Source organism: Shinella sp. JR1-6 (assembly GCF_004284735.1).
In the GTDB taxonomy this organism is placed as follows: Bacteria; Pseudomonadota; Alphaproteobacteria; order Rhizobiales; family Rhizobiaceae; genus Shinella.
In genome coordinates this window covers 1-57,014 of sequence record NZ_SHMI01000001.1, presented here as the reverse complement: position 1 = coordinate 57,014, position 57,014 = coordinate 1, and the positions used below count along the sequence as shown (strand labels likewise).

The following is a 57,014-nucleotide window of genomic DNA, read 5'->3' as shown; positions in this document are numbered from 1 at the left end:
AAGGCGGCTCCGCCCAGAATGGTGCGGCGTGTCATCTGAAGCTGCTCGGTCATTGTGTCTCTCCTTTTTGAAAGGACGGAGCGGTGTATCGCCCGGTCCTCTCTGTTCTAGGAGCATTCGCGCCAACCTCTTTGAGATGGGACAAACAGGCCTTTCCGGCCGCTGCGGCATTTTGGCAGGTGCTGATTTGCTCTTTGCCATCTCGCAAAGAAGCCTCTGCCCGGCTGCCCTAGAAAGAGCTGACAAATGCAAAGGAGCAGACCCAAAATGAGCGCAAGCCAACCCGCAGCGCGCGTCAGCCGCGCCGTTCCCCGCGGCCTTTCCCGCACCGGCCCGGTGCTGTTCTCCTACGGCTTCCGGCCATTCTTCCTCGGCGCCGGCCTCTGGGCCATCGCGGCGATGTCCTTGTGGATCGCGGCGATCACCGGGCATGTCGAAATCGGCGGCGACTATGGCGCGCCCAACTGGCACGCGCATGAAATGCTGTTCGGCTTTGCCTCCGCCGTGCTCGCCGGTTTCCTGCTGACCGCGGTGCCGAACTGGACGGGCCGCCTGCCCGTCTCCGGCTGGCCGCTCTTCGCGCTCTTTGCGCTCTGGTGCGCCGGACGCGCCGTGCTGCTCGTGCCGGATGCGGTCGGCGTGACCACGGCCGCTATTATCGACGCACTCTTCCTGCCGGTGCTGCTTGCCATCTGCACGCGCGAGGTCGTGGCGGGGCGCAAGTGGAAGGACCTGAAGGTGCTCGGCGGCCTCCTCGCCTTGTCGATCGCCAACGGCATCTTCCATGTGGCGGCGATCGACGGAGAACATGACCGCATGGCGATCCGCCTGGCCGTTGCCGCCTATGTCGTGCTGGTGATGATCGTCGGCGGCCGCATCCTGCCGAGCTTCACCCGCAACTGGCTCAACAAGTCCGGCCGCACGGATTTTCCCGTGCCCTACAACCGCTTCGACATGGTCGCGATCCTTGTCGGCGTCGGCGCGCTTGCCGCCTGGACGCTCGTGCCCGAACACCCCGGCACCGCCGGCCTCGGCCTGGGTGCAGCCGTGCTGCATTGCATCCGTCTTCACCGTTGGCGGGGCTGGACGACGCGGCCGGAAAAGCTGCTCGTCGTCCTGCACATTGCCTATGCCTTCGTGCCGATCGGCTTCGCCTCCATCGCCCTCAGCGCACTCGGTTTCCTGGAGGAGCGCTCCGTCCTGCATCTCCTCTCGGTCGGCGCCATCGCCTGCATGATGCTTGCCGTCATGACGCGGGCGAGCCTCGGCCATACCGGCCGGCCGCTGCAGGCCTCGCGCCTCACCGTCGCAGCCTATGGCGCGCTTATCCTCTGCGCGCTCATCCGCCCGCTCGGCGAGGTTTTCCCGGAAGCGAGCGACCTCGTCTACGCCGCTTCAGGACTTCTCTGGATCGCAGCCTTCGGGCTCTTCTGCCTGGAATATGCGCCGATCCTTGCCTGCAAGCGCCGCACACCGCTCTGAACGCGAAGCGGCCCGGAAGCATTTCCGGGCCGTTTTCCCTACCTAGAGTTCCACCGTCATCATCTCCGGCGTCCAGGGCGGCTCATAGGTCAGCCGCACCTCGGCATATTCGACGCCCGGCACGTACCACACGCAATTGCCCACTGCATCCTTGAGGTAATCGCTCGCCGGGCAACCGCGTGTCGTCGTCGTCATGGCGATGCGCACAATGCCACCTTCTTCCACCGAAATCTCGTAGATCAGGCCGAGATCGACGATGTTGCGGCCGATCTCCGGGTCAATGATCATGCGCAGGGCATTGCGGATGGCCTCGGTCAATGCGGCCTTCTCGTCCTCGTCCATCGGATCACCCCCTCGCCCGGCCGGTCCGCACGAGAATGCGGTAGGCCGAACCCGTCTCGTCGAAATTGCCGGCCCACTGGTGGCCACGCTTCGTCAGTTCGGGGAACAGGAACAGCGGCTCGCGGGACAGGAGCGCGAAGAGAACCTCCCCCGGCTCCAGCGTCTCGGCCGCTGCAAGGATACGGACCATGGGCTCGGGCGGGTCTAGGTCGCTGAGGTCGAGATGGAGGGAGGGATCGGGCCAGGCTTCCGGACGGTCCGCATCGCCGGAGGTTTCGACGGGCGCCGTCACCTGCTGCGGAGTGAAGAGGACCTCCCAATCGCCGCCCTCGATCTCATGGGCCTCGTGGTCGAAACCGCGGCTTGCCATGACGCGGAACAGCGGTTGCGGGCGGAAGGTGGCGAAGAGCCGGAGCCCCTGCCCGGGGCCGAGCGACTGCACCGCCTCCATGATCGCCTGGAACGGCTCGCCGCCGCTTTCCAGGATCGGCCGCACATCGAGGGTCTTGGGGGCAGTGGCGTTTGAAACGTCGGACATCGGTTATCTCCTTGAAACAGGTAAAGGCAGGAAGAGATGGGGGCGCACCATGCCGGCCGGCGCTCGCAGCGCCTGCGGCACGACACAAAGCCGGCGCGCGCGAATGAATTCTCCGATCAGCCCCAGCGTCGCTGCCAGTTGCACGAGGACCGCCCATCGGAAAGCACCGGAAGCCTCCGCGAAAAGTGCGAGCGTGGCCGCTGCAACCGCGCCGTAGTAGAACCAGAACAGGACACGCCCGCGCCGTTCATCGACAAGATCCTGCACGCGCGGCACCGGGGCACGGCCCAGCACCGGCCCATAGGCCTCCAACCATGTCAGGAAGGCGACGATCTTGTAGAGCTGGGCAAGCCCCAGCCCCGTCAGCCAGCCGAAGACGAAGAGGTAGACGGCCGCTGCAAGCCCCCCGCCCGCCCGGACGGCCGGCAGGTTGATGAGGGCGACGGACAGCACAAGTGCACCAAAGGCCGCGAATGTCGCCCGGATGTTCAGCTCCGCCTGCCTGCGCTTGCGCGTCCGGTAGAGATGCACGACATCGCCGCCATAGAGCAGCACCGCGGCAAGCGTCAGGAGGAGGGCGACGGCAAAGAGCACCGTCGCGCCGGGGGCGGCAACAAGGACGACGGGAATGCCGGCCGCGACAAGCCCGATGGCAAGGCTTGCCGCCCACCAGACGATGCGGCTCGTCGGCCGCTCCGTCTCTGGCGCCAAAAGGAACATGGCAAGCAGTCGGTAGCTGACGCCGACCGCGGTAACGCTCAGCCAGCCGCCAAGGCCAAGCGCCGCATGCAGATCCACGCCATCGGCGACGAGCCGGACAAGCAAGAGATTGTCACTGGTGCCGGAAAGAGCCAACGTGAAGGCGAAGCCGGCAAGCGCCGCCCCAATGAGCGCCGCCAGCCCGACGGCGACGAAGCGCGCAGGTAGCGGCAAGGGCCGCGCCGCAAGAAGCGTGGCGGCCAGGATAGCGGCGAGAAGGACGAAACCGGCCAGCAGCAATCCGCCCCCCAACGGCAGAAGGGCAAGCGGCAGGTCGATGGCGCCGGACAGCGCCACGAAACCGCCGACCAGCGCGCAGAGCCCGGCGACAATCAGCAGCAGAGCGGGCGCCGCAAACCGCCCGCCGACCAGCGGACGGGCGATCAGCACCGGCACGAATTGCAGGAGCGCGCCCGCCATCAGGAGGCTCAGCCAGCCGATGGCGAGGACATGCACGAGCACCAGGGTTTCCAGCGCACTGACGGCAGCGCCCGGATAACCGTAGCCGGCCAGCATCAGGCCCTGTCCCGCAACGAGCATCAGGCAGGCCAGGGCGAAATAGGACATGGTCCAGCGGGAGAGCGTTGCACCCTGCATGTGGTTTCCCTTTCGCCGTACACCGTCTGCCGCCTAGTGGTCCGAGCCGCAGCAGCAATCGCAGCCACGGTCCTCGATCCGGTCGATCTCGACGCGCCAGACCTCCGGGCCCTGTTCGAGATAGTCCCAACCGAACTGCCCCGGAAAATTCGTCTCCAACTGGTAGTGCAGCGGCCGCGGGTCATGATCGCTGGTGATCAACATCGATTTGCCCGGAAGCAGCGCGCCGAGCATGCCAAAGATCCGCGGATGACGCTCGCGCGGGGCAATGGTGCGGACATCGATGGAGGGCTTGGCCTGGTCGTCGTCTGACATGGTTTTCTGTTCCGTCCCGGCCGTTCCGAATCCCGTTCCGGAAGGCACGGCTCGACCGACCGGAACCAGCCGACGCTAACCCCGCGGCCGGCCCACCACTTTGACGTTGCGCAAACAATTCCGGAAATACGCGACCGCGATGCCCTGCTGCTTGGCTTTTCGCAAAGAAGCACTCCCGTCCGGCCCCTAGGCTCCTGCCACCATCCATTCCGGACAAAGGAAAGCGCCATGCAACAGGCCCTGATCGAAAAATACGGCGAAGCGCGGCTACCACGCTATACGAGCTATCCGACGGCTCCGGGCTTTTCGCCTACGGTCGGTGCCGGCACCCACAGCGACTGGCTTGCCGCCATCAAGCCCGGCACCGATGCCTCGCTCTACCTGCACATCCCGTTCTGCCGCTCCATGTGCTGGTACTGCGGCTGTCACACGACAATCACCCAGCGCGACGAACCGATTCTCGACTACATCGACATGCTCCGCAAGGAGATCGACCTCGTCTCCAGGACGGTCGGTGGTCGGCCGAACATCCGCCACGTCCACTTCGGCGGCGGCACGCCCACCATCATGCAGCCGGAGGAATTCCGCGACCTGATCGGCCTTCTGCGCGCCCGCTTCGCCTTCGCCGCCGGCGCGGAAATCGCCGTCGAGATCGACCCGCGCACCCTCACCGCCGAGATGGCGACGGCGCTCGGCGAGGCGGGCGTCACCCGCGCGAGCCTCGGCGTGCAGAGCTTCGACCCCGTCGTGCAGAAGGCGATCAACCGCATCCAGAGCGAGGCGCAGACGGCCGAAGCCGCAACAAGACTGCGCAAGGCCGGCATCACCGGCATCAATTTCGACCTCATCTACGGCCTGCCGCACCAGACGGTGGCTTCCTGCATCGAGACGGCCCAAGCGGCGATCCGCATGCGGCCGGAGCGTTTCGCCGTCTTCGGCTATGCGCATATCCCCTCCTTCAAGAAACACCAGCGGCTGATCGACGAACGGGCGCTGCCCGACGCCGCCATGCGCAGCGAGCAGGCCGAGGCGATCGCCGAAACGCTTGCCGGCGCCGGTTATGTCCGCATCGGCCTCGACCACTATGCCCTGCCGGACGACAGCCTCACCCTTGCCGCCAAGCGCGGCCGGCTACGCCGCAATTTCCAGGGCTATACGACGGATGCCTGCACCACCCTCATCGGCTTCGGCGCCTCGTCGATCGGCCGCACGGCGGACGGTTATGTGCAGAACGAGGTGCCGCCCGGCCTCTATGCCCAGCGCATCGCCTCCGGCCGCCTCGCCACCGCCAAGGGCTACCGGCTGACGGCGGAGGACCGGCTGCGCGCCGAGATCATCGAGCGCCTGATGTGCGATTTCCGCGTCGACGTGACGGGCATCGCCGCGCGGCACGGTTTCGACGCAGCCCCGCTTCTCGACGGCAATGCCCGGCTGGCGGCGCTGAAGGAGGATGGCGCGATCGATATCCGCGGCGGCACCGTCACCGTGCGACAGGACCATCGCTTCATCATCCGTGCGGTCGCCGCCGCCTTCGACGCCTATATCGACCAGTCGGCCCGCACGCACAGCAAAGCAGCTTGAGACAAAAAGGGCCCGGCATGGTGCGGCATGCCGGGCCCTTCCTCGCCGATCTTGCGCCTCTATCCGACAAGACCGCGATAAATCGCCGGCAGCGCCGCAGGCAGCCGGGCGATATTGCTGACGATGGCATAGCCGTTGCGGCCGAAGATCGCCGGCACATAGGCCTGTGCCTCCCGGTCGACCGTCACCCCGAACACGCTGACGCCGGTGCGTCGCGCCTCGTTCACCGCCCGGCGGCTGTCCTCCAGCGCGAAGCGGCCCTCATAGTGATCGACGTCGTTCGGCTTGCCGTCGGTGAGCAGCAGGAGGAGCTTTCGGCGGTTCGGCTGCTCGCGCAGCTTTGCCGCCGCATGGCGGACCGCCGGGCCGATCCGGGTATAGAAGCCCGGCTTCAGCGCCGCGATGCGCGCCTCCACGGCGTGGTTCATCGTCTCGCCGAAATCCTTGACCGTCTCGACCCGCACCCAGGAGCGGCGGCGCGAGGTGAAGGTGAGGATCGAATGGCTGTCGCCACAGGCCGCAAGACCGTGTGCCAGAACCAGCAGCGCCTCCTTCTCCACGTCGAGCACCCGGCGGTTGTCGAACCAGGCGTCCGTCGAAAGCGAGACATCGACGAGGATGGTGACGGCAAGATCATGCGCCTGCGGCCGGCTCATCAGGTGGATGCGGTCGCTGCCCTGTCCGCCGGCGGCAAGGTCGCACCGGGCGCGCACCACGGCGTCAAGGTCGAGTTCCACCCCGTCGAGCTGCGCGCGCAGCATTTCATGGCGCGGCCGCAGCACCTCGAACTGCCGGCGCACGCGGCGGATCAGGCTCTTCGTGTCCGCATCGGCCTCGGGCACGGCGGCCATATCCGGCGCCGGAGAGGCAACCACACGGCAATGATCCGGCAGATAGGTGCCCGTACGGAAATCCCATTCGGGATAGGTGTGTTCGCCAGTCAGGCGCGTACGGTCGAGCGCTTCCGGCGGCAGGTCGAGATCGAAATGGAAGCGGGCGGAAGGCCGGCCCTTGCGCTCGCCGAGCGTCATGTCGTCCAGCTCGTCGGCGGCACTCGAATCGTGGTCGTCGCTGTCCTCGCCGGGACGGTCGACATTGACCATCTCCGCCATGGCGAGGATCTTCTCGAAGCGGTTGAGGATGAAGGGGCTGCGCTCGTTCTTGCGGTTCTCGGCCTTTTCGCGCAGCGCGACATGGCGACCGGTCTCCGGCGTCTCGGGCGTGCCGCCCGTCGCGGGCTGATCCTCCTCGCCACGCCCCTCGCCCTCTTCGCGCAGAAGCGCATCCGGCCACAGCGGAACCGGCAGCATCGGCAGGTAGCCGGCCGGTGCGCGGTGCGGGAAGATGACCGGCAGCGTATCGTCCGCAAGACCGGCGCCCTTCCTCAGAAGGCTGAGGATACGGCTCTCCACATGCCGCTCGATGGAGGGCAGCGGCCGGCTGCGACGCGCGTCCAGCACGGCGGCCGAAAGCCGCCGGTAACGCCGCGCAAGACCCGGAAAGGCCAAGAGCACCGCCTTCACCGTCGTCTCCGCCCGCTGGAGAACAGCAAGGTCGCGCTGGAGCGGATCACTCTCCGTGACCGGATCCAGCGGCATCACCGCCATCGCCGCAGCGAGCCAGACATAGAGGTCCCGGTTGAGGCCGCGATCGGCGAAGAGGTCGATCGCGCCGGGCAGCATCAAGGCCGCATGGTCGCGGCCAGGCTGCACCAGCTTTTCCTCGCCGAGCCCCATGCGCTGGCGCAACCGGAGGCGATGCGCCGAGGTGCGCCCCCGGGCGGGCGCGATCTGCACCGCCCCTTCGCCGCCGAAACCGCGGAAGCAGACGGCGAGCACCGGCCGGACATCCTCCAGCCGCACGGCATGCTCCGGATAGCGCGGCCAGGTGCCGGTCTTGCCGACGAGCCGGTGCCAGGCCCGGCCGACCGTTTCCTCAAGCTCCAGGAAATCCAGCATGGCGGTTCCTCAGCGGATCATCGCATCGGCGATTTCAAGAAGGGCGACGCGGACATCCGGCTCGTCGGTCAGCGGCTCGATCATCGCCGCTCGCACCGCCTCGCGCATGGTCATGCCGCTGTCGATGAGGCAGGCGCAGTAGACGAGGAGACGGGTGGAAACGCCCTCTTCCAGGTCGTGACCCTTGAGAGCCCGCAGCCGATGCGCCAGTTCGACGAGCGGCGCGACCTGCGCTTCGTCCAGCCCGCTTTCCGTGGCGACGACGGCGATTTCCTGGGGCTTCGGTAGGAAGTCGAACTCGATGGCGACGAAGCGCTGGCGCGTGGAGGGCTTCAGCGCCTTCAGGAGATTCTGGTAGCCGGGATTGTAGGAGACGACGAGCATGAAGCCGGACGGCGCCTCCAGTACCTCGCCGGTGCGCTCCAGCGGCAGGATGCGCCGGTCGTCGGTAAGCGGGTGCAGCACGACGGCAACGTCCTTGCGCGCCTCGACGATCTCGTCGAGATAGCACACGCCGCCCTGGCGCACCGCCCGGGTCAGGGGCCCGTCCACCCAGACCGTATCGCCGCCCTTCAGGAGGTAGCGGCCAGTGAGGTCGGCGGCCGAAAGGTCGTCATGGCAGGAGACGGTGGAGAGCGGCAGGCCGAGCCTTGCCGCCATATGGCTGACGAAGCGGGTCTTGCCGCAGCCGGTCGGCCCCTTCAGGAGCAGCGGAAGCTGACGCGTCCAGGCCGTCTCGAACAGGGCGCATTCATTGCCGGAGGGGCTGTAGGCCGGGATCTCCGAAACGGGACGGGGCGTATCCTTGAGCAGGACGTTCATTCTGATCTCCAAGAAACTGTCGGGAAAAGGTGCCGGCCCCGTGGGATGACGGGACCGGCCAGCACTCACTCGGCCGGTTGGACCATGCGGGTGAGGCTGTCGCTACGCTCCCGGCCGGGCACGAGCACCGCCCAGATGAACATCAGCGCCGAGACGAGCACAACGACGCCCGAGCCGAGGCGGACCCAGTAGAACAGCGCAAGCTGGTCCTGGACGTCCATGAAGCCCTCGCCGAGCACGCGCTGCAGGTGGACCTGCACGACGCCGGCGAAGGTGAGCGCGAAGGTCATCACCGACATGGCCGTGCACATGATCCAGAAGCTGGCGATCGAGAGCCACTGGTTGAACGGCGCCCGGCCGCGGATTTCCGGGATCGCATAGGCCATCATGGCAAGGTTCAGCATGACATAGGCACCGAAGAAGGCGAGGTGCCCGTGTGCGGCGGTGACCTGCGTGCCGTGGGTGTAGTAGTTCACCGACGACAGCGTGTGCAGGAAGCCCCAGACACCCGCGCCGAAGAAGGCCATGACCGAGCAGCCGATCGACCACAGCAGCGCCGCCTTGTTCGGATGGTTGCGGCCGGCCTTCCAGGTCATCACGAAGGTGAAGATGACCATGGTGAAGAAGGGCGCCACTTCCAGCGTCGAGAACAGCGAACCGATCCACTGCCAGTAGCCTGGCGCGCCGATCCAGTAGTAGTGGTGACCCGTACCGAGGATGCCCGAGAAGAGGGCGAGGCCGACGATGACATAGAGCCACTTTTCCACGACCTCGCGGTCGATGCCGTTGAGCTTGATCATCAGGAAGGCGAGCACGGAGGCCATGATCAGCTCCCAGACACCCTCGACCCACAGGTGGATGACGTACCACCAGTACATCTTGTCGAGCGCGAGGTTGATCGGGTTGTAGAAAGCGAAGAGGAAGAAGAGGGCAAGGCCCCACAGGCCGAACAGCAGGATGTTGATGACCGTGGTCTTGCGACCCTTCAGCGCCGTCATGGTGATGTTGAAGAGGAACATCAGCACGACGACGACGATACCGACCTTGGCGATGAAGGTCTGCTCGAGGAATTCGCGGCCCTCATGGATGCGGAACATGTAGCCGACGACCGTCAGCCCTGCCGCCACGAAGAACATCCAGAACTGGAGGACGGCGAGTTTGGGGCTGTAAAGCTCCGTCTCGGTCTCCTCCGGGATCATGTAGTAGGTCGCACCCATGAAGCCCATGAGCAACCAGACGACAAGCGCATTGGTGTGGATCATGCGCACGATGTTGAAGGGCAGAAGCTCAGACAGCACGTTCGGCAGCACGTAGATCGTGCCGGCCACGACGCCGAAGAGAACCTGGGCGAGGAAGAGGCCAAGCGCGCCGTAGAAGTACAGCATCGCGACCTTTTGCGTTTGATATTTCATCTTTTTTCTCCTGAAACGCGTGTCGCTCAACCGGCGTCGTTCGGCGGCCAGTTCTGGGTCAAGATGCGGCTCGTCCATTCGAGGAAGTCGGCCAGATCGTTGAGTTCCTGTTCGGTGAGGTTGAACTGCGGCATCTGCCGCCGGCCTTCCGCGCCGCTCGGCTGCGCGGCCATCCAGGCTTTCAGCGCTTCACGCGCACCTTCAGGGTCGTCGACACCGCCGTAGCGCTTCCACACATTGCCGAGTTCGGGCGCGAAATAGGCGCCTTCACCCAGCAGCGTGTGGCAGTTGATACAGGCGTTCTTCTCCCAGACATGCTTGCCGCGCGCCACGCTGTCGGTCAGCGTCGTCTCGTCGGTGGAGGTCGTTCGTATGAAATAGTGCGAGTGGGCCGTCAGCCCCACGAAGATCGCGAAGAAGAAGATGGACCCGCCATAGAAGACGTTGCGGGCCCCGGTCTTGGTAAGGCGCTCTGCCATCCCATGGTCCTTTCCTTGCCGGAAACCCCATGGCCCCGGCGAAAACCCCCGCCGACTTTCTGCCGGCGATCCCCTCGCCGACACTGCGGGACGTCTTCGTTCTAGCGGGAGGAAAAAAGCCTTCTTTGCGCATTGGCAAAGAGCCAGGCGGTTCGTCAGCCGATAAACGCGACGAAGATGGAACGGGCGAGCGCCAGCGACAACAGCAGCGCCGGCCAGGCGAGGAGGGCCGGCCGCAGGGCGCTGCGGCTGGTGCGCAATTCCATGAAATCGAGGATGACGAAACGGCCCTTGGCATAGGCCATGACCAGCACAGCGGCAATCGGCACGAGAAGCCCGCCGCTGTGCCCGCCCACAAGGGCGCCACCGACAGCGAGTGTCAACAGCATGGCAACGGTGGCGATGAACTGTTCGCGGGCCTGTCGGGTCATGGCGGTCTCAGGTGAGATAGACGATCGGGAACATCACGAGCCAGACGAGGTCGATCGCATGCCACAACGTCGCGATCATCACGACATTGCCGCGCGACGGGCGCCAGGCGACGAGGAAGAGGACGACCGCGCCGAAGACGACGTGCAGCAGATGAAAGCCGGTGACGAGAAAATAGAGTTCGGCCAGCGTGCCGGCCGCGCCGATGCCGGAGCGGGCCTCGATTCCATATTCGGTGAGCTTCACCGCCGCGAAGACGAGGCCAAGGAGGCCTGCAAGGACGAGAGAACGGCGAACGCCCGAAAGGTCCGCGCCGCGGCGCACTGCCAGCGCCGCCTGCCAGCCGCTGAGGACGAGGAGAACCGTGTTGAGCGCGGCAAGGCCGGGATGGAGATGCGCCCGCAGGAGCGACGCATTTCCGACATCCACCAGCGTCAGCACCATGAAGGCGACGAGCAGCGCGCCGAAGGCCGCAAGTTCGCTCCACACCAGGATCCAGAGAAGAAGGCAATCGCCCTCCCCGCTCTCCGTGTTCGCAATCGCCGTGCGCATATCGTCCATTGTCGCCATGAGCCAGCCCTAGCTCATGAAGCCGCGGGCTTCTTTGCGCCGGCGCAAAGAGCGGCGATGCCGGGCGCCGCATGATGGCGGCAACAGAAAGGACCTTCCCATGACGGATGCACAGTTCGGTCTCCTCATCGCCGCTCCGGTTATCGCCGGCTTCGCCCTGATGCTCTACCGCATGGGCGTGCTGCAGGGCGCGGGAACGCTCTCTGCCGTCAGCGCCTCGGTGGTCATCGCAGCCGTGCTCTTCTTCGGCCAGTAGGAGGCGGCGATGGACGAACCGACGCTCAACGCCGCCGACATCGGCCGGCTGGAAAAGCTTCATCAGGCCCTGCTCGGTCTCTGCCTGCGCCTTGAAGAGGCAGCAAGCGAGCCGGGCACCGCCAGTGAACTTCAGGCGCTCGCCGAGGCCATTCCACCCGCGCTCAAGGCCGTGCACGAGCTGGAAGAGCGCCTGCTCTTTCCGGATTTCGATCGCCATGCCGGGTCCTGTTTCGCCGCCTTGGCGATTGAGCGCCTGAAGGCGGAACACCGCTGCGACCGGCTTGCAGCCGAGGAACTCGCGCTGACGCTGAAGGCCGTGGCCAACGGTCGTTGCGGACTGTCGCCCGAGACCGTGTCGCGCATGATAGGCGGCTTCCAGGAAAGCCTGCGCAGACATGTCTTCTCCGAACAGATGATCCTCGAAACGCTCCTCGCCGCCAAGGCGGAAGCACGCGACGTCTTCGCCTGACGGCCGTCAGTCCCGCCCCATCGCCGCGTTGCGCCCGCGCGACACCCAGGCCGCGCCCTCCTGCCGGTGCAGGAAACCGTTCGAAAAGCGAACGCCGGGATAGACTTTTGCCAGGTCTGCAATCGCCTCCTCGCCATTGATCCTGCCGTCGAGTACCGCGCGGTAAAGGCTCGCAACCTTCACCATGTCGCAATCCTGCGGCGAGAGCCGCACGCGCGACAGGCCCGCCTCGACGAGCGGCGCAAGATCGTCGACAAGCACGACGCAGCTGTTCGACAGGGTCTGCACACCGTTCAGCACAAGGAAGGACTGACGATCGAGCGTGCGCAGCGGCAGGCCATCAGGCTCCTCGCCGCAGACGAACTGGCAATTGTCCTTGGTCAGCCCCTTGGAGCGGGCATGGGCGCAGCGTGCGGAAATGGCAAGTGGCATGCGGCCGAAGGCGAAGACCTCGAAGGAGAAATCCGGCATGGCCTCCAGCATCTGCCGGATGGAGCCGGCGGGCAGCTCCGGCGGCAGACAGATGTTCTGCGCACCGCGGGCGGCAAGCGTGCGGGCCGTCGCCGCATTGTAGACATTGACCAGCGGGCCGATCGAATGCGGCCGGTCCTTGAGAAGGCCGAGCGCGGAAAGATCGTTCGCCTCCACCGGATGCAGGCTATCGGCGATCAGGTCGCGCACATGCCGGCTTTCGCGCGGCAGCGTCACCATGGCGAGCGTCGAGAGCGTCACGCGCTTGCCCGCCGCCTCCAGCCGCTCGACGACCTCGGCGACATGCGGCTCGCTGAAATGCTGGCGCTTGGAACAGACCGTCTCGCCGAGCGTGACATGTTCCACCGCCGCCTCGTCGGCGATGCGGAGGTAGAAATCCCGCCATTTCGGTCCGTCCCAGAGGAAATAGACCGGCCCGAGGCTCAGCGCCGGTTTGCCTGTCGTCGCCATCAGCGTCTCCTATCGCCAGCGTTTGTCATAGGCGCCCGTCGTCGTGCGCTGGCCCTCGCTCATCGCACGCAGCCGGGCGACAAGCGCGGCGCGCTCGCCGGACGATGCACCGAGCGCCTTCTTGAGCGACGACACCACCTCGGCGACATAGGCCTTGCCGCGCTGGCGCCCCTCGATCTTCAGCGCCGAGACGCCGGCCTCCCGCAGCGCGTCGATCTCGTCGATGACATCGAGCGAGACGGGATCTTCGAAGGCGTAGCCCTCGACATCGCCGATCTCGAAACGCCCCTTGCAGAGCGTCGGATAGCCCGACGCTTCGTCGGGGCCGAAGCGGTTGATCGTATAGGCGCCGAGCTCGGAGACGAGGTCCGCGCCGTCCTGCCGGTAGCGCACATGGCTCGCCGGCGAGCAGACGCCGTTCATGTTGGGTGATTTTCCCGTCGCATAGGAGGAAAGCGAGCATCGCCCCTCCGCCATGACACAGAGCCCGCCGAAGGCGAAGACCTCGACCTCGCAGTCGATCTGGCGCGTCAGTCGGGCGATGTCCTGCACGGTCAAAACGCGCGGCAGCACGACGCGCTTTGCCCCGAAGGCCTCGACAAGGAAGCGGATCGCCTCCGGGTTCGAGGCGGAGGCCTGGACGGAAACGTGCAGCCGCTGGTCCGGATATTTTTCCGCCACATAGGCCATCAGGCCGAAATCGGCGAGGATCAGCGCATCGGCGCCCATCGCCACCGCGTCATCGGCGGCCGAGTACCACAGCGCCTCGTCACCCGCGCGCATGAAGGTGTTGAGCGCGACGAAGGTCTCAACATGCTTGCGGCGGGCGAGCATGATCGACTGGCGCAATTCCTCGCGGCTGAAATTGAGGCCCGGGAAGTTGCGGGCATTGGTCTCGTCGCGAAAGCCGCAATAGACGGCATCGGCACCGGCCTCCACCGCCTCACGGAAGGCGGCGGGGGTGCCGGCGGGGCAGATCAGTTCCATGTCGCGTCCCTTCCTTCGAGCGCCTTGCTGCGAATGTAGCGCGCCGTGCCGGCAATGAGCGGCGACAGCGGGCCGGCCAGCGCACCGAGTTCGCGCGGCAGGTCGATGGCGCTGTCGTCGAGTGCGTTGCGCAGCGCCAGCATCGCCTCCATGTCTCCGGTGACCGAAAGGTCGCGCGAGAAGAACAGCGCATCGGCATCGCAGCGGCCTTCGAGCAGGCCGAGAAGCAGCACCAGCGGCCCCTCGATGCGCGCATCGACCAGCGGAGCCGCGCCGCGCGAGACGGCCAGCGCCTTCATGGCAGGCACGACGGTGAAATGCAGCGGCAGATCGACCGGCGAGAATCCGTAGCGGGTCTGGCGATACTCACCAAGTCGCTCGAAGAGATCGGGATGGGCCTTCAGCACACCGGAAAACAGGTGGCGCGCCACCCGTTCTACGAGCCAGAGAGGCGCAAGATCGACCGGTTTGACGAGAAGAGGCGGAAGCGATGGCATGCAGGACTTTCCAGAAACGAACGGCCGGACCCTAGGCAGCCTCGGGCGCCAAGAGTTTGCGCCAGCACAAAGACCGTGACGTTTTTCCCCGGCAAGGGAGCACCATGAAAGCCGATTCACCCGTTCCGCGCCGTTTCGACAGTCTTCAGGATTTCATCGCCCTCCTTGAGCGGCGGGCGCGGTTGACGCGCATCCGCGAGCCGGTCTCGCTCGTCCACGAGGTGACAGAAATCCATCGCCGCGTTTTGGCCGAGGGCGGGCCGGCGCTGCTCTTCGAGCGGCCGGTGGATGCCGCGGGCCGCATTCAGCCCATTCCACTTCTCGCCAATCTCTTCGGTACACGCGAACGCATCGAATGGGGTTTCGGCCTTGAGGCCGGCGACCTGCCGCACCTTGCCGCCTTCCTCGCCGACCTGCGCGACCCCAGGCCGCCACGCTCCCTGCGCGATGCCTGGCAGAAGTTGCCGCATCTGAAGGCCGCCCTGTCGATGAACCCGCGCACGGTCCGTCGCGCCCCCTGTCAGGCGACCGTCTGGCAAGGCCAAGACGCCGATCTCGACCGCCTGCCGATCCAGACCTGCTGGCCGGGCGAACCCGCCCCCCTCGTCAGCTGGCCGCTCGTCATCACGCAGGCACCGGACGATCCGGCAGACATCAATGTCGGCATCTACCGCATGCAGAAGCTCGGCAAGAACCGGCTCATCCTGCGCTGGCTCGCCCATCGCGGCGGCGCGCGTCACCATCGCCTCTGGCAGGCGGCAGGGCGCGACATGCCGGTTGCGGTCGTCATCGGCGCCGACCCGGCGACGATCCTCTCCGCCGTCATGCCGCTGCCCGACGGCATGAGCGAGCTCAGCTTTGCCGGCGCGCTCAGCGGCCGCCGGCAGGAGACGGCCTGCGGCCTTACCGTCCCGCTGCCCATTCCCGCCAGCGCGGAGATCGTGCTCGAAGGCACAGTCTCGGCCGACGAGACGGCGGAGGAAGGCCCCTATGGCGACCACACCGGCTACTACAATGCCGTCGAGCCCTTCCCGGTCATGACGCTTTCGGCGATCACCCTGCGCAAGGACCCGCTCTATCTTTCCACCTATACCGGCCGGCCGCCGGACGAGCCGTCAAGACTCGGCGAGGCGATGAACGAACTCTTCGTGCCGCTGGTCAAGCGGCAGTTCCCGGAAATCCTCGACCTGTGGCTACCGCCCGAGGCCTGCTCCTACCGTGCCATGGTGGTTTCCATCGACAAGCGCTATCCCGGCCAGGCTCGGCGGGTGATGATGGGCCTCTGGTCCATGCTGCCGCAATTCAGCTACACCAAGCTGATCATCGCCGTCGACGGCGATATCGACGTGAAAAGCTGGCCGGACGTGATCTGGGCGCTCTCCACCCGCTTCGATGCCGGCCGCGACCTGATGCTCGTGGAAAACACGCCGATCGACTATCTCGACTTCGCCTCCCCCAAATCCGGACTCGGCGGCAAGCTCGGGCTGGATGCGACGCGGAAGATCGGCACGGAGAGCGAGCGGGAATGGGGGCGGGTCCTCACTATGACACCCGACGTCGTCGCGAGGGTAGACCACCTCTGGGCTTCTCTCGGCCTTTCGGAGCCGTCTGCATGAGCTTAGAACGGGTGATCGTCGGCGTAACCGGCGCCTCCGGTGCAGGACTTGCCGTGCGCATCGTCGAGCGGCTCGCCGCGCTCGGCGACGTCGAGATCCATCTCGTGGTCTCCGATGCCGCGCGCCGCACGCTGGATCTCGAATGCGGCACGGACGCGCTGGAACGCCTGCTGCCGCTCGTCCATCGCCACCATCCGACAAACGATATCGGCGCGTCGATTGCCAGCGGCTCGTTCCCCGTCCGCGGCATGATCGTCGCGCCCTGCTCCATGCAGACGCTCTCGGCCATCGCCACCGGCCGGACGGACACGCTGATCGGCCGTGCTGCCGATGTGCAACTGAAGGAACGCCGCCGGCTCGTTCTTCTCGCGCGCGAGACGCCGTTGCATCTCGGCCATCTGCGCAACATGTGCGCCGTGACGGAGATGGGTGCCATCGTCATGCCCCCGGTGCCGGCCTTCTACCATTGCCCGCAATCCGTGGCCGATATCGTCGACCACCTTGCCGCCCGCGCCATCGATCTTCTGGCAATGCCGCACCCGTCTCTTGCGCGCCCCTGGGAGGGGGCCGAGGGCGCGGGATAACGGAAAAGGCAAGGTATGAAACCGGGCCGCTCGAAGGAGCAGCCCGGTTTTTTGATGCCTTAGCCGATGCTCATCAGGCTCGCATTGCCACCGGCGGCGGCCGTGTTGATGGAGGTCGAGACCTCCTCGAGCAGCCAGTTGAGGCAATAGGCTTCCGCGCCCGCCCGGATTTCCGCCGTGGTGGCGGCCTGCGTCAGGACAAGCGGGCCGGGCAGCGCCGCGATGCGGCGGGCGGCCTCGACCACCCTCTCCCCGTCCCCTTCGATGAGCGCACCCGCATAGGGACCATCCGCCACCCACTCGGTCGACCAGGAAGTCAGGGCCGCAAGGCTCGCCGGAAGGCCGGCAAGTGTGGACTGGAGCCCGGAAGCGGCATCGATCACCGCCCTGTTGCCCGTGGCGAACACCGCGCCGAGCTGGGCGAGCAACCCTTCTTCCGTCATCGGCGCGAGAAGGATCCGGCCGCGCGGATGGAGCGCGTAAAGGTTCTTCTCGCCGACGGGGCCGGGAAGTTCGAGGTCCAGTCCGAGCGCCGAATTGCTGCCGAGATCCCGCACTCGATCCGAAAGTTCCGACTTACCATTTCCGCGCAGCCACTGCGCAAAATCGAGCGCTGCCGGCTGGATATGGACGGAGCTGTGTTGCGGGGGAACCGGCGGGACCTGCACGAGACGGCCGATGTAGAGAGGGCCGCCGGCCTTGGGCCCGGTGCCCGAGAGCCCCCGGCCGCCGAACGGCTGCACGCCGACAATGGCGCCGATGATGTTGCGGTTGACGTAGATATTGCCAGCCTTCACACGGCCGGTGACATGGGCAATCGTCTCATCGAGGCGCGTGTGCAGGCCGAAAGTCAGGCCGTAACCCGTCGCATTGATGTCGTCGATCAGGCGGTCGACGTCTTCGCGCTTGTAGCGGATGACATGCAGGACCGGGCCGAACACTTCGCGCTCCAGATCGGCAAGCGACTGCAGCTCGATGATGGTGGGCGAAACGAAGGTGCCAAGGGCGGCCTCCGCGGGAAGCGCCACCTGCTCGATCTTTCGACCGCGCGCACGCATCTTCTCGATATGCGCCTCGATCGTCTGCTTGGCCTCCGCGGTGATGACCGGGCCGGTGTCGACACTGAGCTTGTCTGTGCGGCCGATCTTCAGTTCGGCAAGCGCGCCCTTCAACATGGTGAGCGTACGATCGGCGACGTCCTCCTGCAGGCACAGCACGCGTAGCGCCGAGCAGCGCTGGCCAGCACTGTCGAAGGCCGAGGCGATGACGTCGAACACCACCTGTTCGGCGAGCGCCGAGGAATCGACGATCATCGCATTCTGTCCGCCGGTCTCGGCGATCAGCGGAATCGGCTTGCCGACAGCCGACAGGCGGCCGGAGAGTTCCTTCTGAATGAGGCGGGCGACTTCCGTCGAGCCGGTGAACATCACGCCTGCCGTTTCCGGCGCACCGACAAGCGCGGCGCCGACGCGGCCGTCGCCCGGCAGCAGTTGCAGCGCACCGACCGGAATGCCGGCTTCATGCAGAATGCGCACGGCCTCGGCGGCGATCAGCGGCGTTTCCTCCGCCGGCTTTGCCAGCACCGGGTTGCCGGCGACGAGCGCGGCCGCGATCTGACCGGAGAAGATCGCCAGCGGGAAGTTCCACGGGCTGATGCAGACAATGGGGCCGAGCGGCGGATGGCCGGCACCCAGCGTGCGCCGCGCCTGTTCGGCATAGTAGCGCAGGAAGTCGATCGCCTCGCGCACTTCGGCAATGGCATTGGCGGCGGACTTGCCCGCCTCGCGGATGGCAAGGCCGATCAGGGTCGCGATCTCCGCCTGCATCAGGTCGGCGGCGCGGTCGAGCCGGTCGCCGCGCTCGCGCGGCGGCACCGCCGCCCAGGCCGGAGCCGCTTCCAGCGCAAGCCTCGCGGCCTTCGCGACGCCTGCATCCGTGGTCTCGATGACGGTACCGACCATGTCCCTGTGATCGGCCGGATTGAGCACCGCCCGCCGCTCGCCCTCGCTGGAACCGTCGGCGATGACAGGCACGGCCTGCCATTCGACGGCAGCCGTCTTCGCAAGGTCCTGCGCCAGCCTCGCCAGCACAGTCTCGTTGGAAAGATCGAGGCCGGCGGAATTCAGGCGGCCCTTGCCGTAGAGGTCTGCGGGAAGCGCGATCTTGTCATGCTTGCCGCCCGGCACTGGCATGGCGCGCACCACGCCCGCCGGATCGGCGATGAGCTCGTCGACCGAGATGGCCGGATCGGCAATGCGGTTGACGAAGGAGGAATTCGCACCGTTTTCCAGCAGGCGGCGGACGAGATAGGCGAGCAGCGTCTCATGCGTGCCGACCGGTGCATAAATGCGGCACGGGCGGTTCAGCTTCTCCTGGCCGACGACCTCGTCATAGAGCGGTTCGCCCATGCCGTGCAGGCACTGGAACTCATAGTCGCCGACGCGGAAATCCGGACCGGCAAGCTGGTAGATCGTGGCGAGCGACTGGGCGTTGTGCGTGGCAAACTGCGGGAAGACCACATCCTTCGCCGCCAGCAGCTTCTGGGCGCAGGCGATGTAGGAGATGTCCGTGTGGATTTTCCGCGTGAAGACGGGGAACTCTTCCAGCCCGTCGAGCTGCGCGCGCTTGATCTCGGCGTCCCAATAGGCGCCCTTGACGAGGCGCACCATGATGCGCCGGTTGGAACGTCGGGCAAGATCGATGATGAAATCAAGCACGAAGGGGCAGCGCTTGCCATAGGCCTGCACCACGAAGCCGACGCCATCCCAGCCTGCGAGGGCCGGATCGTGGCAAAGCTCCTCCAGCAGATCGAGCGACAGCTCCAGCCGGTCGGCCTCCTCGGCATCGATGTTGAGGCCGATATTGTAGGACTTCGCGATGGCGGCCAGCGCCTTCACCTTGGGCAGCAGCTCGCCCATCACCCGCTCTGCCTGGGCGCGCACATAGCGCGGATGCAGCGCAGACAGCTTGATCGAGATGCCGGGGCCTTCATAGATGCCGCGGCCGGCCGAGGCCTTGCCGATGGCGTGGATGGCGTTTTCGTAGTCGCGATAATAGCGCTCCGCATCCGCGGCCGTCGTCGCCGCCTCGCCGAGCATGTCGTAGGAATAGCGGAAGCCCTTGCGCTCCATGGCACGCGAATTGCGCAGCGCCTCGTCGATCGTCTCGCCAGTGACGAACTGCTCGCCCATCATGCGCATGGCCATATCGACACCGCGGCGGATGACAGGCTCGCCGCAGCGGGCGATGAGGCGCGTGAGGGCAGCGGAAAGGCCGCGATCATTGACGGTGGAGGTGAGCTTGCCCGTGACCACGAGGCCCCAGGTGGCGGCATTGACGAAGAGCGAACGACCGCCCCCCATATGCGACTTCCAGTCGCCTTCCGAAATCTTGTCGCGGATCAGCGCGTCGCGGGTCGCGTTGTCGGGAATGCGCAGCAGCGCCTCGGCAAGGCACATCAGCGCGACGCCCTCCTGGCTGGAGAGCGAATATTCGTGCACCAGCCCCTCGACGCCGGAGCCCTTGTGCTTGGCACGCAGCGCGACGATCAGCGTGCGGGCGGTCTCCCGGATGCGCGCGACAGCATCTGCCGGAAGGGTGGCCTTTTCGAGCAGAGGGCGAACCGCGTCCTCTTCCGGCGTACGATAGGCGGCGGTGATGCGCTGGCGCAGCTCGCTCTGCGGCCGGATCGGCGGCGCAAAATCAGCGAAAGCGGAGATTTGTTGTTCGTTTGCAGACTGGACCATTTCCATCACCATCTCGGGTTCGGCCACTGGATGCGAGGAGAGGATACACCGCTTGCCGATGCATTCCAGCCTCATGGCGCTGGCGCGGAAGATAGTCGATTGCCTTGCGATTTTCTCACCATTATGGGAACATAAACAGGATCTATCTCCATATATTCGCGCCAGAAGTGAGATTAATGTCCAAGATAAAGCCTATCTATAGTGAAATAGACGCGATCGACCGCAAGATCCTCGATCTTCTCGTTGAAAATGCACGGATTTCCATCACAGAAATGTCCGAAATCGTCGGGCTTTCGAAGACACCCTGCACGCTGCGTCTGCAACGCCTGATCAATGACGGCTATATCGACGGCTTCCGCGCCGTGCTCAACCCGAAGAAACTCGGGCTCGATCATGTCGCCTTCGCCGAGGTGAAGCTTTCGGACACCAAGGAAGCGGCGCTCAACGCCTTCAACAGTGCGGTGCGCAAGATCAAGGAGGTCGAGGAGTGCCACATGATCGCCGGCCGCTTCGACTATCTGATCAAGATCCGCACCGCCGATATCCGCCGCTACCGGGAGGTGCTGGGCGAGAAGATCTCGAGCCTACCGAATGTCGCCAGCACCTCGACCTCCGTCGCCATGGAATCCATCAAGGAAGGCGGGCGATGAACCCGGTCAGCCGTTGCGACGGAAGCCTTCGCTGGCCGTGAGCAGGCTGCGCGTATAGTCCTGTGTCACCCGGTGCGCCGCAAGGTCCGTGGAGGCGAGTTGTTCCACCGCCTGCCCGTGCTGCATGACCATCAGCCGGTCGCACATATGGGTGACGACGGCAAGGTCGTGGCTGACCATGACGAAAGTGAGCTTGCGCGCCGCGCGCACCTGTTCGAGCAGGTTCAGCACCTCGGCCTGCACCGAGGCATCGAGTGCGGAGGTCGGCTCGTCGAGCAGCAGGATGGACGGTTCGAGGATCAGGGCCCGGGCAATCGCCACGCGCTGGCGCTGGCCGCCGGAAAGCTGGTGCGAATAGCGGAAGCGGAAGCTCGCGCCGAGCCCCACCTCGTCCAGCGCCCGCACGATGCGGCTTTCAGAATTGTCGAAGCCGTGGATGGCGAGCGGTTCCAGCAACAGCCGGTCGACCGTCTGGCGCGGGTGCAGCGATCCATAGGGATCCTGAAACACCATCTGCACCTGTCGATAAAAGGCCTTGTCGCGCTTGTCGCCAAGCACCTTGCCGTCAACGGTGATCGTGCCACCGGAAACCGGCGCGAGCCCGGCAACCGCCCGCAGCAGCGTCGACTTGCCGGAGCCGGATTCGCCGACCAGCCCGAAAGATTCGCCCGGCGCCACCACGAGGCTGACATTCTCAAGGGCGACGAAATCGTCGAAGACGACGCTGAGGCCGTCGATGGCAAGAGCCGCGGTCATAGCGCCCACTCCGGCTTGCGGTCGAGAACCGGCAAGGGATGCCGATCGACACCGATCTTCGGCATGCAGTTGAGCAGGCCCCGCGTATAGGGGTGCTCGGCCTCGGAAAGCCGGGAGGCCGGCAACTCCTCGACGATGCGCCCGGCATACATGACAATGACCCGGTCGCAGAAAGACGACACCAGCCTGAGATCGTGCGAGATGAAGATCAGCCCCATACCGCGATCGGCGACCAGCCGGTGGAGGATGCCGAGTACCTCGAGCTGGACGGTCACGTCGAGCGCCGAGGTCGGTTCGTCGGCGATCAAAAGCTCCGGTCCCGCCACCAGCATCATGGCGATCATCGCGCGCTGGCCCATACCGCCGGAGACCTCGTGCGGATAAAGGTCGAAGACACGTTCGGGGTCGCGAATCTGCACGGCGGCCAGCATGTCGAGCGCTCGCCTGCGCGCTTCCGCCTTGCCGACCGGCTCGTGTGTGCGCAGCGTCTCGATGATCTGGCGGCCGATGCTCATGACCGGATTGAGCGAATATTTCGGATCCTGCAGGATCATGGCGATGCGCTTGCCGCGCAGGGCGCGCCGCTCCGCCTTCGAGGCCGCGGTGAGATCGATGCCGTTGAAATCCAGCTTTTCCGCCGAGATCCGGCCGTGCTCCGGCGTCAGCCCCATGATGGCGCGGCCGGTCTGCGACTTGCCCGAGCCGCTTTCGCCGACAATGCCGAGCCGTTCTCGGCCGAGCGTGAAGGACACGCCACGCACCGCCTCGACTACGCCGGTGCGGGTGGGGAACGTGACGCGAAGCTCCTTGACGTCGAGAAGCGCGCTCATTGGCTGCTCCCGCGGGGATCCAGCGCATCGCGCAGGCCATCGCCCAAGAGGTTGAAGCCGAGGCTGACGACGAGGATGGCAAAACCCGGCATGGCGGCCACCCACCACTGGTCGAGGATGAAGCGGCGGCCAGAGGCGATCATCGCGCCCCATTCCGGCAGCGGCGGCTGCGCGCCGAGACCGAGGAAGCCGAGGCCTGCCGCCGTCAGGATGATGCCCGCCATGTCGAGCGTCACGCGCACGATAAGCGAGGAGATGCAGAGCGGCATGATGTGACGCAGCACGATGCGCCAGGGCGAGGCGCCCATCAGCCGCACGGCCGAGATATAGTCGGAGTTTCGCACCGTCAGCGTCTCGGCGCGGGCAATGCGCGCATAGGGCGGCCAGGAGGTGATGGCAATGGCGATGATGGCATTGCCGATGCCGGGCCCGAGCGCCGCGACGAAGGCGAGCGCCAGCACGAGCTTCGGGAAGGCGAGGAAGATGTCGGTGATGCGCATCAGCACGGCATCCACCCAGCCGCCGGCATAACCGGCGACGGTGCCGACCAGAAGGCCGAGCGGCGCGGCGATGATGGCGACCAGCAGCACGACCTGAAGCGTCAGGCGCGAGCCGTAGACAAGGCGCGAAAGGATATCGCGGCCCTGGTCATCCGTGCCGAGCCAATGGGTGGCGTCCGGCGACAGCAGGCGAGACTTGGCAAGGTCCCCGACATAGGGCGAATGCGGCGCCAGCAGCGGCGCGAAAACCGCAAGCACGATCAGTGCAAGGATGATCAGCAAGCCGATAACGGCAAGCCGGTTGGCGGCAAACCGCCGCCAGGTGACATAGGCGCGGCCGAGCCGGGCCTGCAGGCGCGATTGCGGCCGGTCGGTCAAAAGCCATTCACGGCGGGTCATGGCAGTCTCGTTCATCGTGTCCTCGTCCGCGGATCGAGCATGCGGTAGAGCACGTCGGATAACAGGTTGATGGCGATGAAGACGGAACCGATGACGATGGTACCGCCGAGAACCGCGTTCATGTCGGCATTCTGCAGCGAATTTGTGATGTAGAGGCCAAGGCCCGGCCAGGCGAAGACGGTCTCCGTCAGCACCGAGCCCTCCAGCAGGCCGGCATAGGAGAGCGCGATCACCGTAACGAGCGGCACGGCCGCATTGCGCAGCGCATGGCCCCAGATGATGCGGGTTTCCGACAGGCCCTTGGCGCGCGCCGCGACGATGTATTCCTGGCCGAGTTCATTCAGCATGAAGGACCGCGTCATGCGGCTGATATAGGCAAGCGAGAAATAGCCGAGCAGCGAGCCCGGCAGCACGATATGCGAGACGATGTCGCGGAAGGCCGCCCAGTCGCGGTTGAGGATCGCGTCGAGCAGGAAAAAGCCGGTGATCGGCGTGAAGGTATATTCGAACACCACATCGATGCGGCCGGGACCGGATGCCCAGCCGAGGCGGGCATAGAACACCAGGAGAGCAAGGAGGCCGAGCCAGAAGATCGGCACCGAGTAGCCAACGAGACCCACGATGCGCACGATCTGGTCGGCAAGGCTGCCGCGCCGGACGGCCGCAAGCACCCCGAGCGGAATGCCGAAGAACGCCCCGATGAGCGTACCGACGGTGGCAAGTTCCATGGTCGCCGGGAAAACGCGGCGAATATCGGTCATCACCGGATTGGTGGTAAGCACCGAGGTGCCGAAGTCGCCCTGCAGCACGCCTTTCACATAGAGGAAGAACTGCTGGTAGTAGGGCAGGTTAAAGCCCATTTCCTGCCGCACGCGTTCAACGACATGGGCGGGCGCCCGGTCACCGACGATCGCCAGCACCGGATCGATCGGCACGACACGGCCGATGAAGAAGGTGACGGCGAGAAGGCCGAGATAGGTGGTGGCGACGACCACGACGAAGCCGGCGATCGACTTGAGGGTCGCAAAGGCGCGCCGGTTGGCGCGCCTTGCCGGCATTTGTCTTTCAGCAGTGCTCAAGGAACCGATCCTTCCGGGTCATTCCTTGGACACGGTGGCGAGGAAGTTCGTGTCCATGGTCGGGCCGAGCTTGTAGTTCTTCACCGCGCCGCGCACACCGGCCACTTCGGTCTGCTGGAAGATCATGACGAAGGGGCTTGTATCCAGCGCCTGCTGCTGCAGCTTCTTGTACATCTCGGCGCGCTTGTCGTTGTCGCGCTCCAGAAGCGCAGCTTTCGCCTCTGCGGTCAGCTCAGGGATATCCCATGCGTTACGCCAGGCCAGCGTCTTGACCGAGGCCTCGTCGCCATTGTCGGGGTTCGACGTGAAGGCTTCCGCGTTCGAGTTCGGATCCCAGTAATCCATGCCCCACTGGCCGATATACATATCGTGGTTGCGGGCGCGGTACTTGGTCAGCGTCTGCTTACCATCCCCAGGAATGATCTCGACCTTCACGCCGGCCTGGCCTGCGGTCTGCTGGAAGGATTCGGCGATGCCGGTCACGGGCTGCGTGTTGCGCACGTCGAAGGTGACGGAGAAGCCGTCCTTCAGGCCCGCCTTTTCCAGAAGCTCCTTCGCCTTGGCAACGTCGAACTTGTAAGGGCTCGCATCGAGCGCACCGAGCACGCCCTTGGCCTGATAGGTCTGGCGAATCTCGCCGATACCCTTGATCAGCGTGGCACCGATCGCATCATAATCGACGAGATATTTGAGCGCCTCGCGCACTTCCGGCTTGGAGAGGTTCTCGTTCTTCTGGTTGAGGCTGATATAGTAGACCGTGCCCTTTGCCGCGCTGGTGGTGGCAAGATCGGCATTCTTGGAAACGGCCTCGAAATCGCCCGGCTCGAGATTACGCGCGACGTCAATATCGCCGGCCTCGAGCATCAGGCGCTGGGTCGCGCTTTCCTTGACGTGGCGGTAAATGACGCGGGTGAGCGCCGGCTTGTCACCGTAGTAGTTGTCGTTGCGCTCCATCACGAGGATTTCGTTGGCGCGCCAGTCGCGAATCTTGAACGGGCCGGAGCCGGCATAGTTGGTCTTCAGCCATGCATAGCCGAAATCGGTATCGTATTTGTATTCATCGCTCGGCGTCTTGGCTTCGGCATGCTCCATGACAAGCTTCTTGTCGAGCACCGCGCCCACCGTCGCGGTGAGGCAGTTGAGCACAAAGCTCGGCGCATAGGCCTTGTCGACGGTGAAGACGAATGTGCCCGCGTCCACTGCCTTGGCTTTTTCGGCGACATTGTCGCCGGTCAGGCCGAACTGGGTGAGGATGAAGGCCGGGCTTTTGTCGAGCTTGACGACACGCTCGAACGACCAGGCGACATCCTCGGCGGTGACCGGGTTGCCGGACGCGAATTTGATGCCGGGCTTCAGCTTGAACGTATAGGTCAGGCCGTCCTCGGAGACCTCCCAGCTCTCGGCGATGCCACCCTTGACCTTGGTCGTATCCGCAACATCAAGGCGCACCAGCATGTCATAACCGTTGCCGAGGAATTCGGCAGGGCTCAGCTCGAAGGATTCGGCCGGGTCGAGCGTGATCGTGTCATCGATCGCCCAGGCCTGCACCAGCGTATCGGCCGGCGTCTCGGCAAAGGCCGGCGCCACGCCGCCGGACGCTAGCAACAACGAAAAGGCTACGCCGGCAAGCAGCGGACTAACGCGTACGGTGATGTTTTCCCTGATCATTCCAGTTCCCCGTTTCACACGATTTTCCCTTGGCGCCCCATGCACGCGCGTGCATCCGATGCCATTTTTAAAATTCAATCACGATATCGACGGCAAAGACAATCCCCCTTCAGGACGATACAGGGGAAATCATCCGGCGCCACTCCTGCGGGAACGACAGGAATGACGATTGCCAAGCAATATGAAAGCCTTTGCTAACGAAAGCGGCGCGACACCGCTTGCATCACACGGCCGAAAGACGCAACCATTCCGCGCAACCCTGAAGTGCTGTGCGGTCGTCAAGAAGCAGGTGAACGGGGAAGCTTTCCATGAAATCCGCCTGACGGCCCTTCGCCAGGAAGGCTTCGAGGAACGTCTGATCTTGCGAGAGAGGCCCGGCAAAGGCGCGGGAGACGCCGCCCGAGAGATAGACGCCCGAAAAGGGCAGATAGGCGAGCGCAAGATCGCCGCAGACCCGCCCGAGCAGGCGCATGAACACATGACCTGCCTCTTCACAGTCCCTGTCCGCCTTCGCGACCGCAAGCCGCGACACCTCAACCGCAGTCGTTGCAAGGGGCCCGCGCCTGGCTTGGGCGCATTGCCATTGATAGATCTCGAAGAGGCCGCGGCCCGACAGGGCACGCTCCACCGACGCCCGCCCGCGCCCCACCGAAAGCGCGCCCTGCAGCGAAAACTCCACTTCGCCGGCGAGCGGCAGCGTCATGTGCCCGCATTCCGCCGCCACGACACGGGGCGCTCCACCAAAACGGGAGGGGCACCAGGCCGAAGCATTGAAGCCCGTACCGGCACCGAGCACCAGCCGTGGCCCCGGCTGCCCGGATGCCCTGCCCGGCGTCAGGCATTGCGTCTCCAGCCTTTCCACCTGACCCATCGCGTAGCCGAGCGCCTCGAAATCGTTGATGAAATCGACCCGGTCAGCACCGGAGGTCAACGCCACGCGATCTCGTCTGATGGTCCAGTCCCGGTTCGTCAGCGTGGCCCCTTCGGCCGTCGCCACGGCCGCAAGTGCGATGCAGACACGGTCGACGCGGCTTTCCCCGCGCTCGCGCAGGAACGCCGCCGCCACGGCATAAAAGTCCTCGAAATCATCATTGGCATAACTGCTCGTGCTCTCGGAGAGCAGGACGCCGTCACGAACGAGGCCAAGGCGGGTATTGGTTCCACCGATATCGCAGGCAAGTGCAAGCATGGGGATCCGCCTATCGTGCAATCGGCTGGGCCGTGCCGGCGGCAGCGGCACGATAGGCCGCATCGATCATCGCGAAGGCCCTGCGGCCGTCTTCCAGGGTGACGGGCATCGGACCACCGTGCTTCAGGGCATCGACGAAAGCCCAGGCGACATGCTCGTGAAACACGCCCGTCTTGAACGAAGGCACGATCGGCGAGGCCGACCATCCCCCCTCCTCGCCGCGCCGGAAAACACGCAAAAAATCGGTCTCGCGTGTCGGACGCGAGGCAATGTCCACGCCGGAAAGCAGGATCGATCCTTCCGTGCCGTAGATCTCGATCGATGTATCGGCGCCGGCAAAACACCAGCTCGTCGTCACCTCGGCAATCATGCCATCCGCATAGCGGAAGGTGGCGACTGCCGTGTCCTCCACCGGCAGGCCGAGCGTGGACGAGAGCGTGGCATAGGCGGTTTCCGGCTCGCCGAACATCCAGCGCAGGAAATCAGCGGCGTGCACGCCTTCGTCGAGCAGCGTGCCGCCGCCCGAGCGCGCCGGATCGACGAACCAGGCAGAGCGGAAGGTCTCCGTCAGGCCGTGACTGTGACCATGCCGCACACGGCACAGCGTTATCCGGCCAAGCGTCTTCTCTTTCAGGAGGCGCGCGATCTCATGGTTGGCGGGATCGAAGCGCTTCGGGAAACTCTGCATGAAGCGGATGCCCGTGCGGGCCACCACGTCGGCGATGGCATCGCACTGCGCCTGATCGATGCCGAGCGGCTTTTCGCAAAGCACCGGCCGGCCGGCCGCGGCGGCCGCCTCCACCAGTGGCAAATGCGCATCCGTCGCCGAGCAGATGGCGACCGCGTGGCTCTTGCGGATGAGGGTCGCAAGATCGTGTGCAACCTCAAGGCCGTGACGGGCGGCAAAGTCCGCAGCCGCCGTTTCGGACGCATCCCAGACGCCGACGACCTTCACCTCGGGCCGCTCCAGAAAGGCACGGGTCCAGAAGTTGGCGTGGTAGTGCTCGACGCCGAGTATCGCGATCTTCAGGCGCATCCGGCCTTCTCCCCTTCCCCGCCGACCGGCATTCGCGTGCCGGCCTGCGCTGCTGCATAAAGTGTTTCCGCCACCTCGATCGAGCGCAGCCCGGCGGCGGCCGTGTCGTCGGCCGGCGCCTCGCCACGCACAGTCGACAACCAGTGGCGATGATGGGCCGCACCAAGCGGCTCATCCGGCAGGTCGGGCCCCGACCAGCCCGCCATGCCGGTAACGGATGGCGCGTTGATGGCTGCTCCGCCACGCTCGGTGCGCAGCCAGACCGTGCCATGCTCGGCATAGAGTTCCAGGCGGAAACGGTCACATCCGGCAAGTTCGGTGTAGCTCATCTCATGGCTCACCCGTGTGCCGCCGGCCACCCTGTAGGTGGCGAGTACATTGTCTTCGAGCTCCGTCCGCACCGTTCTCCCGTCGGCCAGCCGGCGCTCGGGCCGCGCCGTCATCATGTCGGCGGCAACAGACTCGATCGGGCCGAGGAGATGTTGCATGAGGTCGATGCCATGCACCCCGAGCTGCATGACGACGCCGCCCGAAACGTTGCCGGGCTTGAAGAACCAGTCGTTCCAGTCCGCTCCCGGCGTGGCGTTGCGAAGGCGCACGGAGTGGATGGCGCCAAGCGTACCGGCCTCGATCTGGCTGCGCAGCCAGCGCACCTCGGGAAAATAACGATGCATGAAACTGACGGTAAGGTGCCGTCCCGCCCGCTCATCTGCAGCAAGGATGGCACGGCATTGTTCGCTGGAGAGCGCCATCGGCTTCTGCAGGAGCACCCGCTTACCAGCCCCCAGCGCATCGATCGCGATACGCTCATGCGTGTCGTCGGGCGTCGCGATGACGACGGCGTCGATCGTGCCGTCGTCCAGCACGCGGCGATAATCGGTCTCGGCCCGGCCGATGCCGAGCGCAGCAGCCTTCGCCTCTGTTGCCTCCGCTCGCCTTCCGACAAGAACGGCGATATCGGCCCCGCCGGCGGCACGAAGACCGTTGATGTGGTAGTCGGCGATGAAACCCGCGCCGATGACAGCGACGGCGATCCGATCGGCAGCCGAACGGGACATGATGATCAATCCGCTTGGGTGACAAGGGAACGCCCGCCATGGCAGGCGCCCGGTTTCTTCAGGAGGTCAGGGTGCCCACTGGCCCTCAACCGACACAGCTGCGGCGTTCGCCGCCTTCAGTGGGGCGGTGTAGGTGTACGTGAGCGCGTCCTTCGCCTCGCCCGGAATACGGTTCGTCGCCTTGAGGTAGTCGGCGATTGCCGCCATGTCCTCGACATAGGACGCATCGACATCCGGCTTGAAGGTGTAGTCGCCGAGGAGCGCACTGTTCATCTCCACCGGCTGCTTCTGGAAATCGGAGAAGATCTTCAGGACCTCGTCCTTGTTGGCCGGATCGGCGACATAGGCTTGCGCCTTGGTGAGAACCTTCACCAGCGCCTCGGTCGCGACGGGATGGGCGCGCACCCAATCCTGCGAGGCGACCCAGACGGTCCGGTTGTTGGAGACGGCGACATCCTCGCCGCTGTTCCTGGCAAAGAAGCTCTTCGTGCCCGTATGCACGATCTTGGCGCCCTGCTCCTGCACCGCACGATAGGGGAAGGGTTCCCAGAAGATGATGCCCTGGATCTCGTTGTTGGCCATGGCGGCCATGGCCTCCGGCGGCGCAAGGTTCACCGTCTGGAGCTTTGCCGCATCGAGGCCGTAGTGCTTGGCGACATTGGCAAGCAAGGCGCCCGAGGTGGAGGAGACCAGCAGGCCGAACTTCACCTTTGCGAGGTCTTCCGGGTTCTCGACGCCGGCATCCTTGCGGACCACGATCTTTTCCAGCCCGTGGCTGACGGCATTCGTGCCGAGGATCACGACGGGCACGCCATTGTGCGCCATCGAGACCGGCGGCAGGTTGCCGGGTGTCCAGAGCTGGATCTCGTCGGCGAGCAGCGCCTCACCGGCGAGATTGCCGGACGCAAAGGTCTTGAACTCGACAGTCTTGAAGCCGGCCTCGTCGAACCAGCCTTTCTCCTTGGCAACGATATGGACGAGGAACGGCAGGTCCGGACCGATGCTGATGGACAGCGTGTCGGTTTCAACCTCCGTGGCGGCGGACGGGCCGGCTGCAAGGAGCAGGCCGGCCATGGCGGCGGATATCAGGGATTTCAAGACGATGCGCATGTGGTTCTCCCTCTTGTTGTGTGAATGAGGCCTGCGTTCAGGCGCCATGCCAGCGCCCGATCCAGCGTTTGATCGCGGCGCCGATCGCCGCGTCGGTGACAAGGTTGAGCGCGCCGATGAGCAGGATGCCGACGACGATGACGCCAACGGAACCACCGGTGTTGCGCTCGTTGATGATCATGTAGCCAAGCCCCCGGTCGGCGGCGATCAGCTCGGCGGCGACCAGCACCCCGAAGCTCAGCCCCCAGCCGATACGCACGCCCGTTGCCAGATCGGGCGCGGCGGCCGGTACGGCGACACGCAGGAGAAGCGGCACGCCGCTGAGACCGAAGGTCTGCGCCGCCTTCAGCAGCATAGGATCGATGCTGCGCATACCCTGATAAGCGGCCGTGACGACCGGGAAGAAGGCGCCGAGGAAGATGATGAAGAACTTCGACGGCTCGCCGAGACCGAACCAGATGATCGCAAGCGGGATCCAGGCGAGCGGCGGGATCGGGCGCAGCAGCTCGATCAGCGGCCGCGCGATGGCGCCGAAGCCACGATACCATCCCGCCGCGATGCCGACTGCCGCACCCACCAGCGCACCGAGCAGGAAGCCGGAAAAGACGCGCAGCAGGCTCCAAAACAGGTTGTCGGCGACAGTTTCAGCCGTCAGGCGCTCGGCCGCGGCGCGGATCGCGAGCGACGGGCTCGGGAAGATCGCCGGATCGATCAGCCCGGTGCCGGCGCTGATTTCCCAGGCGGCGACGGCAAGGACCGCGCCGATAAGGCCGAGGGTCAGGTCGCTTGCTGCGGAAAGGCGGGAAAACGGCTTCATCGGCGCACCCGTTCGAGCTCAGCCGCCCAGGGCAGCATGGCGCGCTCCAGCGCCATCAGGCCGGCTGAGATGACAAAGCCGATGAGGCCGATGACCAGCATGCCGATGATGGTGATCTCGCTGCGGTAGAAGGTACGGGCCTCCATGATCAGCGCACCGAGCCCCTCGATGGTGCCGATCATCTCGGCCCCGACGATGACCATGAAGCCGACGCCGAGCGCCATGCGCGCGCCGGCGAAGACGCGCGGCAGGGCGGCGGGCAGCACGACGCTGCGATAGAGCTCCAGCCCCCTCAGCCCGAAAATTCGCGCCGCGCGGACAAGCATCGGATCGACATAGCGCACGCCGGCAATCACATTGGACAGCATGACCCAGAAGCAGCCGTAGCCGATGAGGAAAACCCTGGTCAGCTCGCCCGCGCCGAACCAGACGATGACCAGCGGCAGGAGGCTGAGCGTCGCGACCGAGCGGCAGAAGACGATCAGCGGTGCCGTCAGCTTGTCCACGACAGGCAGGGCGCCGACGACGAGACCGAGCGGGATCGCAAGGACCAGCGCCGCGCCGTAGCCCTGCAGCACACGCAGGATGGTGGTCAGTGCATGCGACCAGATCGAGACGCCGGTCGGAAAGCCCGTCGTCGACAACTCGACGAAACCCTGCGCGATACGGCTGACGGGCGGGAACTGGTAGGGCTTGAGGACACCGTAGCGCACGCCGGCCTCCCAGAGGAGGAGGAGTGCCGCAAAGGCGGCAAGCGGCGGAAGTGTCCGGACGAGTTTGCGCGTCATGTCGAAAGCTCGTTCCAGATGGCCTGGTAGAGCGCATTGAAGGTCGGATCGGTGCGCAGGCGCGGACGCGGCAGGTCGACCGGGAAGATGCGCTTGATACGTCCCGGATTGGGCGCCAGAAGCACGATCCGGTCCGACAGCATCAAGGCCTCGCTGATCGAATGGGTGACGAAGACGATCGTTTTGCGCCGCGCCTCCCAGATACGCAGCAGCTCCTGCTGCAGTTCGATGCGCGTCAGCTCGTCGAGCGCACCGAAGGGCTCGTCCATCAGGAGGATCTGCGGATCGAGCGCCAGCGCGCGGGCAATGGAGACGCGCTGCTGCATGCCGCCCGACATTTCCCGCGGATAGCGCCCCGCCGCCGCTTCAAGGCCGACGAGCGCCAGGAGTTCCAGGGCGCGCCGCCGGCGCTCGGCCTTGGCAAGGCCGGATTTACGGAAACCGAAGGCGACATTGTCCACCGCCGTCAGCCAGGGAAACAGCGCATGCTGCTGGAAGACGACGCCCTGCCCCTGTCCCGGTCCAGTAACGACCTTGCCGGCAATGGTGATCCGGCCGGCCGAAACGTCCTCAAGTCCGGCGATCATGTTGAGGAGGGTCGTCTTGCCGCAGCCGCTGCGGCCGATGAACGAAACGAATTCGTTCTCTGCGATGGAAAGATCGATGCTGTCGAGCACCGGAACGGCGCCGCCGCTGCGCTGCGTGAACACCTTGCGCGCACTGTCGATGCGGATGAAGTCCGTTCCGGCAGGATTCTGGCCTTCCGCCCGGCCGACCGGGCTGCGTCGTTCGATGACTTGGCTTTGCGACACGACGGACTCCCCTTCCGATCGCTGCGACGGACGGTCTTTGCCGATCCGGAAGCCAAGCGTATACGTGAAAATCAAATTGTAAAGTGCAATTTGTATCCGCTATAATACAATCAAACACGAACAGGAGGCCCGCCTCCCCCGACCATCCGCGGGAACGGCGGGATTGCCGGGGCGGGATTCAAAATGTATCCGGTTAGAAGCAACAAGAAACACACACGAATCGACGAACGGGGCAGACCCTTGCGCGCAGCCTCTTCACATGCGGTCCTTGTGTCCCTCAGGGACCAGATTGCCCGACTCGACGACGGCGCGCGGCTGCCGACGGTGCGTGAGCTGATGCGCAGCCATCAGGTCAGCCAGGCGACCGTGCAGGAGGCGCTGACGCGTCTGCGCGAAGAAGGGCTTCTCACCTCGCAGGTCGGCCGCGGAACCTATGTTGTCAAGGACGGCGACGCGGCCACGCAGGATAGCGCCGGCCCCGCCAGACACCTCGACAGCCTTCTGATCCTGTCGAATGCCAGCCTCAACGAGCGCTGCGTGCTGGTGCAGAACCACATCGTCGGGCACCTGTCGCGCACCGGCAGCAAGGTGGTGCAGATCTCCTACCACAATACGGGCCATCTGCTGGACATCCTGACATCGGTTCCGGATTTCGACGCTGCGATCCTCCAGTCCCACTACGAGAACATCCCGATCCGGCTGCTCAATCTGCTCCAGGGCAAGACGCGCGCCCTCGTCGTCGACGGCAACTCCGTCGCGGGCGTCGATATCGACCGGGTCGGCACCGACTGGGAGGAGGCGCTGGACCTCGCGCTCGAGCATCTTTCGGAGCTGGGACACAGCTCCATCGCCCTGGTTTCGCTGGATTCAATGGCGCAGCCGATCCTCTCCGTGCGGCGCGCCTTCGACCGCATTGGCCGCCGCCACAAGACGGACTGGGAGCACACCGAAAGCATCGCGCTCGGCGGTGTGTTGCACCCCACGCAGCGGGTCGGTGACGCCTTGAAAACAGCGCTCGGCGCACTTGTCGACCGGCACGGCCGGCTTCCTTTCACGGCAATGGCAACGCTCGGCATTTCCGACTCGCTCGGCATCCGGCAATGCCTCACCGAAATGGGCATCTCCTGCCCGCAGGACCTCAGCCTCGTCGTACTCGGCCACCACGACGTTCCGACCGAACATTTCGGCTTCATGAGCATGGCCGGCAGTTCGTATCTGGCGGCCGCAAGGAGCCTGATCGAGGTCATCCACAAGCGTATCGAAACGCCGCGCGAGGCGCCCCAGATCGTCTATCTCGACTGCGTTGCCGAGTTCCGCGAAAGCACCGGCGCGCCGTCCCGCTGACAGACACACGCCAGCCGGACGACGACATACATCATCAGCCCAAAAACACGCTTGCATCAAGAAATGCATCTGTTACGGTACAATACATATTGTATCAGCCGAATTTGCCTGGAGCACGACGCTTCCTGGCCATTCGCAATGGGGAGGGGTGCGATATGTTGGGTGAGCGTCTGCCGGAACGGCTACAGCCACTTGCCTCGCGCTTTGGCGTCCGGCCGTTCTATGGCGACATCCACAATCACTGCGACATTTCCTATGGCCACGGCAGCCTCGAGCAGGCTTTGCGCCGCGCCCGCCGCCAGCTGGACTTCGTCTCCGTCACGGGGCACGCCTACTGGCCCGACATGCCGGTCGACGACCCGCGTGTCGCCCATATCGTCGATTTCCACGTCAAGGGTTTCGCCAAGCTCGAAAAGCTGTGGGATGCCCATTTCGATACACTGGCGGCAGCCGACGAACCCGGCGCCTTCACCGTCTTTCCAGGCTACGAAATCCATTCCTTCGCCCATGGCGACTACACGATCGTCTATCGCGACATCGCCCGCCAGGAGGTCATCAAGGCCGATACGCCGGCCGAGCTGCATGCCAAGCTGCGCGCCACCTATGGCGACGGCGTTTTCGCCTTTCCGCACCATATCGGCTACCGCCTTGGCGCGCGCGGCGTGAACTGGGACACGGTCGTCGAAGACCTGTCGCCGGTCATGGAGATCATCTCCATGCACGGCTGTTCCGAGACATCCGTCATGGACCGGCCGTTCCTGCACTCCATGGGCCCGAGCGACGGCCAGTCCACCGCCCGCCATGGCCTCAACCGCGGCATACGCTTCGGCTTTCTCGGCAATACCGACCATCACAGCGGCTATCCCGGCTCCTACGGCCATGGCCGCTCGGCCGTCTATGCACCGGAGAATTCCCGCACGGCCCTCTGGAACGGCATCCACCGGCGCCGCACCAATGCCCTTACCGGCGATGCAAGCCACCTCTTCTTCGCGATCGGCGACACCATGCAGGGCGGCAGCGTTGCGGCCGGCGGCCAAGCGGCGCTTGAACTCGAAGCGGTCGCAGGCGGCGCCATCGACTATATCGACCTCATCCGCAACGGCGATGTCATCGGCCGGGTGACCCCGGACCTGCAGCAAAACCCGATCGACAATGCCGGGAGCGGCATGGAAACCCTGCTCGTGCTGGAACTCGGCTGGGGCGCTCGCGGAAAATTCCACGACTGGCAAGGTTCTTTGGAACTTGCCGGCGGCGACATCCTCTCCGTCGAGCCGCGCCTGCGCGGTTCCGAAGTGGTCTCGCCGCTCGAGGGCGGCGGCGACGCGAAGGACGAAAACGATATCCGCCTTTCCGGCAACCGCATCGACTTTGCGATCCGCTCGATCGCCAACCCCAACAACACCACAGCCTCGATGCAGGCGATTGCGGCGCGCATCCGCATCACACCGGATGCGAAGGTCCGACTGGTGCTCGACGGCCAGAATTTCGAGGTAAGCGCCGAGCGTCTGCTCCAGGGCGCGCTTTCGGGCAATCTCGGCCCGATCGACAGCCCCGCCTTCCGCCTGCATCCGCTGCCGCGCCCGCATCAATGGCAGTGGCGCGGAAAGCTCGCCATCGACCCCTTGCGCACGGGCGACTGGATCTACGCCCGCATGCGCCAGGCCAATGGCCAGTGGAACTGGGCAAGTCCGATCTTTTGCGAATAGGAAGGCGGAGAGGCCCTCCGTTTTCCGCGACGTTGAAAGCAAGCAATGAAGATTCATGAGGCAATGGGAGACTCATCGATGACCTCTACGACCCGCATTCCAAGACGCAACGTCCTCAAGGGCATGGGGCTGGCCGCAGGCGCCAGCCTTGTGCCGAGCGCATTCCGGCCGCTCTACGCCGCCAGCGTCGCGCCGATCACCATCGTGATCAACCAGTCGCCCTGGTTCGAAAGCTTCCGCAAGACGGTGGAGGCCTATGAGGCCGAGACCGGCAACAAGGTGGAACTTGACGTCAACCCTTTCGCTGGCTCGCTTGAAAAGCAGCGCAACTCCGTGCGCGCAAGCGAGGGCCAGTACGACATCCTGATCATGAATTCCGGCTGGTTCGCCGAAATGTATGCCGGCGGCTTCGTGGAGGCCATCACCGATATCGACCCCGGCTTCAAGCTCGACCCTGACGTTTACACGCTCGGCGACACGATCTATTACGACGCCGCCAACAAGACGATGACCAAGGCCGGCAAGCTGATGTCGATGCCGGTCTCGCCGTTGATCCCGATGCTCTACTATCGCGGCGACCTCTATCAGGAGGCCGGCCTTTCGGCACCGAAGACCTTTGCGGAACTCGAAGCCAACGCGAAGAAGTTCCACAACCCGCCGGGCATGTACGGCATCGTGCAGCGCGGCGCGCGCGGGCCACATACCGTCGCCTACGACTTCTACCCCTATCTCTACGGTTTCGGCGGCGGCATCTTCAAGGACCAATCGGCGGGCGACTACTCCGTCACGCTGAACTCCGATCACGGCCGCGAAGCGCTCGACTACTATGTGCGACTCGCCAAGGAGGCCGGTCATCCGAAGACGGCGGCCGCCGACCAGGCCGAGGTCATCCAGGCCATGGTCACCGGCCATTCCGCTCATATCATGATGGTCATCGCCGCCTGGTCTCAGATGGATGACCCGAACAAGTCGGCCATCGTCGACAAGGTCGAGTGGGCGCCGACGCCTTCCGTGGAAGGCATCCCCACCTCGCCGGGCCTCGGCCACTGGCTGGCCGGCATTTCCAGGAACGTGCCCGACGACCGCAAGCGCGCCGCCGTGGAGTTCCTGCGCTGGTTCCAGACAAAGGCCGCGCAGCTCGAGACGGCCAAGGCCGGCGGCATTCCCGTCAATGCGGCGGTCTACAAGGAACCGATCGCCGACGAGCGCCGCTATCGCTGGATGAAGCCGCTCGCCGAAGCCCTGCCGCATGCAGTCAACATCTACCAGTTCCCGGAGGCAAGCGAGGTCATCTCGGTGCTGGAGCTCGGGCTCAACCGGGCCGTCGCCGGCGAAATCACGACCATCGACGCCCTGAACGGCATGTCCGACGAGATCGAGAAGATCATGGCCGGCCATTCCTACAAGACCGGCAAGCTCGATCCGCTGAAGTAAGGACCGGACCATGGCCGCCGCGCAAGCACAGATACCATCGTCCCCGCGGCGGCCGGCAAAGGTCTCCGAAGACCGCGGCCAGCGTCTCTGGCGCTGGCTGACCTTCGGGCCAGCCCTCGCCATGATGCTCGCCCTCAGTGTCCTTCCCATCGCGAACCTGTTCCTCACCAGCTTCCAGAACATCGCCTGGGCGGACGGGCAGCAGGTGCGCAGCTGGGTGGGCCTTACCCATTACCAGGCGCTGTTCTCCGACAGCCTTTTCGGCGCCGGCATTTCCAATACGCTGATCTTCGCCTTCGGCGCCGTCGCTGGCCAGATGATCCTCGGCTTCGCCATGGCTCTGCTCTGCACCAAGATCGTGCGCGGCCGCGTGCTCTACAGGGCGATCTTCATCCTGCCGATCCTCATCCCCGGCATCGTCATCGGGGCCATCTGGAAGCTGATGCTCAATTTCGATTTCGGCCTCGTCAACAAGGCCTTCGGCCTCCTTGGCATCTTGCCGCACGACTGGCTGGGCAGTCCCGAGACTGCGCTGCTCTCGGTCATCGCTGTCGATATCTGGCACTGGACGCCGTTCTGCTTCCTCCTGTTTCTCGCAGGGCTCGAATCCCTGCCGCAGGATGTCTTCGAAGCCGCCAAGATGGACGGTGCAGGCGCCTGGCAGGAGCTGATCTACGTCACGCTGCCATTGATGATCCCGACGATCATCGTCACCTTCGCCTTCCGCCTCGTGCTCGCCTTCAAGGTCTTCGACGAGGTCTACCTGCTCACCAGCGGCGGCCCCGGCACCTCGACGGAGGTGATCAGCTTCACGCTCTACCAGCGCTTCTTCACCGAGGACAAGGCGGGCTACGGCTCGGCGATGTCGGTCGCCGTCATCTTCCTCGTCTCGTTGCTTCTCGTCGTCGCCCTTTCGGCACGCCGCCGCACGGGAGCCGCCTCATGAGCCGGCGCACCAACTCCGCCCTTCCCGTCCATATCGTGCTGGCGGTCACCGCCGCCCTCGTCCTCGTGCCGATCTTCTGGACCGTCGCCGCCGGTTTCCGCACGCAGATCTCGCTTCTGATGGGGGACGTGCTCTTCACACCGATCGGCAGCAACTTTGCCGAGGTGCTCTGGTCGAAGACCTCCGACTTCCTGCTCAACTATCGCAACTCGATCATCGTCGGCGTGGTCAGCACCGTCCTTTGCGTTGTCGTCGCCACGCTCGCCGCCTTCTCGCTGAACAGGATGCGCTGGCCGACCTGGACCGTGCATCTCTTCCTCGCCTGGACGATGATCTTCCACATGATCCCGCCGGTGGCGCTGGCAAGCGCCTGGTTCTCCATGGCGCGAGCGGTGGGGCTGGAAAACACCTTCACCGGCCTGATCCTTGCCCATGCAACGCTCAACCTGCCGATGGCGATCTGGCTGATGGCTGTCTTCGTGCGCGACGTGCCGAAGGAGCTGGAGGAAGCCGCGATCATGGATGGAGCCGATACGCCGCATATCCTGTGGCATGTCATCCTGCCGCTGATCACGCCGGGCCTCGCGGCCACGTCGATTCTCACCTTCATCTTCTCCTGGAACGAATTCGCCGTCGCCCTGACGCTAACGATGAAACAGACGGCCACCGTACCAGTCGCCATCGCCAAGTTCGCCCAGGATTTCGAGATTCAATACACCCAGATGGCGGCCAGCGCCGCGCTGGCAATGGTTCCGGCCATTCTCGTGCTGCTCGTTGCGCAGCGCTACATCGTCAAGGGCCTCACGCAAGGAGCGGTGAAATAGCATGAAGGCGGTTTTTGTTCTGTTCGATTCCCTCAACCGGCACCTGCTGGGGCCCTATGGCGGAACACGTATCCCCACGCCGAATTTCGATCGGCTCGCCGCCCGCAGCGTGACCTACGACAAGCACTATGTCGGCAGCCTGCCCTGCATGCCGGCAAGGCGCGACATGCTGACCGGCCGCCTCACCTTCCTGCACCGGAGCTGGGGACCGCTGGAGCCCTTCGACAATGCCTTTCCCGAAATCCTGCATCGGGAATGCGGTACCTACAGCCATCTGGTGACCGACCACTTCCACTATTGGGAGGATGGCGGCGCGACCTATCACAACCGCTACGATTCCTATGAATTCGTGCGCGGCCAGGAAGGCGATCGCTGGAAGGCGATGGTGCAGCCGCACTGGGAGCGCCTGCGCGAGAAATACCATGCCCGCCAGTTCAGCGACCAGCGGCGCTCCTATTTCGGCCAGAACATCATCAACCGCGAGTTCATCAAGGAAGAGAAGGACTTCCCGTCCGTGCGCTGCTTTGCCGAGGGTTTCGACTTCCTCGACCGCAACCGCGACGCCGACAACTGGATGCTGCAGATCGAGACCTTCGATCCGCACGAGCCCTTCACGGCACCGGAGCGCTTCAAGGCGCAGTTCGACACCGGCTGGGAAGGCCCGATCCGCGACTGGCCGCGTTACGGCCGTGTCGACGAGCTGCCCGAGGAATGCGAGGAGCTGCGTGCCAACTACTATGCGGTGGTGGCCATGTGCGATCACCTGCTTGGCGAACTGCTCGACTATTTCGACCGTCACGACCTGTGGAAGGACACCGCCCTCGTCGTCACCACCGACCATGGCTTCCTGCTCGGCGAGCACGATTTCTGGGCGAAGAACCGCATGAACCTCTATGAGGAAGTGGCGCATATCCCGCTCTTCCTGCACGACCCCCGCCATGCCGAGCGCGCCGGAAGCCGCACGGAGGCGCTCAGCCAGTCGATCGACCTGGCAGCCACCTTCCTCGACCTTTTCGGCGCCACGCCACCGGCCGAGAACGAAGGCTTCTCCCTGTGCGCAATGGCCGACGGCACATCGCCGCGCCAGGGCGCCCTGTTCGGCTATTTCGGCGGTGCGGTGAATGTCGCCGACGGCCGCTACACCTATCACCGCTTCCCGGAGGACCTGTCGCAGCAGGAGCTCTACCAGTACACGCTGATGCCGACACATATCTTCTCGCCGTTCTCACCGGACGAGCTGGCCAATGTCGAACTCTCGCCGCCGCTCGATTTCACCAAGGGCACGACGCTGCTGAAGGTGCCGGTGATCGAGCGCTCGCCGATGTACAACAATTACGGCCCCGGGGCACTGCTCGAATCCGAAACGCGCCTCTACGACCTTGCGAGCGATCCCGGCCAGGAAAAGCCGCTCGCCGATCCCGACGAAGAAAAGCGCCTCACCGACCTGATGACCCGCCTGATGCAGGCAAACGGGGCACCGCTCGAAGCCTTTTCCCGCCTCGCATTCAACACCGTCTCGGGAGGCGACCGTGGCTGAAGTGCAGATCCGGGATGCCCGCAAATCCTATGGTGCCGTAGAAGTCCTGCGCGGTGTCGACGTCGAGGTCAGGGACGGCGAATTCGTTGCGCTGGTCGGCCCGTCCGGCTGCGGCAAGTCCACCCTCTTGCGCATGATCGCCGGACTGGAGGGCATTTCCGGCGGCGAGATCCGCATCAGTGCGCGTGTCGTCAACGACATCCCGCCGAAACAGCGCGACGTCGCCATGGTGTTCCAGAACTACGCGCTCTATCCGCACATGACCGTCGCGAAGAACATGGGCTTCTCGCTGAAACTTGCCGGCAAGCCGAAGGAGGAGATCGACAGGCGTGTGGCGGCGGCCGCCGAGATCCTCGACCTCTCGGCCCTGCTCGACCGCCTGCCGCGCCAGCTCTCCGGCGGGCAGCGCCAGCGTGTCGCAATGGGCCGCGCCATCGTGCGCGATCCGCGCGTCTTCCTGTTCGACGAGCCCCTGTCTAATCTCGACGCCAAGCTGCGCGTGCAGATGCGTGCGGAAATCAAGGCGCTGCACCAGCGCCTCGGCACCACGACGGTCTATGTCACCCATGACCAGGTCGAGGCGATGACCATGGCAGACAAGATCGTCGTCATGCGGGCGGGCATCGTCGAGCAGGTGGGATCGCCGCTCGAGCTCTACGACAGCCCCGCCAACATGTTCGTCGCCGGCTTCATCGGCTCACCGGCGATGAATTTCGTCGAGGGGCGCATCGAAAGGGGGCATTTCGTCGCCGGCTGCGGCCTGTCGGCTCCAACCGGCACCGCTGTAGACAGCGCCCGGGCCGTACTCGGCATCCGACCCGAGCACCTGACGCTCGATCCCGCGGGCACGGCGGCAACCGTCGTGGTGGTCGAGCAGACCGGTTCGGAAACCCTGCTCCTGCTCGACATGGCCGGGCAGAAGCTCACCTATCTCGGCCGCGAGCGCCTGCATATCCGGCCCGGCGAAACCGTGCACATCCTACCCGACAGCGCGCACTTGCATCTCTTCGACCCGCAAGACGGCCATCGATTGGGCGCCACTTCGGCGACGTGAGCATCCCGCACACGGCTGCCGCAATGACGTCCGGAGGCGTACACCTCCCCGATCCCGGGGAGGTGTTGCCGTTTACGCAACATGCCTGGGTTCAGGATTTGTATTCGAAACGGTGCCTCGCTCCTGTTCACCGAAGCGTCGGCAACGGACCCACTCCAACCGTCGGATTGCCTTGTCCTGGCCTCTGAAAGCCTTGGGTCACAGCACCGCATAGCTTCTGTTGTTTCTCTTCCGAAAAGAGAACCGGCAGACCTTGGCTTTCCTATTCCGCCAGGTAGGCCCTTATCCAGGCGCGGACCAGGCTTGAATAAGGGGCCTGCGGCTGGGCCATCTCGCGGATACGTGCCTGCGCCTCCTCCGCGTAGCGGCCGATCTTGCCTGCAATTCGCTCATCCATGGCGATATCTTCGGAAAGGCGCTCTCTTGCTGCGCCATGCAGGGTAGCAAGTTCGGTCGACCGAGCTGCCACCCTTTCGGCCAGGTCCGCAGCGATCTCATGGAGATTCAGGCTCATTGCCAGAAGGAACTCGAGGTCGCGCAGCACGCGCGTGCGCGCCTGCACCAAGCCAAGCCGGTTCAGCCCGTAGACCTGGATCGACACCGCGCCCGCAGCACTGCTCCTTGACGCGACGGCTGCGCTCGCGATCGCGGCAGGATCGGCCAGGGCATCGGGGAGACCTGCGGCTCCGCCGGGATCGAGGGATTTTGGATGGATGAGGCTGATCAGGTGCGCGCGATCAACGTGGAAGGCGAGGTGCAGGTCAGGGTCGTCACGCGTTGGGTCGAGCAGGAGACGCTTCTCGGCCTCGATGTCGTCGCCGGGGCGGGCCACGTGCACACTCCCCTCCTCGAGCGGGAACGCGCTCTGCTTTCCGGTCAGGATGCTGCGGGAGCGGTCGAAATCACCGTCGGCACGCAAGGCGACCAGCCGGTCCTCGCCCGGCTTCGGCGTCTTCTGGCTGCGGCGCCGGTTGCAGTCGATGCAGCTCGGCAGGAGGTTGCTCCACTCCATCGCCAGCCACCAGTAGCCGGGATGGCCGGGAGCGCCCTCGACCTCGCCTTTGGGCCGGTAATGTTCGACATCCACCGGCTGGAGGCCGGCATAAACGCTCTCGCAGTAGGCACATTTGCCATGGAACAGCGTCTCGAGGGCGGTCTTGACGGACGCTTCCTTGTATCGGGCGAAATCGAACGCCTCCAGTTTCTCCCCGGCCGCGATCCTTTCCATATGCTCCGTGACGAGCTGAAGTTCGGACTTGCCGTCCGACGGGCGCGGCTTGCGCAGGATCGCCGGTTCCGTTGCCAGCGAGCGGTTGGCGCGCCTCATTCCAGCAATCCTTGAAGGAATCTTTTGACTTCCGTCTTCGCAGCCTCGCGGGCCGCACTGACGCGCGTGCTGGCGGCGGTGCGCCGCATCGCAAGGTACTCGGCGACCGCCTCTTGCACGACGCGCGTCACCTCGGTGCGGCCATAGGGCAATCCGTCGACGATGGCGGCGTTGAAATCGGCCAGAACGGCCCGCTCCCTTTCGTCGAGGATGCTCCTATCGCGGGCCAGAAGGTCGGCCACCGCGGCAAAGGTATGATCGGTCCGCCGGTCGTCGGCCGAGAAGAGCTGGAACATGTCCGAGGTCAGAAGCTGCTCGACGGTCATCGTTTCGATATGATCGAAATCGGCAACGCGCTCGACCACTTCGGGCATCGAACTCGGGCCGTCACCGGTGTTCTGGTAACGGTGCAGCATCATCACCTCACCGTCGCGCATGCCCCTGACACAGAGCGGATCATGCGACGTGAAGATGAAGGTAACGCGCGGCAGCGCCTTGCGCAGGCCCGCAACGATCTGCAATTTCCAGCGCGGATGCAGATGCGCTTCGATCTCGTCGACAAGCACGATCGCCTCGCCATGGCGCGCGTCACGCGGGGAAAGATGCGGCGCGGCATCCATCAGCCCTTCGAGCACGTCGCAGACCAGTGCCAGAACGGCCCGATAACCGGACGAGACGATGTCGAGCCGCTGCGGCACGATATAGTCGCTGCCATCCTGCTTCTTCTTGCGCACATTGATGATGCAACGGCCGGCTTCGCTTTCCTTGCCCGGCTTCACCTCGATGTCACGGAAATCACCGTCGATGCGGATGATATGGCGCAGCGCACTGACCACCTCGCCGAGTGCCTCCGGCCGCCGCTTTGCCAATCCGGCAAGCCATGGCTCGGGGTTGGAGATCTGGCGGTCGTTTCGGAACAGCGTCTCGATCCGGCGGGCATAGCTTTTCTGCCGTGCCCTGCCGAAAAGCCGGTGTGCGCCATAGGCGAAGATCGGCGGCCGCAGGCTCTTCAGCTTCGATCGGGTACGCATGCGGCCATCCTTCGCACCGATCGTCAGGCTCGTGCCGCCGCCGTCGCGAAACTCCAGTTCGATACGGCAGTCACGCGTGGCGCTCGTTCCGGTTTCGCCCATATATTCCGGATTGAGCGTCATGTTGCGGCCGTTCAGATCGAGTTCGTCACGCATGTCTTCCGGGATTGCGGCAAGCACGATCGCTTCGAGGATTGAGCTCTTGCCGGTCGAGTTTTCTCCAAGGATGAGCAGGCATGGGGTCGGCGGCAGTTCGTCGGGGTTGCTGCCCATGGCCGGGTCATGCGGCGGGTCCGGCAAGGCGAAGGAGATCGCCTCCAACGATTTGTAGTTCTTGATGGTTGCGGCGCAGAGTTGCGAGTATGTCGGGCGCGGTTGGGAAACCGCCTTCTGTTCGTTGGTGCCTTGCAGCCCCCGCGCCATGTCCTTGTCTTCACTGCGCAATTCGCGAAGGGTTTCGCGAACCGCCGCCGCAAAATCACTCCGCCGAGACCAGCTGCTGAGGGTCGCGCCGATGCGTTCGGTGGACAACGGACCGGATGCTTGGAAGCGTCCGGAAAGTTTGTCCGCAATCCGGCGCAGGAGCAGGTAGAGCGCTCCGCCGAATTCGACTTCCTTGTAGGAGCGGTCCTCTTCCATCCACCGTGCAAGGTCGAAGAACGCGAGCGGAGCGCGGCGTATCTCGCCGATCCACCCCGTCAAGGCTGCCGCGCGGCGGCGGACGAGATCGGCACGGTTGAGATTGAACTGGACGATCGTCGGTTCGGCACGGCGGTTCTTGCCGAGCAGAAAACCATCAAGCTTCATGTTGAAGGCGGCGGCCGGTTTCGTGACTTCACCGGGAAAGTAGAGGCGCGGCGTCTCGTCGATCTGCAGCCCCGCCGTGCCGAAGGGTGCCAGGGAGGAAGGAGGAGGCGCGGCGCGCGGGCCATCGACGGGGAAATAGGCCTTGTCTTGCGGCAGGCATCCCTCGCAGATCGGGAAAAGGTTTTCCCATTGAAAGGCGAGCCACAGGTAACATTCCCTGTCTTCCGGCCGCTTCATCGGGGTCGCATAGGCCGGCGGGCGAAACCGGTATGGCTGCAGCCGCAGATCGGCCTGCTCACAGAAGGGGCACTTGCCGTAGGAAAGCGCTGCCAACGCGTCGAGAACGTCGCGCCCGAGCGGAGACTTCCAGACCCAGGGCACATCGGTCTGCAGGCGCTCCCTCCGATCGAGCGCATAATAGGCGGTCATGTCGTGCAGCCCGCTGTCTCGCCCTTGCAGGCTGCCGGGGAATACCCGGCCCCGGCTCCCATGATCGAAGAAGAACACCGTCCGCTCCTCCTTCGCCTAGTTGGAGGACGACGTCTTGCGCACCGGCGCACGGTCGGCACCGGCGACAAGGCGCAGATTGCTGTCGGCGCTCGGCACCGCACCCTTGCGCACAGAGCCGGCCCCGTCCGCAGCCTGGGCGTCGGCGGCCTTTTCGCCGATCCCGGCCAAAGCGGTGACAAACGGCACCAGCACCTCCTCGCGCCATTTCTGGGTATTCCTGTAGGCGCGGGGGGTGTGGTCGGTCAGCAGCGTTTCGTAGATCGGCCCGCCACCGGCAGGTGGGGCGCGATAGGCGGTCGCCATGCCGTCCAGCGCGCCTTCCAGCTTGGGCATCAGCGAGACCGCGCGCAGCCAGCGATGTTCGTCAAAATCGAAGCGTTCGACCAAGGCCCGTCCCGCCTGACGGCCATAGTCACCGAGTTGGCGGATGGTGCTCTCGTCCATCGCAAGGTTCATGCCGCCCTCCCGGCTTTCGTCGAGGCGGATCTCGACGATACGGTCTGCGTAGCCGGGCAACAGCGACTGCAGCGTGTCCTGCCAGTCCTTCGCAGTGTTGAGGATCGAGCTCAAGGCGTTGCCGATACCGGTGATGGTCCGAACCGGAAGGTGCGTGCTCTGGCGCGGATGACTGGGGAGCTCGACGCGCACGTCGCCGTGACGGGCCTCCTCCCAAGGGGAAAGCGTAATGCCGAATGTCGGCCGCGACGGCAGGAAGGAATCGAAGAAATGGATGGGGAAGTTGCTGGAGATGCCGCCATCCGAGAACAGGCAGCGCCGCACCTTTGACCGGCCCGGCCCCTCGGGAAGCAGGTCATCGAAACGGTAAAGCGGCACCGCACTGATCAGCCCCGGGAAGCTCAGGCTCATGCGCGCGACCAGCAGGACCGGGAAATCCCTGCCACTGGCAAGCGGATAGAGATCGGCTGGGAGCTGCGGGCCGACATCAGCCAGCGGCGCCCTGCCGCGGACCAGATAATCAACCACGCGCTTTGGAAAAAGCGCCTCGAATTCGCGCCGGGAGAAATAGTGGTGGTCGCTTTTCAGCGGCAGCTGGTAGGGCCGGCCCGACGACAGGTCGGTCGTCATGGTTGCGACCTCGATGCCGTGATCGGCAAGCTGGCCGATAGTAAGCGGGTCGCCAGCAATGCCGTCAGGGTCGAGATTGCCGGCCACCCTGTCGATGCGGTCCGCAAGCCAGTCGGTCAGCGCGGGCTTGCCATTGCCATTCTGGGTCAGGCCGGGGCAGATCCCGAAATCGTGCGCCGGCAGGTCGGCCTTGACTGCACGCCACAGGGCCAAACCCATGGCGGTCACCAGCAGGACGATCCCGGCAACGATCCCCAGGACAGCAAGAGATACGTCCGAACGGCAGATGCCAACCACCACCACGGCAAGGCCAAGGACCGCTGCGGTCAACGCCCGGCCGCGGTAGGCTGCAAGCATCGCCTTCATCACTGCCATCAGTTTGCCGGCAATGCCGGCGGCCGATGCGGCCATCAGGATGTCGAACAGGGGCTTCAACTTCGGCGCGGGCTGGAACAGCGAGGCCATGTCACGGCCGATCTCGTCGGCAATGGCGACAATGCCGTCATAGCCGGTAAAATCATTCTTGCCGGCCGAGCGCTCGCGGCGGTACTCCGCGGCGGCGGCCACCGCGGCGGCGATGGCACCCGCCGAAGTCCCGCCGATGCTGCGCAGCCGGTAGGCACGGGCGATTTCCACGATCGCGTGCGGGTAGACCACCCCTGACGTGATCCCGCCTTTCATGACCAGGTCGCATTCGCGCATGACGCCTCCGTTCAATGCAAACCCGCTTCGGTGTGCTCGGACTGAAAGAGATCAATTCAAGATTGCTAACCCAGTTGCCGCCCATCGTACAGAGCCTTCGTTCCGCTCCCCCGAAAGCGGGGCGTGCCTGCAACGGGCAGAACGGTGGAAATCGAAATTCATGCCATGGATATCTCGACGAGATCACCGAGAGGCCAGGCTTCGGACAAGGCTTGCCTGAGAGCCACCTTTAAGCGTGCGAGGTCATCGTCGGCAGTATCGTGAAAGGCTTCGGCGACGACAAGGACGGACCGCGTTTGCGGCCTTATGACGGAACGGCCGCTCTGACGGTTGGACCAACGGCGTGCATGGGCATGTCCGGTACGATCCGCAAAAATCACCTCCCCCGCATCCGGCGTCTCGATGGCGCCGGAGAAGGTCTCGTAGATTTCTGTTCCCACGGCATGCCGCACTTCGAGGTGCCCCTGAACCTTCTCGGTGTCGAAGAGCGCAATGGGGATGGCGAAGGCGACGGAAACCGCGTTGCAGAGATCGACGAGGGGATGGATGGATGGAAGCCCCTCTTCCTTTCGCAGCCGGCGAAGCAGAGCTTCCGAAGCGCACCTGTATTGTGTCGGCTTCAGGCCCATCTTCGCGAAGGTCCGCCGCCATGCCTGAATCTCGGGGAACTCGCCTTCGGGTCCTTCGGCGAGGCGTTGCTGTGCGGTGCGAGTGAACATCTGCTGCGGCCGGGACACATCGGCCTCGGCCGTGACACCGGTGAAAAGCATGACCTGTGAGGACAGGTCGCCGAACTTCTGCCTGAGGGCGGCGGAGTAACCGAAGGTGATCAAAGGCATTCCTTTCATTGAGCTGGCCTTGCAGATCGCAACTCGAATCCACTTCGGTCTTGAACGAAATTGCGGCAGGTCTGCCGCTAAATCCTTTTCTTGTGCCGAATAGACGGTCGTCGCCGCGCGTGCTGATCTTGTCGCCGGAAACCGCGACACTGAAATCGGGCACGCGGGCGAAAGGCCTCTCGTGTCGCCCCCGCGAAAGGGAGACGCCGATGCGGTGCGGAACTGGAAATGGGACGCCAGGTGTGTTCGTGCCATTCGCGCTGGCGGCAGGGTTTTCCCTGCTGTCGACGGCAACGATGGCGAGCGGGCCGGAGATACGGGAGTTTCGGGACTGGAGGGCAGGCTGCGACAATGTCGGGCACTGCACGGCGCTGTCTCTGCCCGACGACGAGGACAATGCGATTGCCTATCTGCGTCTCGATCGGGCTGCTGGGGCGGATGCGCCGGTTCGGCTCGTCCTTCGCGTGCTCGGCGACTGGAAAACGGTATCAGTGCCCCTCCGGCTCACACTTGATGGTGCCGCTTTTCCGGCTACCGCCGAGGCGGCGCAGGTCGGAGCCGATAGCGGCACCATCTCACTGACCTTCCAGCCTGCCGAAGCATCGGCCTTTGTCGCGGCGGCCCGCAAGGCAACACAGCTCTCGATCAGCACCCCCGACATGACAGCACACGTTTCGCTTTCCGGATCCGTCGCCGCCATGCTGTGGATCGACGAGCAGCAGGGTCGGCTCGACACCCCATCGACCTTCATTCGCAAGGGGAGCGGCAGCCATGTTCCTGTGGCTCTCGCTTTGCCGGCCATCACCGCCAAGGTGTCGGATGGCGTGCTTGCAGACGATGCCGGCAAGGCGCTCGCCGCGGCGGTGCGCCAGGAGATGCTGCGGCGCGATTCTGATCTGTGCGAGGACGAGGAGACGCTTGCCTCCCTCGACGAGGCGTGGCTGCTTGATGGTACACGCCGCCTTGTCGGCTTGGCATGTTCACGTGGCGCCTACAATGTCACCACGGGCTTCTGGACGGTGGAGGGCGGCGATGCCGCGACGGCACAACCCGCCCTCTTCCCCTCCGGCGCAGGGGAGATGATGGAGAACATGCTGGTCAACGCGCAATTCGACCCGAAAACCGGACGGCTCGATTTCTTCTCCCGTGGGCGCGGCATCGGCGATTGCGGGGCCATTGGCGGCTATGCCTGGACCGGGGACGGCTTTGTTCGAACCCATTTCAGCATGATGGGCGAGTGCCGGGGCATTGCCCCGGACGACTGGATTGCGCTCTATCGCAGCACGGCAAAGTAGGCGCTCCGACAGGCCGCGCTCTGATCAGGCCGTGCCACCGACGATGACGTAGGCGGCCGCGCCCTGTGTGACTGCGATCACGGTATGACCATAGGGCGCGCGCCATTCGCTGTGGATATGGCTGTTCTCGCTGAGGTCCAGAACGGCGCTTGCCCGCAGGCCATCCTGGTGGAAGGCAACGGACTGGCCGTTCACCGTCAGCCAGAGCAAGGGGGCCTGGCTTTGCACCTCGATCGACAGACGCTGGAGCCCGTGACCGTCGGGTGCAATCGAAACGGTCAGTCGTAGCTCCTCCGCTTCAGGCAGCCCGATACCGCCAGGACCCGGCAGCTCCGCAAGCTCGGGCGTTCGCGGCGGTGCCATACGGTAGTCGCCGGTCTTTTCGAAGGCCGCGGCGTAAGTGAGCAGTGCGGTATCGTCGAAAGCCCGGCCGGCGAAGGTCAGGCCTGCCGGCATGCCGATATCGGCCAGCATGCCCATCGGTACGGTCACCGTCGGAATGCCGAGATGGCGGATCGCGAGGTTGCCATTGGCGACCCAGGTGCCGTTGCGCCAGGCAAGGTCGGCCGAGGCGGGATTCACGTCGGCATCGGCCGGGCCGATATCGGCAACGGCCGGGAAGATCACCGCGTCGAGCCCCAGCCGGTCCATCCAGACTTCGAGATCGATGCGCCGGGTCTCTTCCAGTCCGCGGAACCCCTCGGCAAGGCCCGGTATCTCGTCAAGGGAGGCGATGGGATGCGCACGCATATGGGCGGGATAGTCGGCGATATGGTCATCGAACCCATGGTAACGGTCAGGCAAGCTGCCTTGCGGTGCGGGAAAGATACGCGCACCGTCGATATCACCCAGCCGCCGCAGGGCTGGATCGGCATTGGCTGCCAGAAAGTCATGCCAGGCCCAAGCGGACAGGTCGACAATCTCGTGATGAAGATAGTCCGGGCTGACGAGGCCGCGCGTCGCAATGGTCGGCGCGCCTGGCCGGTCTCCCTCATAGTTGCTGACGACCGGGAAATCAGTGACCACGACCTCGGCACCGGCCGCTTCGAGGGCGGCGCGCGCCGCCGCGCACAGCGCGATCATCGAAGCGCGGGTTTCGATGCGCTGACCGGTGGCGCCGCCGATCCCGACCTTGCCGCCGGTTCCCGCCTCGGCGTCGGCGTTGATATACATTGCCGGCAGACCGAAACGCTTGCCTGCAAGGCTCGCGGTCCGGGCGACTGCCGCATAGGAGGCAGGGCGGACATCGGAGGCTTTCGGAATGTCCACCCAGGTCTGGCGACGCCAGAGGTCACCACGGGTGTCCGGATCGTCAGCGACGATGATGTCGAGGAGATCCAGCAGATCCGCCATCGAACGGCAGTGCGGCACCACGACATCCATGGTCGGCACAAGCGGCCAGTTGCCGCGTACGGAGATGACACCGCGGCTCGGCGTATAGGCGCAGAGCCCGTTGTTGGCCGCAGGCGCGCGGCCGCTCGACCAGGTTTCCTCACCAAGCCCGAAGGCAGCGAAGCTCGCGGCAGTCGCGGTGCCGGACCCGTTCGAGGAGCCCGAGCCGAAGGCGGCCGTCAACCAGTCGGCATTGTAGGGCGATTCCGCACGCCCGTAGACACCGCGCTGCATGCCGCCATTGGCCATCGGCGGCATGTTGGTGAGCCCGATCAGCACGGCCCCGGCGGCCCGCAGGCGGGAGATCGCAAAAGCATCCTCCGTCGCGATCAGGTCGGCGAAGGCCGGCGAACCGGATGCGACGCTCAACCCCTTCGCCTTGTAGCTGTCCTTGGCGGTGTATGGGATTCCGTCAAGCGGACCGAGGCTTTCGCCGCGGGCGCGCCGGAGGTCCGAAGCCCGCGCCTCGGCAAACATCTCGGGATTGAGCACCGGCACCGCATTGAGGCTGATGCCGTGCCGATCGTAACAGGCGATGCGGTTGAGATAGGCCGCGACCAGCCCGACGCTGGTTGTCTCACCCGCCTGAAGCGCTTCACGCAATGTACCGATCGAAGCTTCGACGACCTTCATCGATGCCCTCCCCTTGACGTCTGGTTCCCGGCTGATGGTGTCCCCACCGCCTTTTTTTATCCGCAAGGCCGGCGACACAGATCTCCGGCAGATGTTGCTAGACGTTTCTAGCCCTCGCATATCGTCCGGGCAATCTCCCACCGGCACGGCGCTGCCCGGGGTCGGCTACCGCAAGCCTTTCGCCCGATCCCAGGCCTGCGACCATATTTTTAGAGCCTTCTGGCTCAATGCCTTCGGCAGGTGCAGGCGCTTCTGATCCGCTTCGGAAGGGTAGAGATCGGGGTTCGTCTTGAGCGTTTCATCGAGAAGCGCGAGCGCGGCCTTGTTGGCAGTGGAAAAGCCCGTCTCGGTGGCTGCGACTGCAGCGATTTCCGGGCGCAGAAAGAAATCGATGAAGGCATGAGCCGCATCCGGATGGGCCGCATCGGCAGGTATGGCAAGCACATCGGCCCAGACAAGATTACCTTCCTTTGCAAGACGATAGGTGACGGTAAACGGCTTGCCCGCCTCCTTCGCCCGGCTGCTGGCGATCAGCATGTCGCCGGAAAAGCCGATGGCAAGGCAAAGGCCGCCGTCGGCGAGATCGTTGACATAACTGGAGCTGTGGAACTTGCGCACATAGGGGCGGACCTTGGCGACCACTTCCACCGCTTTCTCCAGCTCCTCCTTGTCGGTCGTGTCGGGGTTCAGCCCGAGATAGATGAGGGCAAGGCCCAGCACCTGCTCGGCATCATCGAGCATGCCGACGCCGCACGAGGCGAACTTCTCGACGACGGCGGGATCGAAGACCATGCGCAGGGAATCGACCGGCGCGTCAGGCATGATCGCCTTGATCTTCTCCACATTGTACCCGACACCGGTCGTGCCCCACATCCAGGGAACATTGTGGGCGTTGTCCGCGTCGACGCTTGCCCCGCGTGCAAGGACAGCAGGATCGAGATTGCCGAGATTGGCTAGGCGCGTGCGATCCAGCGGCGCCCATATGCCGACGGGAAGCTGGCGCAGGAAATGCGGGGAGAGATTGACGGTAACGAGGTCGTAACCCGACTTTCCCGTCAGCATCTTGGTCTCGACAATGTCGTTGGAATCGAACAGGTCGTAGGACACCTTGATGCCCGTCTCCTTCTCGAAGGCGGCGATCGACTGGGCGCTGAAGTAGGATTCCCAGGAGTAGAGGTAGAGAACCTTCTCTTCCGCCTGTGCCGCAGTCGTGAAAAGGCATGCCGTCGCAAGCGTGAGCCAGCGTTTCATGGTCATTCTCCGTTTCTGGTGTCGGTTCAATTTCCACCGCATTGTCCAACGCCGAAGCGCGCCGCTGCAGCGGGACATGCTCTATTCGGGCTGCTGCTGCGTGACGCAGTGGATGCCGCCGCCGTTTTCATAGATGCGGTCAACGTCGAGCTGGACGATGCGACGACCCGGATGCAGCCGGCCGAGAACGTCCTTGGCCAGCGTATCGGCCTTCCGGTCGCCGAATTGCGGCGTGTAGAGCGCGCCGTTGCCGACATAGTAGTTCGCATAGCTGCTCAGGAAATCCTCGCTTTCCGAGCGAACCTCGGTCGCCGCGGGAATGGAGACGATTTCAAGCGCACGGCCGCGCGCATCGCGGGCCTTGGCGAGGATAGCGAGGGCCTCCTTGTGGGCACGCCCCCATTCCGACCTGTCGCCGGGATAGCTGCTGGCAATGACAAGGCCGGGCTCCACGAAGCGGAACGAACCGTCGATATGCCCGTCGGTGATATCGAGCCCGCGCACGCCAGGCACCCACAGCACGGTTTCGACGCCGAGCGCGGCCTTGAGGCGCCGCTCGATCTCGGCTCGGTCCAGTCCGGGATTGCGGTTGTCGTTCACCCAGCAGCTCTCGGTGAGGAGAAGCGTGCCGTCTCCGTCATACTCGAAGCCGCCACCCTCGCCACAAAGTGCGGCATCGTGGTGTTCGACGCCGGCCAAGGCCGCGATCTTCGCGGCAAGCTTGCTGTCGCTGGCGTGCGCCTGCTTGCCGCCCCACGCGTTGAAGCCGAAATCGACGGCGGCGACACGCCCGTCGTCCGTGTGCACGAAGACCGGGGCACTGTCGCGCGCCCACATGTCGTCGGTCGGGATGTCGACGAGCTCGACCCGGGGGCCGCAAAGGCGCGCGGCCAGCGCGTGTTGCTTCGCCGGGGCCGCCATGGTGACAGGTTCGTTTTCGGCAATCGCCGCGGCCAGCCGGCCGAGCGTTTCCTGCACGCTCTCGAAATAGGCGCCGGGGCCACCGTAGAAAGCCGGCGTGCTCGGCCAGGCCATCCAGGTTCTTGCATGCGGTTCGGCTTCGGCGGGAACGGTCGGCATCCAGGTCTTCTCCTCTTGGGCACGGCTCGGCATTGCCGGCAGCAGCGCCAGGCCGGCGCTTGCCTGAACGAAGCGGCGGCGTGTCCAGGCGGTCACAGCGGCTGCTCCTGCGTGATGCAATGGATCGCCCCGCCGGCGGGAACGACGGCGCCGACATCGACGGTCACGATACGCCGGTCGGGGAAGGCCTTGGCAACGGCAGCCTTGGCCTCCTCGCCCGAGGGGCGGCCGAAGGTCGGCATCACGACGCCGCCATTGGCGAGCGCGAAGTTGATGTAGGAGCGCGCGAAGACCTCGCTGGTCGCCTCCACGTCATAGGCTTCCGGGATGGGGATGACCTCGAAGCTGCGGCCGCGCGCATCCGTCTGGCTTTTGAGCGCCGCCAGATTGTCGGCGAGGATGCGACCGTGCAGGTCGGCCGGATCGGGATTGTATTCGAACATGACGACACCCGGGCGCACGAAGCAGCACATGCCGTCCACATGGCCGTCCGTTTCGAGATCGAGCGGATCACCGGGCAGCCAGACGACCTTTTCGACATTAAGCATGCGCAGGAGTTCCAGTTCCACCCAGGCCTTCGAGAGGCCCGGATTTCGGTTGGGATGGAGCAGGCTCGTCTCGGTGACGATCAAGGTCCCGTCACCGTCGCAGGCCAGCGAACCGCCTTCGCAGTGGAGGAACGAGCGGAACATCTCCGCCTCTTCATAGGCAAGCACGCGGCCGGCCAGTGCATCGTCAGCGTCGAAGGGTTCATGTTTGCGGCCCCAGGCATTGAACCGCCAGGAAACCCCGGCGAGCCCGCCATCGGCCCGCTTCAGGAAGGTCGGACCGGAATCACGGATCCAGCAGTCGTCGATCGGCAGCGCCACGATCTCGATACCGTCGCCAAGGAGCGTGCGCGCACTTTTCGTGTGCTCAGGATGGGCCACCATGCTGACCGGCTCGAACTGGGCGATGGCTTTTGCGACGTCGGCATAGGCACGCTGCATGTCCGCCAGGCGCGTGCCGTAGAGGTCCTGCCGATGCGGCCAGGCCATCCATGTCTTGGCATGGGGCTCGAATTCGCCCGGACGGCGCAGCTTCACCTGCGGTTGCGGCCGTATCGTCGTATCCATGATTGACTCCTATTCATGTATGGCGCTCATTATCTTCCCAACGATGGCCCGATACAAACGAGAAGCATTCCTGCTTAGGATGAATGGATTTCATATATGATCAAATTCCGACACATTCCCCCGACGCAGTTCCTGAAGGGGTTCGAGGCCGCGGCGCGGCTTGAGAGCTTCAGCCGGGCCGCCGAGGAGGTCGGCCTGACGCAATCGGCCATCAGCCACCAGATGCGCCTGCTTGAAGCCCAGATCGGCCAGCCGCTGTTCCTGCGTATCGGCCGGGAGGTGCGCCTCACGGACGCGGGTCGGGATTATCACCGCACGGTGCGACGCAGCCTGGAGATGATGGAGGAAGGTTACCGGCGCCTGGAGCCCTACCGCAAGCCCGGCAGCGTCGTCATCTATGCACCGCGGGATTTCACGCGGCGCTGGCTCCTGCCGCGTCTTCCATCGCTGAAGGCGGCCGCGCCGGCCTGCGAGCCGTGGCTCGACAGCAGCGGCGCGGCCGTCGATTTCGAGACGATGGAGGCGGACATCGCCATCATCCACGCGCCCGAGCCACCGGCCGGCTGCGAAAGCCTTCTGATCGGGCACGACCATCTGTCGCCCACCGCTCTACCCGCCCTTGCCCGGGAACTTCGAAAACCTGCCGATCTCCTGTCGGCGCCGCTCATTCATGAAGAGGGCCCTGTGGGTTGGCCCGACTGGCTCGGTCATGTGGGCATCGATGCGGGGTCCGCCTGGAAGGGCACGAATTTCAGTGATCGCGACATTGCCCTTGCCGCAGCCGAACTCGGCCAGGGGGTCGCCCTTGCCAGCCTGCTTCTTGCTGACGCCGCACTCTCATCCGGTGCGCTGGCGCGTCCCTTTGGCGAGACCGTCTCTTCCGGCCTTTCCTGGTACGCCCTTTCCATCCCCCGGAAGCTGGCGGACGACGACGTACGGGATGCCTGGCGATGGTTATCGACGCAGGTCGCCGTCGATCCCCGGTGAGGCCTCGCTGGCCCGGACGTTCGGGCGACGGCCCTCAGACTTCGAAAACGTCGTCGAAGGATTCCGGGAAAGTCTGGCGGGCGGTCTTCTCGTTGATGACGAGCAGGGCCTCATAGGAGAGCGGATCGAAGTCCTTTTCGGCAGGCAGGACCTCGCGGCCGAAGAGAAGGTTGAGGCGCGCAGCATCGAGATTGCCGCGCTCGAAGGGCTCCGCACCGAAATGATGCCAGAGGGCATGGAGGAAGGCCGCGTCGATGCGGTGCTCGGCCGTGCCCGGCCGCGCTCGACGAGGAAGGGCCTTGATCGGCGTCACGCCCCGTGGATTGGCGCGCCTGATGGTGAACTGGACCCCCGTGCCCGGCATGCCGGACGGGAAGCCGCGATGTTTCGTCATGTCGGGTACGTCCGCCATCCGTCTCTCCTTCTTCGAGCCCCTTCTAACCGATCCGGCCCGGTCGGGAAACCTCAGAAACGGGGTCGGACTTCAACAGCGGCGGGGCGACAATACCGTGGAAAGACCGGGACAGGGAGGGCCGCCAAGCCAAATCTTGCCGACCCGAGGCGTATCCGCCGATCCATAGCGACGAGGGTGGTAACGCTGTTTTTGCTGGGGGCGTGGCGATGGGCAGTCTGACAAAAACCCTGTCCCGCCGCATGGATATTTCAGAAAAAAATTTCACGCCCTTTCACGTCCTTTTCCCGTATTGCGACGACAACCCTTGCATTGCGATGAAACCCGCAGGCCTTTTCCGGCACCGATTTTCACCCTTCATCAGACACCTCCCGACGGCTCCGATCGGTTGCAACTTCGGCAGGCGTCCGGGAATGGCTTGATATTCAAGCGGGATTCGAATGCCGCGAAGGTCCTTGCAAATTTTCTGCTGCGATTGCCGCCGTGAAATTTTTCCCGCCCGCACGGCAAAAAGAAAACAGATTACACGATTGCGGAGTTAACTAGGTGAATCCATTGACTTCCGAAGAAATTGCCGCATTATCGAGAAAACAAATTACATCGCCTCTGCGATGATCACTGACGGGA

General features: G+C 64.8%; 52 protein-coding genes (1 of these 52 running past the window's edge). 16 read left to right on the top strand and 36 right to left on the bottom strand.

All coding sequences use genetic code 11. The features are described 5' to 3' along the window. Positions 1–53, bottom strand: partial view of a copper-containing nitrite reductase gene (nirK, locus tag EXZ48_RS00255; RefSeq protein ID WP_023512034.1) — the 5' end (the start) only. The gene continues 1,090 nt to the left of window position 1, outside the view; 53 of the gene's 1,143 nt are visible here — the first part of the coding sequence; its start codon is at positions 51–53; its stop codon lies beyond the left edge, outside the window. Positions 54–267: 214 nt separating this feature from the next. On the opposite strand from nirK, the gene EXZ48_RS00250 reads away from it, so the two are divergent. Continuing rightward, positions 268–1,482, top strand: a complete 1,215-nt coding sequence (locus tag EXZ48_RS00250) for an NnrS family protein (protein WP_130513954.1) — start codon at positions 268–270, stop codon at positions 1,480–1,482. Between the two features lie 42 nt (positions 1,483–1,524). Here the strand turns inward: EXZ48_RS00250 and EXZ48_RS00245 are convergent, their stop codons facing one another. The 4 genes from EXZ48_RS00245 to EXZ48_RS00230 are packed head-to-tail and all read right to left on the bottom strand — an operon-like array spanning position 1,525 to position 4,033. Beyond that, complete coding sequence (locus EXZ48_RS00245) at positions 1,525–1,824, bottom strand: metal-sulfur cluster assembly factor (protein ID WP_130513953.1); 300 nt, start codon at positions 1,822–1,824, stop codon at positions 1,525–1,527. Between the two features lie 4 nt (positions 1,825–1,828). Next, positions 1,829–2,362: a DUF2249 domain-containing protein gene (locus tag EXZ48_RS00240; RefSeq protein WP_130513952.1), complete on the bottom strand. Its 534-nt coding sequence runs from the start codon at positions 2,360–2,362 to the stop codon at positions 1,829–1,831. Between the two features lie 3 nt (positions 2,363–2,365). After that, a complete protein-coding gene (locus EXZ48_RS00235; protein WP_130513951.1) occupies positions 2,366–3,718 on the bottom strand; it encodes a hypothetical protein in 1,353 nt (450 codons plus the stop codon). Positions 3,719–3,751: 33 nt separating this feature from the next. Next, the gene (locus EXZ48_RS00230; RefSeq protein WP_023512029.1) at positions 3,752–4,033 is read right to left on the bottom strand and encodes a DUF2249 domain-containing protein; all 282 of its coding nucleotides are present in this window, start codon (positions 4,031–4,033) and stop codon (positions 3,752–3,754) included. 228 nt (positions 4,034–4,261) lie between these two features. Here EXZ48_RS00230 and hemN point away from each other — a divergent pair, with 228 nt between their 5' ends. Continuing rightward, complete coding sequence (gene hemN, locus EXZ48_RS00225; protein WP_130513950.1) at positions 4,262–5,614, top strand: oxygen-independent coproporphyrinogen III oxidase; 1,353 nt, start codon at positions 4,262–4,264, stop codon at positions 5,612–5,614. A gap of 59 nt (positions 5,615–5,673) precedes the next feature. Here the strand turns inward: hemN and EXZ48_RS00220 are convergent, their stop codons facing one another. From EXZ48_RS00220 to EXZ48_RS00195, 6 genes are all read right to left on the bottom strand, one after another. Further along, positions 5,674–7,572: a nitric oxide reductase activation protein NorD gene (locus EXZ48_RS00220; protein ID WP_130513949.1), complete on the bottom strand. Its 1,899-nt coding sequence runs from the start codon at positions 7,570–7,572 to the stop codon at positions 5,674–5,676. Positions 7,573–7,581: 9 nt separating this feature from the next. Then, positions 7,582–8,394: a CbbQ/NirQ/NorQ/GpvN family protein gene (locus tag EXZ48_RS00215; protein ID WP_130513948.1), complete on the bottom strand. Its 813-nt coding sequence runs from the start codon at positions 8,392–8,394 to the stop codon at positions 7,582–7,584. Between the two features lie 65 nt (positions 8,395–8,459). Beyond that, positions 8,460–9,806, bottom strand: a complete 1,347-nt coding sequence (locus EXZ48_RS00210) for a nitric-oxide reductase large subunit (protein ID WP_050743634.1) — start codon at positions 9,804–9,806, stop codon at positions 8,460–8,462. 26 nt (positions 9,807–9,832) lie between these two features. Continuing rightward, positions 9,833–10,285, bottom strand: coding sequence for a c-type cytochrome (locus EXZ48_RS00205; RefSeq protein ID WP_023514992.1), 453 nt, complete (start codon positions 10,283–10,285; stop codon positions 9,833–9,835). Positions 10,286–10,440: 155 nt separating this feature from the next. Next, positions 10,441–10,716 carry a cytochrome C oxidase subunit IV family protein gene (locus tag EXZ48_RS00200; RefSeq protein WP_130513947.1) on the bottom strand — a complete coding sequence of 92 codons (276 nt, stop codon included), beginning with the start codon at positions 10,714–10,716 and terminating at the stop codon, positions 10,441–10,443. Between the two features lie 7 nt (positions 10,717–10,723). Continuing rightward, the gene (locus EXZ48_RS00195; protein WP_130514213.1) at positions 10,724–11,275 is read right to left on the bottom strand and encodes a cytochrome c oxidase subunit 3; all 552 of its coding nucleotides are present in this window, start codon (positions 11,273–11,275) and stop codon (positions 10,724–10,726) included. Between the two features lie 109 nt (positions 11,276–11,384). Between EXZ48_RS00195 and EXZ48_RS34725 the strand changes: the two genes are divergently transcribed. Both EXZ48_RS34725 and EXZ48_RS00190 read left to right on the top strand, forming a co-directional pair. Then, entirely contained in the window at positions 11,385–11,540 is a 156-nt protein-coding gene (locus tag EXZ48_RS34725) for a hypothetical protein (protein WP_023514989.1), read from the top strand. Between the two features lie 9 nt (positions 11,541–11,549). Then, positions 11,550–12,011 carry a hemerythrin domain-containing protein gene (locus EXZ48_RS00190; RefSeq protein ID WP_130513946.1) on the top strand — a complete coding sequence of 154 codons (462 nt, stop codon included), beginning with the start codon at positions 11,550–11,552 and terminating at the stop codon, positions 12,009–12,011. A 6-nt stretch (positions 12,012–12,017) separates the two neighbouring features. Here EXZ48_RS00190 and EXZ48_RS00185 read toward each other — a convergent pair whose 3' ends face one another. Genes EXZ48_RS00185 through EXZ48_RS00175 form a run of 3 tightly spaced genes read right to left on the bottom strand, consistent with a single transcriptional unit; the run spans position 12,018 to position 14,437 of the window. Continuing rightward, positions 12,018–12,953, bottom strand: coding sequence for a U32 family peptidase (locus tag EXZ48_RS00185; protein WP_130513945.1), 936 nt, complete (start codon positions 12,951–12,953; stop codon positions 12,018–12,020). Positions 12,954–12,962: 9 nt separating this feature from the next. Continuing rightward, positions 12,963–13,940: a peptidase U32 family protein gene (locus EXZ48_RS00180; RefSeq protein ID WP_130513944.1), complete on the bottom strand. Its 978-nt coding sequence runs from the start codon at positions 13,938–13,940 to the stop codon at positions 12,963–12,965. Continuing rightward, a complete protein-coding gene (locus EXZ48_RS00175) occupies positions 13,931–14,437 on the bottom strand; it encodes an SCP2 domain-containing protein (RefSeq protein ID WP_023514985.1) in 507 nt (168 codons plus the stop codon). The genes EXZ48_RS00180 and EXZ48_RS00175 overlap by 10 nt, the downstream gene beginning before the upstream one ends. A 104-nt stretch (positions 14,438–14,541) precedes the next feature. Here EXZ48_RS00175 and EXZ48_RS00170 point away from each other — a divergent pair, with 104 nt between their 5' ends. Next, positions 14,542–16,053 (top strand): UbiD family decarboxylase, encoded by a 1,512-nt coding sequence (locus tag EXZ48_RS00170; protein WP_130513943.1) that lies wholly within the window; start codon positions 14,542–14,544, stop codon positions 16,051–16,053. Continuing rightward, complete coding sequence (locus tag EXZ48_RS00165; RefSeq protein WP_130513942.1) at positions 16,050–16,637, top strand: UbiX family flavin prenyltransferase; 588 nt, start codon at positions 16,050–16,052, stop codon at positions 16,635–16,637. The genes EXZ48_RS00170 and EXZ48_RS00165 overlap by 4 nt, the downstream gene beginning before the upstream one ends. 59 nt (positions 16,638–16,696) lie before the next feature. Here the strand turns inward: EXZ48_RS00165 and putA are convergent, their stop codons facing one another. Next, positions 16,697–20,383 carry a trifunctional transcriptional regulator/proline dehydrogenase/L-glutamate gamma-semialdehyde dehydrogenase gene (putA, locus tag EXZ48_RS00160; protein WP_207900342.1) on the bottom strand — a complete coding sequence of 1,229 codons (3,687 nt, stop codon included), beginning with the start codon at positions 20,381–20,383 and terminating at the stop codon, positions 16,697–16,699. Positions 20,384–20,559: 176 nt separating this feature from the next. Between putA and EXZ48_RS00155 the strand changes: the two genes are divergently transcribed. Beyond that, entirely contained in the window at positions 20,560–21,033 is a 474-nt protein-coding gene (locus EXZ48_RS00155) for an Lrp/AsnC family transcriptional regulator (protein WP_130513940.1), read from the top strand. Between the two features lie 6 nt (positions 21,034–21,039). On the opposite strand, the gene EXZ48_RS00150 is transcribed toward EXZ48_RS00155, so the two are convergent. The 12 genes from EXZ48_RS00150 to EXZ48_RS00095 all read right to left on the bottom strand — a co-directional run bounded on the left by EXZ48_RS00150 (position 21,040) and on the right by EXZ48_RS00095 (position 33,075). Continuing rightward, on the bottom strand, positions 21,040–21,789 hold the full coding sequence (locus EXZ48_RS00150) for an ABC transporter ATP-binding protein (protein WP_130513939.1): 750 nt from the start codon (positions 21,787–21,789) through the stop codon (positions 21,040–21,042). Further along, the gene (locus tag EXZ48_RS00145; protein ID WP_050743624.1) at positions 21,786–22,619 is read right to left on the bottom strand and encodes an ABC transporter ATP-binding protein; all 834 of its coding nucleotides are present in this window, start codon (positions 22,617–22,619) and stop codon (positions 21,786–21,788) included. The genes EXZ48_RS00150 and EXZ48_RS00145 overlap by 4 nt, the downstream gene beginning before the upstream one ends. Further along, positions 22,616–23,533, bottom strand: a complete 918-nt coding sequence (nikC, locus tag EXZ48_RS00140; RefSeq protein WP_130513938.1) for a nickel transporter permease — start codon at positions 23,531–23,533, stop codon at positions 22,616–22,618. Before nikC ends, EXZ48_RS00145 begins: the two co-directional genes overlap by 4 nt. After that, positions 23,530–24,576: an ABC transporter permease gene (locus EXZ48_RS00135; protein WP_130514212.1), complete on the bottom strand. Its 1,047-nt coding sequence runs from the start codon at positions 24,574–24,576 to the stop codon at positions 23,530–23,532. The genes nikC and EXZ48_RS00135 overlap by 4 nt, the downstream gene beginning before the upstream one ends. Before the next feature lie 39 nt (positions 24,577–24,615). Then, positions 24,616–26,265: an ABC transporter substrate-binding protein gene (locus tag EXZ48_RS00130; RefSeq protein WP_130513937.1), complete on the bottom strand. Its 1,650-nt coding sequence runs from the start codon at positions 26,263–26,265 to the stop codon at positions 24,616–24,618. 223 nt (positions 26,266–26,488) lie between these two features. Continuing rightward, positions 26,489–27,454: a glucokinase gene (locus EXZ48_RS00125; RefSeq protein WP_165909248.1), complete on the bottom strand. Its 966-nt coding sequence runs from the start codon at positions 27,452–27,454 to the stop codon at positions 26,489–26,491. A gap of 10 nt (positions 27,455–27,464) precedes the next feature. Beyond that, positions 27,465–28,490 (bottom strand): Gfo/Idh/MocA family protein, encoded by a 1,026-nt coding sequence (locus tag EXZ48_RS00120; RefSeq protein WP_023515437.1) that lies wholly within the window; start codon positions 28,488–28,490, stop codon positions 27,465–27,467. Beyond that, positions 28,481–29,548 carry a Gfo/Idh/MocA family protein gene (locus EXZ48_RS00115; protein ID WP_130513935.1) on the bottom strand — a complete coding sequence of 356 codons (1,068 nt, stop codon included), beginning with the start codon at positions 29,546–29,548 and terminating at the stop codon, positions 28,481–28,483. The genes EXZ48_RS00120 and EXZ48_RS00115 overlap by 10 nt, the downstream gene beginning before the upstream one ends. A gap of 66 nt (positions 29,549–29,614) precedes the next feature. Further along, positions 29,615–30,658, bottom strand: coding sequence for an ABC transporter substrate-binding protein (locus tag EXZ48_RS00110; RefSeq protein ID WP_165909247.1), 1,044 nt, complete (start codon positions 30,656–30,658; stop codon positions 29,615–29,617). A gap of 37 nt (positions 30,659–30,695) precedes the next feature. After that, positions 30,696–31,475, bottom strand: coding sequence for an ABC transporter permease (locus tag EXZ48_RS00105; protein WP_130513933.1), 780 nt, complete (start codon positions 31,473–31,475; stop codon positions 30,696–30,698). After that, a complete protein-coding gene (locus tag EXZ48_RS00100) occupies positions 31,472–32,263 on the bottom strand; it encodes an ABC transporter permease (RefSeq protein WP_130513932.1) in 792 nt (263 codons plus the stop codon). Before EXZ48_RS00100 ends, EXZ48_RS00105 begins: the two co-directional genes overlap by 4 nt. Next, on the bottom strand, positions 32,260–33,075 hold the full coding sequence (locus EXZ48_RS00095) for an ABC transporter ATP-binding protein (protein WP_023512831.1): 816 nt from the start codon (positions 33,073–33,075) through the stop codon (positions 32,260–32,262). The genes EXZ48_RS00100 and EXZ48_RS00095 overlap by 4 nt, the downstream gene beginning before the upstream one ends. A 270-nt stretch (positions 33,076–33,345) precedes the next feature. Between EXZ48_RS00095 and EXZ48_RS00090 the strand changes: the two genes are divergently transcribed. The 7 genes from EXZ48_RS00090 (at position 33,346) to EXZ48_RS00060 (ending at position 41,920) form a co-directional block, all read left to right on the top strand. After that, positions 33,346–34,419: a GntR family transcriptional regulator gene (locus tag EXZ48_RS00090; protein WP_165909246.1), complete on the top strand. Its 1,074-nt coding sequence runs from the start codon at positions 33,346–33,348 to the stop codon at positions 34,417–34,419. A 155-nt stretch (positions 34,420–34,574) separates the two neighbouring features. Next, entirely contained in the window at positions 34,575–36,125 is a 1,551-nt protein-coding gene (locus tag EXZ48_RS00085; RefSeq protein WP_023513673.1) for a hypothetical protein, read from the top strand. Positions 36,126–36,203: 78 nt separating this feature from the next. Then, entirely contained in the window at positions 36,204–37,559 is a 1,356-nt protein-coding gene (locus tag EXZ48_RS00080) for an extracellular solute-binding protein (RefSeq protein WP_165909245.1), read from the top strand. Between the two features lie 10 nt (positions 37,560–37,569). Then, on the top strand, positions 37,570–38,505 hold the full coding sequence (locus EXZ48_RS00075) for a carbohydrate ABC transporter permease (RefSeq protein WP_130513929.1): 936 nt from the start codon (positions 37,570–37,572) through the stop codon (positions 38,503–38,505). Continuing rightward, positions 38,502–39,329 carry a carbohydrate ABC transporter permease gene (locus EXZ48_RS00070; protein WP_130513928.1) on the top strand — a complete coding sequence of 276 codons (828 nt, stop codon included), beginning with the start codon at positions 38,502–38,504 and terminating at the stop codon, positions 39,327–39,329. Before EXZ48_RS00075 ends, EXZ48_RS00070 begins: the two co-directional genes overlap by 4 nt. A 1-nt stretch (position 39,330) precedes the next feature. Further along, positions 39,331–40,866, top strand: coding sequence for a sulfatase (locus tag EXZ48_RS00065; protein WP_130513927.1), 1,536 nt, complete (start codon positions 39,331–39,333; stop codon positions 40,864–40,866). Beyond that, positions 40,859–41,920, top strand: coding sequence for an ABC transporter ATP-binding protein (locus EXZ48_RS00060; RefSeq protein WP_130513926.1), 1,062 nt, complete (start codon positions 40,859–40,861; stop codon positions 41,918–41,920). The genes EXZ48_RS00065 and EXZ48_RS00060 overlap by 8 nt, the downstream gene beginning before the upstream one ends. Before the next feature lie 262 nt (positions 41,921–42,182). Here the strand turns inward: EXZ48_RS00060 and EXZ48_RS00055 are convergent, their stop codons facing one another. From EXZ48_RS00055 to EXZ48_RS00040, 4 genes are all read right to left on the bottom strand, one after another. Further along, positions 42,183–43,247, bottom strand: coding sequence for an endonuclease (locus tag EXZ48_RS00055; protein WP_130513925.1), 1,065 nt, complete (start codon positions 43,245–43,247; stop codon positions 42,183–42,185). Further along, complete coding sequence (locus EXZ48_RS00050; protein ID WP_130513924.1) at positions 43,244–45,592, bottom strand: AAA family ATPase; 2,349 nt, start codon at positions 45,590–45,592, stop codon at positions 43,244–43,246. Before EXZ48_RS00050 ends, EXZ48_RS00055 begins: the two co-directional genes overlap by 4 nt. A gap of 18 nt (positions 45,593–45,610) precedes the next feature. Beyond that, positions 45,611–47,383, bottom strand: coding sequence for a patatin-like phospholipase family protein (locus tag EXZ48_RS00045; RefSeq protein WP_130513923.1), 1,773 nt, complete (start codon positions 47,381–47,383; stop codon positions 45,611–45,613). 158 nt (positions 47,384–47,541) lie between these two features. Continuing rightward, positions 47,542–48,213, bottom strand: coding sequence for a B3/4 domain-containing protein (locus tag EXZ48_RS00040; RefSeq protein ID WP_165909261.1), 672 nt, complete (start codon positions 48,211–48,213; stop codon positions 47,542–47,544). A gap of 251 nt (positions 48,214–48,464) precedes the next feature. On the opposite strand from EXZ48_RS00040, the gene EXZ48_RS00035 reads away from it, so the two are divergent. After that, positions 48,465–49,517 (top strand): DUF1176 domain-containing protein, encoded by a 1,053-nt coding sequence (locus tag EXZ48_RS00035; protein ID WP_165909244.1) that lies wholly within the window; start codon positions 48,465–48,467, stop codon positions 49,515–49,517. 24 nt (positions 49,518–49,541) lie between these two features. Here EXZ48_RS00035 and EXZ48_RS00030 read toward each other — a convergent pair whose 3' ends face one another. The 4 genes from EXZ48_RS00030 to EXZ48_RS00015 all read right to left on the bottom strand — a co-directional run bounded on the left by EXZ48_RS00030 (position 49,542) and on the right by EXZ48_RS00015 (position 54,988). Further along, positions 49,542–51,542, bottom strand: a complete 2,001-nt coding sequence (locus EXZ48_RS00030; protein WP_130513921.1) for an amidase — start codon at positions 51,540–51,542, stop codon at positions 49,542–49,544. A gap of 165 nt (positions 51,543–51,707) precedes the next feature. After that, entirely contained in the window at positions 51,708–52,793 is a 1,086-nt protein-coding gene (locus EXZ48_RS00025) for an extracellular solute-binding protein (protein ID WP_165909243.1), read from the bottom strand. Positions 52,794–52,874: 81 nt separating this feature from the next. Beyond that, positions 52,875–53,969: an agmatine/peptidylarginine deiminase gene (locus EXZ48_RS00020; protein WP_207900339.1), complete on the bottom strand. Its 1,095-nt coding sequence runs from the start codon at positions 53,967–53,969 to the stop codon at positions 52,875–52,877. Then, complete coding sequence (locus EXZ48_RS00015; protein ID WP_130513919.1) at positions 53,966–54,988, bottom strand: agmatine/peptidylarginine deiminase; 1,023 nt, start codon at positions 54,986–54,988, stop codon at positions 53,966–53,968. The genes EXZ48_RS00020 and EXZ48_RS00015 overlap by 4 nt, the downstream gene beginning before the upstream one ends. Before the next feature lie 96 nt (positions 54,989–55,084). Here EXZ48_RS00015 and EXZ48_RS00010 point away from each other — a divergent pair, with 96 nt between their 5' ends. After that, positions 55,085–55,975: a LysR family transcriptional regulator gene (locus tag EXZ48_RS00010; protein ID WP_130513918.1), complete on the top strand. Its 891-nt coding sequence runs from the start codon at positions 55,085–55,087 to the stop codon at positions 55,973–55,975. 34 nt (positions 55,976–56,009) lie between these two features. On the opposite strand, the gene EXZ48_RS00005 is transcribed toward EXZ48_RS00010, so the two are convergent. After that, a complete protein-coding gene (locus EXZ48_RS00005; RefSeq protein ID WP_023516767.1) occupies positions 56,010–56,387 on the bottom strand; it encodes a hypothetical protein in 378 nt (125 codons plus the stop codon). Between the last annotated feature and the right edge of the window lie 627 nt (positions 56,388–57,014).

Bases quoted from the DNA above. Each gene is read 5' to 3' on its own strand.
- EXZ48_RS00250 (WP_130513954.1), top strand. From the start codon at position 268: ATGAGCGCAAGCCAACCCGCAGCGCGCGTCAGCCGCGCCGTTCCCCGC.
- EXZ48_RS00245 (WP_130513953.1), bottom strand. From the start codon at position 1,824: ATGGACGAGGACGAGAAGGCCGCATTGACCGAGGCCATCCGCAATGCC.
- EXZ48_RS00240 (WP_130513952.1), bottom strand. From the start codon at position 2,362: ATGTCCGACGTTTCAAACGCCACTGCCCCCAAGACCCTCGATGTGCGG.
- EXZ48_RS00235 (WP_130513951.1), bottom strand. From the start codon at position 3,718: ATGCAGGGTGCAACGCTCTCCCGCTGGACCATGTCCTATTTCGCCCTG.
- EXZ48_RS00230 (WP_023512029.1), bottom strand. From the start codon at position 4,033: ATGTCAGACGACGACCAGGCCAAGCCCTCCATCGATGTCCGCACCATT.
- hemN (WP_130513950.1), top strand. From the start codon at position 4,262: ATGCAACAGGCCCTGATCGAAAAATACGGCGAAGCGCGGCTACCACGC.
- EXZ48_RS00220 (WP_130513949.1), bottom strand. From the start codon at position 7,572: ATGCTGGATTTCCTGGAGCTTGAGGAAACGGTCGGCCGGGCCTGGCAC.
- EXZ48_RS00215 (WP_130513948.1), bottom strand. From the start codon at position 8,394: ATGAACGTCCTGCTCAAGGATACGCCCCGTCCCGTTTCGGAGATCCCG.
- EXZ48_RS00210 (WP_050743634.1), bottom strand. From the start codon at position 9,806: ATGAAATATCAAACGCAAAAGGTCGCGATGCTGTACTTCTACGGCGCG.
- EXZ48_RS00205 (WP_023514992.1), bottom strand. From the start codon at position 10,285: ATGGCAGAGCGCCTTACCAAGACCGGGGCCCGCAACGTCTTCTATGGC.
- EXZ48_RS00200 (WP_130513947.1), bottom strand. From the start codon at position 10,716: ATGACCCGACAGGCCCGCGAACAGTTCATCGCCACCGTTGCCATGCTG.
- EXZ48_RS00195 (WP_130514213.1), bottom strand. From the start codon at position 11,275: ATGGACGATATGCGCACGGCGATTGCGAACACGGAGAGCGGGGAGGGC.
- EXZ48_RS34725 (WP_023514989.1), top strand. From the start codon at position 11,385: ATGACGGATGCACAGTTCGGTCTCCTCATCGCCGCTCCGGTTATCGCC.
- EXZ48_RS00190 (WP_130513946.1), top strand. From the start codon at position 11,550: ATGGACGAACCGACGCTCAACGCCGCCGACATCGGCCGGCTGGAAAAG.
- EXZ48_RS00185 (WP_130513945.1), bottom strand. From the start codon at position 12,953: ATGGCGACGACAGGCAAACCGGCGCTGAGCCTCGGGCCGGTCTATTTC.
- EXZ48_RS00180 (WP_130513944.1), bottom strand. From the start codon at position 13,940: ATGGAACTGATCTGCCCCGCCGGCACCCCCGCCGCCTTCCGTGAGGCG.
- EXZ48_RS00175 (WP_023514985.1), bottom strand. From the start codon at position 14,437: ATGCCATCGCTTCCGCCTCTTCTCGTCAAACCGGTCGATCTTGCGCCT.
- EXZ48_RS00170 (WP_130513943.1), top strand. From the start codon at position 14,542: ATGAAAGCCGATTCACCCGTTCCGCGCCGTTTCGACAGTCTTCAGGAT.
- EXZ48_RS00165 (WP_130513942.1), top strand. From the start codon at position 16,050: ATGAGCTTAGAACGGGTGATCGTCGGCGTAACCGGCGCCTCCGGTGCA.
- putA (WP_207900342.1), bottom strand. From the start codon at position 20,383: ATGGTCCAGTCTGCAAACGAACAACAAATCTCCGCTTTCGCTGATTTT.
- EXZ48_RS00155 (WP_130513940.1), top strand. From the start codon at position 20,560: ATGTCCAAGATAAAGCCTATCTATAGTGAAATAGACGCGATCGACCGC.
- EXZ48_RS00150 (WP_130513939.1), bottom strand. From the start codon at position 21,789: ATGACCGCGGCTCTTGCCATCGACGGCCTCAGCGTCGTCTTCGACGAT.
- EXZ48_RS00145 (WP_050743624.1), bottom strand. From the start codon at position 22,619: ATGAGCGCGCTTCTCGACGTCAAGGAGCTTCGCGTCACGTTCCCCACC.
- nikC (WP_130513938.1), bottom strand. From the start codon at position 23,533: ATGAACGAGACTGCCATGACCCGCCGTGAATGGCTTTTGACCGACCGG.
- EXZ48_RS00135 (WP_130514212.1), bottom strand. From the start codon at position 24,576: ATGCCGGCAAGGCGCGCCAACCGGCGCGCCTTTGCGACCCTCAAGTCG.
- EXZ48_RS00130 (WP_130513937.1), bottom strand. From the start codon at position 26,265: ATGATCAGGGAAAACATCACCGTACGCGTTAGTCCGCTGCTTGCCGGC.
- EXZ48_RS00125 (WP_165909248.1), bottom strand. From the start codon at position 27,454: ATGCTTGCACTTGCCTGCGATATCGGTGGAACCAATACCCGCCTTGGC.
- EXZ48_RS00120 (WP_023515437.1), bottom strand. From the start codon at position 28,490: ATGCGCCTGAAGATCGCGATACTCGGCGTCGAGCACTACCACGCCAAC.
- EXZ48_RS00115 (WP_130513935.1), bottom strand. From the start codon at position 29,548: ATGTCCCGTTCGGCTGCCGATCGGATCGCCGTCGCTGTCATCGGCGCG.
- EXZ48_RS00110 (WP_165909247.1), bottom strand. From the start codon at position 30,658: ATGCGCATCGTCTTGAAATCCCTGATATCCGCCGCCATGGCCGGCCTG.
- EXZ48_RS00105 (WP_130513933.1), bottom strand. From the start codon at position 31,475: ATGAAGCCGTTTTCCCGCCTTTCCGCAGCAAGCGACCTGACCCTCGGC.
- EXZ48_RS00100 (WP_130513932.1), bottom strand. From the start codon at position 32,263: ATGACGCGCAAACTCGTCCGGACACTTCCGCCGCTTGCCGCCTTTGCG.
- EXZ48_RS00085 (WP_023513673.1), top strand. From the start codon at position 34,575: ATGTTGGGTGAGCGTCTGCCGGAACGGCTACAGCCACTTGCCTCGCGC.
- EXZ48_RS00080 (WP_165909245.1), top strand. From the start codon at position 36,204: ATGACCTCTACGACCCGCATTCCAAGACGCAACGTCCTCAAGGGCATG.
- EXZ48_RS00075 (WP_130513929.1), top strand. From the start codon at position 37,570: ATGGCCGCCGCGCAAGCACAGATACCATCGTCCCCGCGGCGGCCGGCA.
- EXZ48_RS00070 (WP_130513928.1), top strand. From the start codon at position 38,502: ATGAGCCGGCGCACCAACTCCGCCCTTCCCGTCCATATCGTGCTGGCG.
- EXZ48_RS00065 (WP_130513927.1), top strand. From the start codon at position 39,331: ATGAAGGCGGTTTTTGTTCTGTTCGATTCCCTCAACCGGCACCTGCTG.
- EXZ48_RS00055 (WP_130513925.1), bottom strand. From the start codon at position 43,247: ATGAGGCGCGCCAACCGCTCGCTGGCAACGGAACCGGCGATCCTGCGC.
- EXZ48_RS00045 (WP_130513923.1), bottom strand. From the start codon at position 47,383: ATGCGCGAATGCGACCTGGTCATGAAAGGCGGGATCACGTCAGGGGTG.
- EXZ48_RS00030 (WP_130513921.1), bottom strand. From the start codon at position 51,542: ATGAAGGTCGTCGAAGCTTCGATCGGTACATTGCGTGAAGCGCTTCAG.
- EXZ48_RS00025 (WP_165909243.1), bottom strand. From the start codon at position 52,793: ATGAAACGCTGGCTCACGCTTGCGACGGCATGCCTTTTCACGACTGCG.
- EXZ48_RS00015 (WP_130513919.1), bottom strand. From the start codon at position 54,988: ATGGATACGACGATACGGCCGCAACCGCAGGTGAAGCTGCGCCGTCCG.
- EXZ48_RS00010 (WP_130513918.1), top strand. From the start codon at position 55,085: ATGATCAAATTCCGACACATTCCCCCGACGCAGTTCCTGAAGGGGTTC.
- EXZ48_RS00005 (WP_023516767.1), bottom strand. From the start codon at position 56,387: ATGGCGGACGTACCCGACATGACGAAACATCGCGGCTTCCCGTCCGGC.